This window comes from Pseudomonas sp. SZ57 (genome assembly GCF_009495975.1).
Lineage (GTDB): Bacteria > Pseudomonadota > Gammaproteobacteria > Pseudomonadales > Pseudomonadaceae > Aquipseudomonas > Aquipseudomonas syringae.
The window spans coordinates 1-57,671 of sequence record NZ_WIBD01000022.1 but is presented as its reverse complement, the minus strand read 5'-3'; the positions used below and the strand labels follow the sequence as shown (position 1 = coordinate 57,671).

General features: G+C 60.2%; 50 protein-coding genes (1 of these 50 running past the window's edge). 27 read left to right on the top strand and 23 right to left on the bottom strand.

Annotated features, from left to right (window positions below):
- The 3 genes from GE543_RS19665 to GE543_RS19655 all read left to right on the top strand — a co-directional run.
- On the top strand, window positions 1–153 hold the end of the coding sequence (locus GE543_RS19665; protein ID WP_153222188.1) for a PepSY domain-containing protein. 981 nt of this gene lie to the left of the window's left edge; 153 of the gene's 1,134 nt are visible here — the last part of the coding sequence; its start codon lies off the left edge, out of view; it ends in the stop codon at window positions 151–153.
- Window positions 150–332 (top strand): hypothetical protein, encoded by a 183-nt coding sequence (locus GE543_RS19660; protein ID WP_003316145.1) that lies wholly within the window; start codon window positions 150–152, stop codon window positions 330–332. Before GE543_RS19665 ends, GE543_RS19660 begins: the two co-directional genes overlap by 4 nt.
- Window positions 333–401: 69 nt before the next feature.
- Complete coding sequence (locus tag GE543_RS19655; RefSeq protein ID WP_153222187.1) at window positions 402–1,031, top strand: glutathione S-transferase family protein; 630 nt, start codon at window positions 402–404, stop codon at window positions 1,029–1,031.
- Window positions 1,032–1,254: 223 nt separating this feature from the next.
- Here GE543_RS19655 and GE543_RS19645 read toward each other — a convergent pair whose 3' ends face one another.
- Window positions 1,255–1,758, bottom strand: a complete 504-nt coding sequence (locus GE543_RS19645; protein WP_003393621.1) for an ATP-dependent zinc protease — start codon at window positions 1,756–1,758, stop codon at window positions 1,255–1,257.
- 193 nt (window positions 1,759–1,951) lie between these two features.
- On the opposite strand from GE543_RS19645, the gene GE543_RS19640 reads away from it, so the two are divergent.
- Together GE543_RS19640 and GE543_RS19635 are read left to right on the top strand one after the other, a co-directional pair.
- A complete protein-coding gene (locus GE543_RS19640) occupies window positions 1,952–2,845 on the top strand; it encodes an acyltransferase (protein ID WP_003411895.1) in 894 nt (297 codons plus the stop codon).
- A 71-nt stretch (window positions 2,846–2,916) separates the two neighbouring features.
- Window positions 2,917–3,963: an RHS repeat-associated core domain-containing protein gene (locus GE543_RS19635; protein WP_256664785.1), complete on the top strand. Its 1,047-nt coding sequence runs from the start codon at window positions 2,917–2,919 to the stop codon at window positions 3,961–3,963.
- Here GE543_RS19635 and GE543_RS19630 read toward each other — a convergent pair.
- A complete protein-coding gene (locus GE543_RS19630; RefSeq protein ID WP_153222185.1) occupies window positions 3,943–4,506 on the bottom strand; it encodes a DUF2780 domain-containing protein in 564 nt (187 codons plus the stop codon). The two genes, GE543_RS19635 and GE543_RS19630, sit on opposite strands and share 21 nt — an antisense overlap.
- Before the next feature lie 223 nt (window positions 4,507–4,729).
- On the opposite strand from GE543_RS19630, the gene GE543_RS19625 reads away from it, so the two are divergent.
- The 3 genes from GE543_RS19625 (at window position 4,730) to GE543_RS27510 (ending at window position 13,102) form a co-directional block, all read left to right on the top strand.
- On the top strand, window positions 4,730–10,552 hold the full coding sequence (locus GE543_RS19625; protein ID WP_153222184.1) for a hypothetical protein: 5,823 nt from the start codon (window positions 4,730–4,732) through the stop codon (window positions 10,550–10,552).
- A gap of 90 nt (window positions 10,553–10,642) precedes the next feature.
- The gene (locus GE543_RS19620) at window positions 10,643–11,701 is read left to right on the top strand and encodes an RHS repeat-associated core domain-containing protein (RefSeq protein WP_153222183.1); all 1,059 of its coding nucleotides are present in this window, start codon (window positions 10,643–10,645) and stop codon (window positions 11,699–11,701) included.
- Window positions 11,702–12,019: 318 nt separating this feature from the next.
- Complete coding sequence (locus tag GE543_RS27510; protein ID WP_256664784.1) at window positions 12,020–13,102, top strand: RHS repeat-associated core domain-containing protein; 1,083 nt, start codon at window positions 12,020–12,022, stop codon at window positions 13,100–13,102.
- 86 nt (window positions 13,103–13,188) lie between these two features.
- Here the strand turns inward: GE543_RS27510 and fdhA are convergent, their stop codons facing one another.
- The 10 genes from fdhA to GE543_RS19565 all read right to left on the bottom strand — a co-directional run bounded on the left by fdhA (window position 13,189) and on the right by GE543_RS19565 (window position 25,389).
- Window positions 13,189–14,388 (bottom strand): formaldehyde dehydrogenase, glutathione-independent, encoded by a 1,200-nt coding sequence (fdhA, locus tag GE543_RS19610; protein WP_003393616.1) that lies wholly within the window; start codon window positions 14,386–14,388, stop codon window positions 13,189–13,191.
- Between the two features lie 108 nt (window positions 14,389–14,496).
- Entirely contained in the window at window positions 14,497–15,354 is an 858-nt protein-coding gene (gene purU / locus GE543_RS19605) for a formyltetrahydrofolate deformylase (RefSeq protein ID WP_003316158.1), read from the bottom strand.
- A 205-nt stretch (window positions 15,355–15,559) separates the two neighbouring features.
- Window positions 15,560–16,192, bottom strand: a complete 633-nt coding sequence (locus GE543_RS19600; protein WP_103697285.1) for a sarcosine oxidase subunit gamma — start codon at window positions 16,190–16,192, stop codon at window positions 15,560–15,562.
- Window positions 16,193–16,242: 50 nt separating this feature from the next.
- Window positions 16,243–19,263 (bottom strand): sarcosine oxidase subunit alpha, encoded by a 3,021-nt coding sequence (locus GE543_RS19595; protein WP_153222182.1) that lies wholly within the window; start codon window positions 19,261–19,263, stop codon window positions 16,243–16,245.
- Window positions 19,260–19,556, bottom strand: a complete 297-nt coding sequence (locus GE543_RS19590) for a sarcosine oxidase subunit delta (protein WP_003316160.1) — start codon at window positions 19,554–19,556, stop codon at window positions 19,260–19,262. The genes GE543_RS19595 and GE543_RS19590 overlap by 4 nt, the downstream gene beginning before the upstream one ends.
- A gap of 15 nt (window positions 19,557–19,571) precedes the next feature.
- A complete protein-coding gene (locus tag GE543_RS19585; RefSeq protein ID WP_003411874.1) occupies window positions 19,572–20,822 on the bottom strand; it encodes a sarcosine oxidase subunit beta family protein in 1,251 nt (416 codons plus the stop codon).
- A gap of 17 nt (window positions 20,823–20,839) precedes the next feature.
- The gene (gene glyA, locus GE543_RS19580) at window positions 20,840–22,093 is read right to left on the bottom strand and encodes a serine hydroxymethyltransferase (protein ID WP_153222181.1); all 1,254 of its coding nucleotides are present in this window, start codon (window positions 22,091–22,093) and stop codon (window positions 20,840–20,842) included.
- 260 nt (window positions 22,094–22,353) lie between these two features.
- Window positions 22,354–23,532, bottom strand: a complete 1,179-nt coding sequence (gene choV, locus GE543_RS19575; protein WP_003420013.1) for a choline ABC transporter ATP-binding protein — start codon at window positions 23,530–23,532, stop codon at window positions 22,354–22,356.
- Window positions 23,529–24,377 carry a choline ABC transporter permease subunit gene (gene choW / locus GE543_RS19570; protein ID WP_170846044.1) on the bottom strand — a complete coding sequence of 283 codons (849 nt, stop codon included), beginning with the start codon at window positions 24,375–24,377 and terminating at the stop codon, window positions 23,529–23,531. Before choW ends, choV begins: the two co-directional genes overlap by 4 nt.
- A gap of 64 nt (window positions 24,378–24,441) precedes the next feature.
- Window positions 24,442–25,389: a choline ABC transporter substrate-binding protein gene (locus GE543_RS19565; protein ID WP_046269333.1), complete on the bottom strand. Its 948-nt coding sequence runs from the start codon at window positions 25,387–25,389 to the stop codon at window positions 24,442–24,444.
- 782 nt (window positions 25,390–26,171) lie between these two features.
- Between GE543_RS19565 and GE543_RS19560 the strand changes: the two genes are divergently transcribed.
- Entirely contained in the window at window positions 26,172–27,275 is a 1,104-nt protein-coding gene (locus GE543_RS19560; RefSeq protein ID WP_003402189.1) for a GlxA family transcriptional regulator, read from the top strand.
- Between the two features lie 126 nt (window positions 27,276–27,401).
- Entirely contained in the window at window positions 27,402–27,860 is a 459-nt protein-coding gene (locus GE543_RS19555) for a transposase (protein WP_003420009.1), read from the top strand.
- A gap of 491 nt (window positions 27,861–28,351) precedes the next feature.
- Here the strand turns inward: GE543_RS19555 and GE543_RS19550 are convergent, their stop codons facing one another.
- Entirely contained in the window at window positions 28,352–29,977 is a 1,626-nt protein-coding gene (locus GE543_RS19550; protein WP_153222180.1) for a methyl-accepting chemotaxis protein, read from the bottom strand.
- 411 nt (window positions 29,978–30,388) lie between these two features.
- Here GE543_RS19550 and GE543_RS19545 point away from each other — a divergent pair, with 411 nt between their 5' ends.
- Entirely contained in the window at window positions 30,389–30,622 is a 234-nt protein-coding gene (locus tag GE543_RS19545; RefSeq protein ID WP_003316169.1) for a hypothetical protein, read from the top strand.
- A complete protein-coding gene (locus GE543_RS19540) occupies window positions 30,619–30,921 on the top strand; it encodes a cell division protein ZapA (protein ID WP_003316170.1) in 303 nt (100 codons plus the stop codon). The genes GE543_RS19545 and GE543_RS19540 overlap by 4 nt, the downstream gene beginning before the upstream one ends.
- A 19-nt stretch (window positions 30,922–30,940) precedes the next feature.
- Here the strand turns inward: GE543_RS19540 and GE543_RS19535 are convergent, their stop codons facing one another.
- Together GE543_RS19535 and GE543_RS19530 are read right to left on the bottom strand one after the other, a co-directional pair.
- Window positions 30,941–31,654, bottom strand: a complete 714-nt coding sequence (locus tag GE543_RS19535; RefSeq protein ID WP_153222179.1) for a PolC-type DNA polymerase III — start codon at window positions 31,652–31,654, stop codon at window positions 30,941–30,943.
- Complete coding sequence (locus GE543_RS19530) at window positions 31,651–33,585, bottom strand: DUF294 nucleotidyltransferase-like domain-containing protein (protein ID WP_046236673.1); 1,935 nt, start codon at window positions 33,583–33,585, stop codon at window positions 31,651–31,653. Before GE543_RS19530 ends, GE543_RS19535 begins: the two co-directional genes overlap by 4 nt.
- Before the next feature lie 231 nt (window positions 33,586–33,816).
- Between GE543_RS19530 and GE543_RS19525 the strand changes: the two genes are divergently transcribed.
- Complete coding sequence (locus tag GE543_RS19525; protein ID WP_003411861.1) at window positions 33,817–34,263, top strand: response regulator; 447 nt, start codon at window positions 33,817–33,819, stop codon at window positions 34,261–34,263.
- A 66-nt stretch (window positions 34,264–34,329) separates the two neighbouring features.
- Here GE543_RS19525 and GE543_RS19520 read toward each other — a convergent pair whose 3' ends face one another.
- Window positions 34,330–36,507 carry a malate synthase G gene (locus GE543_RS19520; protein ID WP_153222178.1) on the bottom strand — a complete coding sequence of 726 codons (2,178 nt, stop codon included), beginning with the start codon at window positions 36,505–36,507 and terminating at the stop codon, window positions 34,330–34,332.
- Window positions 36,508–36,829: 322 nt separating this feature from the next.
- Here GE543_RS19520 and GE543_RS19515 point away from each other — a divergent pair, with 322 nt between their 5' ends.
- Complete coding sequence (locus GE543_RS19515) at window positions 36,830–37,348, top strand: glycine cleavage system protein R (RefSeq protein ID WP_371927200.1); 519 nt, start codon at window positions 36,830–36,832, stop codon at window positions 37,346–37,348.
- 19 nt (window positions 37,349–37,367) lie between these two features.
- Here GE543_RS19515 and GE543_RS19510 read toward each other — a convergent pair whose 3' ends face one another.
- From GE543_RS19510 to GE543_RS19490, 4 genes are all read right to left on the bottom strand, one after another.
- Window positions 37,368–37,670, bottom strand: a complete 303-nt coding sequence (locus GE543_RS19510; RefSeq protein WP_003393594.1) for an XRE family transcriptional regulator — start codon at window positions 37,668–37,670, stop codon at window positions 37,368–37,370.
- Window positions 37,670–37,948: a type II toxin-antitoxin system RelE/ParE family toxin gene (locus GE543_RS19505; RefSeq protein WP_198710507.1), complete on the bottom strand. Its 279-nt coding sequence runs from the start codon at window positions 37,946–37,948 to the stop codon at window positions 37,670–37,672. The genes GE543_RS19510 and GE543_RS19505 overlap by 1 nt, the downstream gene beginning before the upstream one ends.
- Window positions 37,949–38,287: 339 nt before the next feature.
- A complete protein-coding gene (rarD, locus tag GE543_RS19500; RefSeq protein WP_153222176.1) occupies window positions 38,288–39,175 on the bottom strand; it encodes an EamA family transporter RarD in 888 nt (295 codons plus the stop codon).
- Window positions 39,176–39,498: 323 nt separating this feature from the next.
- Window positions 39,499–40,473 carry a serine/threonine protein kinase gene (locus GE543_RS19490; RefSeq protein ID WP_003411854.1) on the bottom strand — a complete coding sequence of 325 codons (975 nt, stop codon included), beginning with the start codon at window positions 40,471–40,473 and terminating at the stop codon, window positions 39,499–39,501.
- 194 nt (window positions 40,474–40,667) lie between these two features.
- Between GE543_RS19490 and GE543_RS19485 the strand changes: the two genes are divergently transcribed.
- From GE543_RS19485 to GE543_RS19460, 6 genes are read left to right on the top strand one after another with little or no spacing between them, the layout of a single operon-like run.
- Entirely contained in the window at window positions 40,668–41,687 is a 1,020-nt protein-coding gene (locus GE543_RS19485; protein ID WP_153222175.1) for a substrate-binding domain-containing protein, read from the top strand.
- Complete coding sequence (locus tag GE543_RS19480) at window positions 41,671–42,672, top strand: ABC transporter substrate-binding protein (protein WP_003411850.1); 1,002 nt, start codon at window positions 41,671–41,673, stop codon at window positions 42,670–42,672. Before GE543_RS19485 ends, GE543_RS19480 begins: the two co-directional genes overlap by 17 nt.
- Window positions 42,672–43,541, top strand: coding sequence for an iron ABC transporter permease (locus GE543_RS19475; protein WP_046271650.1), 870 nt, complete (start codon window positions 42,672–42,674; stop codon window positions 43,539–43,541). Before GE543_RS19480 ends, GE543_RS19475 begins: the two co-directional genes overlap by 1 nt.
- Window positions 43,538–44,332, top strand: coding sequence for an ABC transporter permease (locus GE543_RS19470; protein ID WP_003316181.1), 795 nt, complete (start codon window positions 43,538–43,540; stop codon window positions 44,330–44,332). Before GE543_RS19475 ends, GE543_RS19470 begins: the two co-directional genes overlap by 4 nt.
- Window positions 44,329–45,360: an ABC transporter ATP-binding protein gene (locus tag GE543_RS19465; protein WP_003411847.1), complete on the top strand. Its 1,032-nt coding sequence runs from the start codon at window positions 44,329–44,331 to the stop codon at window positions 45,358–45,360. Before GE543_RS19470 ends, GE543_RS19465 begins: the two co-directional genes overlap by 4 nt.
- A gap of 25 nt (window positions 45,361–45,385) precedes the next feature.
- The gene (locus GE543_RS19460) at window positions 45,386–46,219 is read left to right on the top strand and encodes a phosphodiesterase (RefSeq protein ID WP_003411846.1); all 834 of its coding nucleotides are present in this window, start codon (window positions 45,386–45,388) and stop codon (window positions 46,217–46,219) included.
- A 268-nt stretch (window positions 46,220–46,487) separates the two neighbouring features.
- On the opposite strand, the gene GE543_RS19450 is transcribed toward GE543_RS19460, so the two are convergent.
- The 3 genes from GE543_RS19450 to GE543_RS19440 form a co-directional block, all read right to left on the bottom strand.
- Window positions 46,488–48,404: a PhoX family phosphatase gene (locus GE543_RS19450; RefSeq protein WP_024693535.1), complete on the bottom strand. Its 1,917-nt coding sequence runs from the start codon at window positions 48,402–48,404 to the stop codon at window positions 46,488–46,490.
- Between the two features lie 81 nt (window positions 48,405–48,485).
- On the bottom strand, window positions 48,486–49,250 hold the full coding sequence (locus GE543_RS19445) for a TOBE domain-containing protein (RefSeq protein ID WP_153222173.1): 765 nt from the start codon (window positions 49,248–49,250) through the stop codon (window positions 48,486–48,488).
- Between the two features lie 139 nt (window positions 49,251–49,389).
- Window positions 49,390–50,124, bottom strand: coding sequence for a ComF family protein (locus GE543_RS19440; RefSeq protein WP_153222172.1), 735 nt, complete (start codon window positions 50,122–50,124; stop codon window positions 49,390–49,392).
- A 90-nt stretch (window positions 50,125–50,214) separates the two neighbouring features.
- Between GE543_RS19440 and bioB the strand changes: the two genes are divergently transcribed.
- The 7 genes from bioB (at window position 50,215) to GE543_RS19405 (ending at window position 57,349) form a co-directional block, all read left to right on the top strand.
- Window positions 50,215–51,273: a biotin synthase BioB gene (gene bioB / locus GE543_RS19435; RefSeq protein WP_003411838.1), complete on the top strand. Its 1,059-nt coding sequence runs from the start codon at window positions 50,215–50,217 to the stop codon at window positions 51,271–51,273.
- Between the two features lie 64 nt (window positions 51,274–51,337).
- A complete protein-coding gene (gene bioF / locus GE543_RS19430; RefSeq protein WP_153222171.1) occupies window positions 51,338–52,528 on the top strand; it encodes an 8-amino-7-oxononanoate synthase in 1,191 nt (396 codons plus the stop codon).
- Window positions 52,521–53,252, top strand: coding sequence for an alpha/beta fold hydrolase (locus GE543_RS19425; protein ID WP_003422640.1), 732 nt, complete (start codon window positions 52,521–52,523; stop codon window positions 53,250–53,252). Before bioF ends, GE543_RS19425 begins: the two co-directional genes overlap by 8 nt.
- Window positions 53,245–54,054, top strand: coding sequence for a malonyl-ACP O-methyltransferase BioC (gene bioC, locus GE543_RS19420; protein WP_153222170.1), 810 nt, complete (start codon window positions 53,245–53,247; stop codon window positions 54,052–54,054). The genes GE543_RS19425 and bioC overlap by 8 nt, the downstream gene beginning before the upstream one ends.
- Before the next feature lie 25 nt (window positions 54,055–54,079).
- Window positions 54,080–54,760: a dethiobiotin synthase gene (gene bioD / locus GE543_RS19415; RefSeq protein WP_153222169.1), complete on the top strand. Its 681-nt coding sequence runs from the start codon at window positions 54,080–54,082 to the stop codon at window positions 54,758–54,760.
- A 153-nt stretch (window positions 54,761–54,913) separates the two neighbouring features.
- Complete coding sequence (locus tag GE543_RS19410) at window positions 54,914–55,210, top strand: hypothetical protein (protein ID WP_003419817.1); 297 nt, start codon at window positions 54,914–54,916, stop codon at window positions 55,208–55,210.
- 333 nt (window positions 55,211–55,543) lie between these two features.
- Window positions 55,544–57,349: a phenylacyl-CoA dehydrogenase gene (locus GE543_RS19405; protein WP_003393572.1), complete on the top strand. Its 1,806-nt coding sequence runs from the start codon at window positions 55,544–55,546 to the stop codon at window positions 57,347–57,349.
- Window positions 57,350–57,671 lie beyond the last annotated feature (322 nt).

The window sequence follows — 57,671 nt, the reverse complement described above, 5'->3', positions numbered from 1 at the left end:
TTCGGTGATTACGGCGGCATGCCGATGAAGATTCTCTGGGCAGTGCTGGACGTGCTGACCATCATCGTGCTCGGCAGCGGCGTTTATCTGTGGTGGGTGAGGCGTCGTACCGCGCGCTCGGTGAGCGTGGTTCAGGCTCAGGTGGCGCAATGAGTTCCAGGCCATCGCGATTCTGGAAGACCTTTGCGATACCCACCGTGATAGCGCTGCTTATCGGCGTCGGCTTGTTCGCCGCGCTGCTGGGTGACGGCTGGTGGGATACGCTGGCGTGGCTGGGCATGGGGACGGCAGCCCTGTTGAGTATCAAGGGCTTGCTGGTGCGGCGCGGCTGATTGAAACGCTGATTGCAGACGCGTCACAGGCTGACTAGTCTAGGACCCTGTCTCATTCGAGGAATACCCATGTCAGCGCCCACGATGACGTTGTACTTCAACGCGGCTTCACCCTTCGCCCGCAAGGTGATGGTGATGCTGCATGAAACCGCTCAGCTCGATCGCGTCGAGTTGCAGACCACAGTGCTGACGCCGGTCAGCCCATCTGCCGAGCTCAATGAAGACAACCCGGCCGGCAAACTTCCCGCGTTAAGGCTGGCCGACGGTAATGTCATTCATGACAGCCGGGTGATTCTTGATTATCTCGACCATCAGCACGTGGGCCTGCCACTGATCCCCCGGGAAGGCTCGGCCCGCTGGAGGCGCCTGACCCTGGCTTCGCTGGCCGATGCGTTGCTGGATGCGGCAGTGCTGATCCGCTACGAAACCGCCTTGCGTCCGCAGGAAAAACACTGGGACCAGTGGCTGGACAACCAGCAGCAGAAGATTGAACGCTCGCTGCATTACTTCGAAAGCGACGCGGTCACCGAGCTCAGCACGTCCTTCGATATCGCATCGATCAGCGTTGCCGTTGCACTTGGATATCTGGATTTCCGCCAGCCGGATCTCAACTGGCGCAGCACTTATCCGCGACTGGCCGCCTGGTACCTGGACGTCAGTCAACGCCCGTCGATGATCGCGACCCAGCCGCCGGTCTGAGTCAATCTGCGCCGCACCGCACATCCCGGATAGGACGCAGAGCGTCCAGAAATGCATACCCACGCGGAGCATGGGCACGATGGTGTTCTTGCGGGCGGCTATCGTTCCTCACGCTCCAGCGTGGGAATGCCGTGGGTGACGCTCTGCGTCACAGATATGCGCCGCACCGCACATCCCGGATCGGGCGTGGAGCATCACACGATACTGGGGACTATGAACAACCTCAGCAATCAGGCTCGTCAGCGGTGTAGCGACGGGCCGGATTGACTGCGGCGTCGAACTCACGCAGTGCCTTGGCACCGATCAGCAGCGGGAAGTTGAAGTGGCTGCGGTCCACCAGGTTGACCTCGACCGTACGCTTCTTGTCGCCCAGACACAGTTCCAGGTCAACGACAGGGCGCTTGGCAGGGTTGATGCCTTCGTCGTCATCGTCGTCACCTTCGGCGCGTCCCTTGATCTTGCTGATCCGCGAGACCTTGTGCTCATACACCTTGTCGTCCGCACCCTTGGTTGCCAGGCGGAAACGTACCCAGTCATCACCATCGCGCTTGAACAACTCGATGTCCTTTGCCGACAGCGAGGCGGTCAGTGCGCCGGTGTCCATCTTGGCCTTGAAGGTCTGGCCTATTTCCGCAACCTTGATGTTCTCGTAGCGGCCATACAACGTCGGTTCAGCAGCCATGACCGGCAGGGCCAGCAAAGACAATAGCGCCAGGATCGGTTTCACGTGAGAGGTTCCTCGCAATAGTCAGCGCCTGATTGGCGCCCGGGTTTAGACAGCGAACCTGCAGTAGGTTCGTCAGGATAAATATGACGTCAGCATAAAGGCCGAGACGTGAAACATTTGTAAGCACCTGTGTAATTGGCGTAAAACGCGAGGATCTTTATTATTGCCGCCCCTGAACCTTCAAGAGTCTGTCATGCGCCGTCTGTTCACCGGCTGTTTTGTTGCCCTGCTGTTACTGATCAATACGCTGGTGCTTATCGGTCCGCTATTGATTTTTGCGTTGCTCAAGCTGCTGTTCAGAGGCCGGATGCGCGATCGCTGTTCGGCTGTGGTGATGTGGATCGCCGAAACCTGGGCCGAGATCGACAAGGTCATCTTCGCCACCTGCATACCGACGCAGTGGGACATTCGTGGCGATGCAGGGCTGCGTGGTGACACCTCCTACCTGGTCATCAGCAATCATCAGTCGTGGGTGGATATCCCCGCGCTGGTCCAGGCGCTCAACCGGCGCACGCCGTTCTTCAAGTTCTTCCTGAAAAAAGAACTGATCTGGGTACCGTTGCTGGGCCTCGCGTGGTGGGGGCTGGATTACCCGTTCATGAAGCGCTACAGCAAGGCGTTCCTGGCGAAGCATCCGCAGCTCAAGGGCAAGGACCTGGAAATCACCAAGGCCGCCTGTGAACTGTTCAAGCGCCAGCCGGTGACCATCGTCAACTACCTGGAAGGCACGCGCTTCACCGCGGCCAAACATGCGGCCCAGGGCTCGCCCTATACCCATCTGCTCAAACCCAAGGCCGGCGGCGTTGCCTTCGTGCTGGCGGCAATGGGCGAGCAACTCGATGCCATCCTGGACGTCACGGTCGTGTATCCCGATTCAGGCATTCCCGGTTTCTGGGATATGCTCTGCGGCCGGGTTTCCAACGTGATCGTCGACATCCGGACCCGCGAGCTGGACCCGGCGCTGTGGCAGGGCGATTACGAAAACGACCCTGTGTTTCGCGAGAAAGTGCAGGGTTGGGTCAATCAGCTCTGGGACGAAAAGGATGCGCGCATTGCGGCGTTGCGGCTGGAGTTGCCTGGGCACTGACAGTTCTGACAGCTAGACGAGGCGAAACTGGCGGATGAGACTGGCCTTTAATGTTGCCGGAATCCGCTCTCATGTCATCGCCCGATGTTTCGCTGATCGGCTCATACCGTTACGACGCACTGGACCGACTGGCAAACATTGCCCCTGCGGGGCAGGAGGTCGTCAGGCGTTTCTATCGAAACAACCGCCTGAGCACAGCAATACAGGGTACTTCCCACCAGTCTGTCGTTCAGACAGAGGATCTTTTACTGGCAATGCGCCGTGTGGAATCTGATCGGGCCCTGTTCGATCTGCTTGCCACAGATCAAGCCAGCTCGGTGCTGCACAGCCTTGATGCCATGCGCAATCAGGCGTTTGTCTACAGCCCTTATGGCATGCGATCCCCGCAAACATCCGCACTGGGCGTACCCGGTTTTACAGGGCAGACGATTGATCCGGTCACTGGATATTACTTGCTGGGCAATGGACTTCGCGCATTCAACCCGACGCTGATGCGCTTTAACAGCCCGGATACGCTGAGCCCGTTTGGCAAGGGCGGGATAAATGGTTATGCCTACTGTGGAGGAGACCCTGTCAATAACGTCGATCCGACGGGGCAAGTCTTTCAGGTGGTTTTGGCAGTGTTCAGTACGCGCACGATAAAGTCTGTAAAGCTGATCAGCGCGCAATTCGACGACGTGATTGAAACAACCCGCAAAGGGTTGATCCCTGCAGTCAGCTCACCGATGCCTCTGCAAGGCAGCAGAAAATGGCTTGATGACGCGCTTGAACGATTCAATGACAGCCAGTCTTCCTTCATCAAAAACCTCCGTCAAGTGAATCGCAATTTTGCCAGTCACGGAGACGGAAGGTTAAGTTTTGAGCAGGCCGAGTATTACGCGGGGCTGGCGTCGCAAGTGTATTCGGGGAAAAAAAGCGACCCGGCCGCCTTTGGGGCGGCGGCTATCAAATGGGCTCGGCAATTACCTGAAGGCCGCAGCACCGCCATGGTTGGCGCGGCCTTCAATTCAGCAGGTGCGTTGATCTCAGGCGCTATGCAAAAAAAGCAGTACAAGAGCGGAGATATATTGAGGAAGGCTACGCGTATAAGGTCCGGTTCAGCTCCCGGTACCCCATAACCCACTCAAACTCTGCAACGCCGAACCACTGGCACCTTGCTGCCCCAGGTATTGCAGAATCAGCGGGGCAAACTGGCTGACCATCGTGCTGTCCATGCCCAACGCCTTGAAGGCGTTATTCACATCACCCATGCTCTGCACGTTGCCCAGTGCGCTGTTGAGCATCGAGTTATTGCCCGACTTGCCGCCCAGCAGGCTGCCCAGCCCGTTGGCGCCGCCAAGGCTTTCCAGTGCGGACGTGCCGGACATTTGCTCCAGGCCCGGGACCGATTTGGCCAACTGCGAATAATCGGTGCTGGTCAGTTTGTTTTTCGCCAGCCCGAGCAGCGCACCTGTCCCGCCAACCGCCTGTTCCGGAGTGACATTGAGCTGCGTACCGAGGGTATTGAGCAGCCCCGCGACTTCGGGTGCCGCCGTGGCTTTCTGATTGCCATTGGTGACATTGGAGACCGCGTTCGCGGCGTCATTCAGATTGAAGGCAAATGCAGGGCTTGCAGCCACCGCCATCAACGTTGCCAAAGCCATTGCGCGTGCAGTTTTCATTGCGTTACCTTTCTCGAACTCGAACCGCCCGTGAGTGGGCGATGAAGCAGAGGGTTTGACTGGAGGAACAGAAGCTTGTTCCCGTCGCGGGGCCGCGAACAACAGCAACGTCCGGTATTTGCTCGGTATCTGACCTGCAGCGTCATAAAACATCTATGTATTACCCCGCTTTTTCCGCGAAACAGCATGGTGTCGGTCATTTGGAATGCACGGAGCATCAGCAATGACCGACACCTCATCACTACCTTCCCTGTCAGCTGCCAGCCGGGAAAGGCTTCAGCACGTACTGGCCGCTGAAGGCAGCGAGCAACTGGCCGCCATTCTGCAACGGCCCCGGCCTGAAGGTTTCACGCTACTGGACGAGATTCAGCTACTCGGGGCTGCCAGCTCGTTCGGGCGATGGGCCGACGACATCGAGCTCCTGAATACCCTGAAATCAGTGCTGTTCGACGATGAACTGAACGCGCTCAGGGACAGCGCAGAGCGCGTTACCCGTTCCGCTGATTCGCCAACACTGGCGGCAGGCCCCGAGTACGAACTGGCCAAGGCGGCGTTCGATATTGCGCAGAGTCATCAGCGCGAGTCACATTCGCCGAGCGTCGGAACCGAGCGCGTCGACCGCAGCCTGGGCGATTACCCCAGATTGCTGAACACGCTGCGGGCACGAATACGGGACGTGAAGACCGGCACCTGTGCGACCGACAGAGTGTTCGTGGCGGTGGCCGAAGACTCGCCGCTGTTTGCCGGCGTTGCGTTTGGCGGTTCGATATTGCAGCAGTTCAAGACGTTGCTCCGAGGTATCGCCGGCGTGGACCCGGCTGGCGATGTCGATGCAGATCTGTTGCCCGGGGTACGCCGTAAAGACCTGCGCTACGTTCTTGACCTGGTCAACACGACCCGGTTGGACTTCAGCCAGCCCTTTGCCTGTGTGCTGCGTGTCAGGATGAATGCCGGCCGGCCGGTTCACTCACTGCGACTGCAGGGCGTTTCCGAAGGTCGGCAACCTGTGTACGCCACACTGTCAGACGTGCACCTGCGGGTCATCCGTTTCACGGACAGCCTCGCCCCGCTGGCGCCGCATCTGGAGTCGGCGGATGCCAGGTGCATTCTGGCCATTCGCGACGATCGAACCGTCTCCCTGCATGGCCTGCTCGATTACTACGGTGTCGATATCCCCTTGGCTGCAACCCGAGACGATCTGCTGCAGGCGATCACTGCGCTGTTGCCCGCAGAGCGCGAAGCTCATCCTGCGGCGATGGCACCCGCGTTGCCTTTCACCCTCGCAGAACACCAGCGTTTCATGCTCGATACATCGCAGGTCTACACCTTCCGGCAGCACAAGGTCCAGGCGCATGGCACTGACGACTACGGTGTCATCGACCTCGAGCTGGAGAAGGAGATGCAGTGGCATCTTGGCCGCTGCCGTACCTTGCTGAACAGCCACCGACATTTCGGCGCGTCGCTGCAAGACAATGAAAACGCGCTGCTGGCAATGCTCCAGCAAGCCGGTGGCATCACCCTGAAACTGGTCGTTTACGACAGCGACGGCCACCATGACATCTATCGGGAGCAGCACACCGTCAATCCCTGGCGCGCGAAGGATCTTGCCGAATACTTCGACGCGGCGCACCAGGAACTGTCGTCTTACATGATCAACACCATTCGCTATGGCGAAGCCGAGGGGGCGATCAATATCGAGCGGCTGATCGTGGAAGTGATCGTGCCCAATCCTGTCCAGCGTCGTCATCCGCTGAGCGATATCGACATCGAAGCCTTCGATATCCGTAGCAAAGAACCTCCGTTTCTGTACGTGGATCCCCTTGCGCTTGGGGCTTATGACGTCATCAGGTCGCGGTTCGTGGAACTGACCGAGGAGTTGCGCGAGGTGCAATGGGACGTCGGCCACTCGGTGACATTGCAGCGCGCGGTCCGTTATCTGCTGGCCCATTACCAGGAGGACCTGCCGGCTTTGCCGCACGCGCAGCGTCAGGCGGCCTATACCCGGCGCTTGAATGATGCAGTCAACGCCTATTACAGAGTGATTGCGCAGAACCTCGAGGACCAACAGCGACTGCAAGTCGTTCTGCAGCCGACCCAGCCGGAGTTCGTGGCGCGTGAACTGTGCCGTTATCTGGGGCTGAACGAAGCCTGCTGGCCGGTGATTGCACGGTCTTCGTTCGATATCAGTTACCAGGCGGGCTGGATCAATACCGGTACGTTTTTCAGGCACGAAGAGTCGGTCGGTTATCGAACCCTGCTGAGTGTGGTGTATGACGAAGACCTGCGCCGCGAACTGGCACTTGCCGACAATCGTGATGAACGGCTCGGCCGACTGGCTCAGGCGCTCGCCGATAAAACCCGTTACACGGCAAGCCTGGACGCCCTGCAGGCGAAGCTGACCGGTTTATTCGACGCGAACATTGCCTTCGTCAACAACGGCCACCTGCCTGCGCGACTGACCGCGCCACAGGCAGCGTTCAAGCTCGAGGCCGAGAACTACGCCATTCAGGCGACCGAAACCTACCGGACACTGGAGGCCGAGCGGCTTGTGCTGGTTTCCGCTACTGCCGCCGAGCGCTTGCAGACTCTGGAAGGGGCTGCGCTGTCGGACAGTGACAGACCGGTTCATTGCATCGAGTTATTGAGCGCCGACGAGAAGGTCCGGCTTGAAGCCAGTGCTATGGCGTTCAGGCAGATGTTGAGCGCCCGAGCGAACGACGATGACATTCAGAACATGTCGACCAGCGCCCAGCATGTGCTGCAACTGGTGCATCAGGTCGGCGGACTGATTCCTGTGCTGGGCAACTTCATCAACCTGGGATTCGATATTTACGACGACAACGATGAAGGCATCGCGATGGATGCACTCAACATCATTGCCGAGCTGGTGCTGTGCAAAATGCGCACGCTCCCTCCCAGAGTGGCGGGTGTGCTGATGCTGCAAGGCACCAATGTCTGGACGATGAGCCAGCAGGTCCAGGCCCTCGGCGAGTCGATCAAGGCCAACGACTACGGAGAGTCAGTGAAGAACTTCAGCCTTTTGCTGGTCGGCCTGCGTTCGGCGCTGCACTGCGGGATATCGGCGGTGAAAGGGCTGCGCTCCGCGATACTGCATTACCAACAGACCGCCAGTGAGCACGCCGCGCCTGACCGGTCTGATCTGACCGAAACGGTTCGACTCCCTGAGCACAGCGATGCAATCGAACGCGAAGCCGAGGGCGAACACCTCGCGCGGCGTCGGCCGTCGACAAGCAGCTCTCACTGGCGGGTTTCCGAGGATGGGCAGATATCCGAGCGGCCAACGGGGAGGAAGATCACGCGCCTCGACTGGAACGGCAACGCGATGGTCGAAGGTGGCGCTCGGGCGGTGCTGCTGGGTGGCATCAGCGAAAAGATCTACATGCTCAATGGCCACGCCTGCCGGACGGTCGATGGACTGGCTGGGGTGGAATTGCGACCTCTGCATGCGCTGGACCTGGAAGCCGGGCAATGGCGCAGGCATCCGCAGTCAACGGTCGACGCCCCGCAGCTTTCACGTTTTGCCCACACCGAAGATTTTCCGCTTGGCTTCAGCGGTCGCCCGGAGCGTTTTCTGGCTCCCGCCAACACGGTCAGCTGGTATGACAACTGCGTGGCGACGCTTGAAACAGCCTCCGTGCGGGTCATCGACGCAGATAGCAGGGTAAGCCAGCAGACCATGGCGCTTGGTGTGATCGAGCACAAATACGTCACCGAGCGTAATGGTCATGTCGAAGTGCTCGAACATGCGGGCACCGATGTCGAGACGACCGCCTTCATTCGCGCTGACGGCAGCCGCATGGAAGTCGCCAGGGTGTTGCCCGCCATACCGGCCTACAAGCCTGAAATTCAGGCACAGATTGTCGCGGCTCAAGGCATGTTCGTGACCGTCCGGCTAAGCGACACGCTGCAAGGCCTGGTTGGCAGCAAGACCGTGGCGGGTGTTCTGGCGACACTCAGTGATGGCAGCGGGCAGGAACTGGTGATCGAAGCGGATCGCGGCGTTCACTACCGCGGCACGGTACCCATCGAAAACTTCCTGGCGCTGGCGCCGGGCGAGACGTTGCACGACCAGCCACCTGTGGCCCTGACCCTGCAGAAAATCAGTCCGCAAGCCGATCCCAAACGAGCGTTGCCTCACCTGTGGCACGACCAGTCGGATTATCGCAACGGCATCGCCCATGATGACTTTGCGCTGGAGCTGTTCTATGGCGCGAAGGCGGCGAACGAAGCCTATGTGCGCAACCCTCAGTGGGTCGCCAGGAACATCGATGCCGTGGCCAAAATCAAATCGCGGCTGCCTTCGTCCATTACCACGGTGGAAAATCCGTTTTACGTCCTCGATACCCCCGAGGAACTGGCCATTCTGTTTGCTGCACGCAACCAGGCGGCACTGGCCAACACCTTGCTGGGCCATACCATTGAATGGGGGGCGGCATCGAGATCTCGGGAGTTGAGCCTGGGGGAGAATATCCTCAAACAGCTTCGTCTGAACGAGCCGCTTCTGGCTGCTCAGGAAAACATTCCGCCGCTCGCCAGCGAGCGGAGCGCCTTCGTCAGTCAGCTTCAGGAGAAGCTGGCGCGCAACAACCTGATGATGGCAGAAGTCAGCCTGAAGTCAGGCGAGAAAGCCTGGTTCGCTCATTCGCCTGCCAGGCATCTCGGCATGCTGGCGGGGCATCTGCACGACGAGTTTTACCTGAGTCATGCGGGGTCGATCATCGATCATATCGAAGCCTGCTTTACCGACCCGTCGAGAATTGAACGTATCGCCGTGCTGTCCCTTGATGATGTCCCGGAAACCGATGCGCGACGTATTTTTCTCTCCTCGCAGCGCGGCTATACCTATGAGTCGGTCACCAGCCTGGAGCAGCCGGTCGAGCATGCACATCTGAGCGGTGCGCAACTGCAACTGCACATCGACGACGCCCTTTATCCCGAGCGCACCCGAGGTGTGGGGATTGCCAGCGCGGCTGTCGACCTGACCGGTGCCGAGGCGATCAGCAGCGGGCCAAAGCGCGGCAGTTACTCGATTGAAGGGCGTGACTACATCAAGCTGGATAATGGCAGGATCTACCGGGCCGACTGGGATGAGCGCAACGGGGTGTTTCTGCTGGTGCCGCCGCAAGGCCGGTCGCGCGCCGAGACCCTGGCACTGCCCTGGGTGCGTCACATCGGCGGGCATGAGTTCACGCTGATCAACCGGCCAGCGCTCAAGGGCGGCAATGTCATCGATCAGATGATCTGCAGCATCCGCACCCGACGGCCGGCCGGTAGTTTGGCAACCCACGAGTCCCATTCCGCTCATGACACGGCGAGCGGAACGCTTCAGGTTCACCATGAAGACCTGCACATCATGAACGACGACGTGCTGGTGCCCGGCAAGCTAAACGTGCCATCGAGCCTGTTCCACTCCATTGCAGCGGATCGTGACGGTTATGTGAGGCTTGAAGCCAAGGCAGCGGTGCCTGAAAGCTGCATCTCCAGCACCGAATTCCTGGTCTCGAAATATGCCGGTGGGCAAGTCGCGTTCGATTACCAGGGCGAGAGCCTGGGCGATCCGACGCCCGTGGTGCCCAATGTCGAGGTCGTCGCCCGGCAGGATGGCCAGCCGGTGAGCCTGAATATCACGACAACAGCGCTTGATGACTGGATAAGTGCACGCGGCCACTCTGATTATTTCGTCGGCGAGCAGTCATTTCCCGAGATCGGCGAAGGTATCGGTTTCATCGAGCGAGGGGGGCTGGAGGGCAGCCTGTCATCGGACTACCCGTTTCATTTCATGTTCGTGGCCGGGAAAGTGCTGGACCAGAACGGGCAGATTACCGGCGTGCTGGCCTCGGATTTGTCCGAGCCTGCACGTGAGCCTGATCAAAATGGAGTCACGCCGCAATTGCCCGCCAGACGGAACTGGAACCTTGGTCTTTTCCCGTCAATCGACAGCATGCGCGGGTCGCCGGAACCTGACAGCAACGCCTACGTGCAGGAGCATTATTACTCGGTATGGGTGAGGCCTGTGCGGGAGTAGGGCGCAACAGCCTAGTAGTTCTGCTAGCTGGGCGGCGTCAGGGAGTCAGCCCAGACTGGCTGCCATGGGTGACTTCAAAGGAGTGAAACCATGGCTTCGTCTGGGCAATCCGTGCTCTGCGTCTATCGCTACGACGGGTTGGATCGTCTGGCCGATTGCGCGCCTGCGGGGCAGGGCAGCACTCGCTTTTTTTATCAGAAGACACTCTTGGCTACGCAGATTCAGGGGCAGGTCCAGCACACGCTTATGCGCACGGATGAGCATTTGCTGGCGTGCCTGAGTGCAGAAAATAATCAGCGCGACGGCGTGTTGTTGGCGACGGATCAACAGCAGTCAGTGATTGTGGCTCAGGGGTTGGCGTTTGCTTATACGCCTTACGGGCATCGTCATCCGTCAGCAGGGCCGATGAGCCTGCCTGGCTACGCTGGCCAGCGGGTTGACCCGGTGACGGGGCACTATTTGCTGGGCAATGGGTATCGGGCGTTTAACCCGGTGTTGATGAGGTTCAATAGCCCGGACAGTCTGAGTCCGTTTGGTGAGGGTGGGGTGAATGCGTATGGGTACTGTGAGGGGGATCCGGTTAATCGGGCTGATCCGGGCGGGCATTGGCCAACGTTTTTACTGAAGATTTTGAAAAGAGGACGCAGTGTGAAAAAGCGTTTACTTGGTCGAAGAGGTAGCCAAGATTCTATATCTTCCCCGTTGGTTACTTCTGCGGAGAGTTCCGGGTCCACACAGGTTACTGCTTCAACTAACTCGGTGGCCGTACATGTGTCTGATCCTGGGGTTACTACTAAATCACCCGCTTCTACCCCACCACCCATTCCTCCCAAGAAAGGGCAACTGAACGGCATTCCGCCGGCCCTTCCTCCCAAGAAAGGGCAACTGAACGACATTCCTCCGGTCCTTGCTGTCATGGAAGGGCAACTGAACGATATAACGCCGCCCGTTCCTCGTCGATATAAGTACGTGGATGCACGTGGTAATAAAACAGACATTCATGGAGCTAGTAGCCTGCTCAGTAAGCAGGTCCGAGATAATCGGTCAGTTGCTCAAAGAGATGGTCGGGTGCCGTATGTTATGTACAATGATCAAAAATATTATGAGACGGTGGTTGGAAAACATCGGGGTGGCAATAAATCGTCCTAGAAGCCGATAGACGTGCCAAGTCGATTCCGATAAAGGCCAACCACCCAGGTGGTTAGAGGGTAGGTGGGGTGCCTTTTAATCATGAAGGTGATAATAAGGTTGCAGTGTTTAAGTCATACCCAACAACCTACGCGGATTAATTACAAATTTCTTCGTCACGTCCGCATCAAACTCCACGATGGCGGGCGCTTCGGTCTGAGCGCCGGCGTGACTGTGCCCAGCGCCTTTCGGCCTGGCACCTAGTAGTTCTGCTAGCTGGGCGCAAGCAGGGAGTCAGCCCAGACTGGCTGCCATGGGTGACTTCAAAGGAGTGAAACCATGGCTTCGTCCGGGCAACCCGTGCTCTGTGTCTATCGCTACGACGGCTTGGATCGCCTGGCCGATTGCGCGCCTGCGGGGCAGGGCAGCACTCGCCTTTTTTATCAGAAGACTCACTTGGCTACGCAGATTCAGGGGCAGATCCAGCACACGCTTATGCGTACGGATGAGCATTTGCTGGCGTGCCTGAGTGCAGAAAATAATCAGCGCGACGGCACGTTGTTGGTAACGGATCAACAGCAGTCAGTGACCGCCGCTCAGGGGTTGGAGTTTGCCTACACACCTTACGGACATCGTCATCCTTCAGGCCCCGCAAGCCTGCCGGGCTTTACCGGCCAGCGGGTTGACCCGGTGACGGGGCACTATTTGCTGGGTAACGGGTATCGGGCGTTTAACCCGGTGTTGATGAGGTTTAACAGCCCGGACAGTCTGAGCCCGTTTGGTGAGGGTGGGGTGAATGCGTATGGGTATTGTGGGGGGGATCCGGTTAATCGGGTTGATCCGAGCGGGCAGGCTGGTGCTCGAATACTGGCACTGATATTCCGAAATAGACGAGCTTTGGTCACGGCGAAACAAGTCACCGGGCACCGCAATAGCGTTCTCGTGCCTGGCAGTCCAGCCTCGTTGGGTTTAACGCGTACAGGAAACACTTCAGGGGCTAAAGGGCCCGTAGCTGTTCCAGATTTCATCAATAAACTGGCCCAACCTGAAAATGTGCCGGCTCATCTAAAAACTCGACGGCGTTTACCTGCGGTACCAAGCGACGCACGGTTGCATACAAGGTGGGCCGCCCCTAAGGCCTCAATAGCACCTCGTAATATCTACCACCTCCCAAGCGGAGTGGTGCGCCGTCCAAAGCGTATCGAGCTTCCCGCAACGCCATTCCAGCGTGTGCTCACTGGAGATCTGCCAATGGATAAAATTTATGAGTATCCAAGACTTTCACACTCTCAAGCACGTGCCTTGAAGGTAATCAGAAGAGGGGAAATGTTGCAGAGAGATCATTCTTACAGTATTTCAGTAAGTGTTAATTTCAGGCAGTCAGATCCCACGTCTTCCGTGAATATTGCCGTGCGGTTTTAGAAAGGAAATTCGACTGACCTTTCAGGAAGCAGCGCACCTGCATAAAGTGCGCTGCTTTACGCTGCTTTAAAAGATCGAAGATGGATCTACGCCCTGCTAAACAACCCATGCGGATCAATCACAAACTTCTTCGGCACGCCCGAATCAAACTCGCCATAACCCCGCGGGGCATCATCCAGACTGATCACCTCGACACCCACTATGTCGGCGATCTTGATGCGGTCCCACATGATCGCCTGCATCAGCTGGCGGTTGTATTTCATGACCGGGGTCTGGCCGGTGTGGAAGCTGTGGGATTTGGCCCAGCCCAGACCGAAGCGAATGCTCAGGCTGCCCATTTTTGCCGCGGCGTCCACGGCTCCCGGGTCTTCGGTGACGTACAGGCCGGGGATGCCGATCTTGCCTGCGACGCGCACTACGCCCATCAACGAGTTGAGAACGGTGGCGGGTGCTTCGGCCTGAGCGCCAGCATGGCCATGACCGCGTGCTTCGAAGCCTACGGCGTCGATGGCGCAATCCACTTCAGGCTCGCCGAGCAGGGCAGCGATCTGCTCGTGCAAGGGGGTGTCCTGGGACAGGTCGGCAATTTCGAAGCCTTGGGCCTTGGCGTGAACCAGACGCGTCGGGTTCACGTCGCCGACGATCACCACGGCAGCGCCCAGCAAGCGTGCTGACGCCGCCGCAGCCAGGCCGACCGGGCCGGCGCCTGCAACATAAACCGTGCTGCCAGGGCCAACCCCGGCAGTCACTGCGCCGTGGTAGCCGGTGGGCAGGATGTCGGACAGGCAGGTGAGGTCGCGAATTTTCTCCATCGCCGCGTCGCGGTCCGGAAGTTTGAGCAGGTTGAAGTCCGCGTAAGGCACCAGCACGTATTCAGCCTGGCCGCCAACCCAGTCACCCATGTCGACATAACCATAGGCACCACCGGGACGCGCCGGATTGACCGTCAGGCAGACGCCGGTGTTCTGTTCCTTGCAGCTGCGGCAGCGACCGCACGCTACGTTGAATGGCACAGAAACCAGATCACCGACTTTCAGATGTTCCACGTCACGACCGGCTTCCAGCACCTCGCCGGTGATTTCATGACCGAGCACCAGCCCGGTTTGCGCCGTGGTGCGGCCGCGTACCATGTGCTGGTCGGAGCCGCAGATGTTGGTGGAGACCACGCGCAGAATCACGCCGTGTTCGATGCGCTTGCCGCGTGGATCTTCCATTTTCGGGAAAGGAATTGATTGCACTTCGACCTTGCCAGCGCCGAGATACACTACACCGCGATTACCAGACATACATGTCACCTCGCTTTTATTGTGGTGAAACAGATTTAGAGCAGAGAAGAACAGTTGCAAGCTTCAAGCGGCAAGAAATACGGATCGCTTGCAGCTTGCAGCTTGCGCCTATAAAACCACCGTCCTGTTGGCGTTGAGGAACACCCGCCGTTCGATGTGATAACCCACCGCGCGGGCCAGTGTCAGTCCTTCGATGTCTCGACCCTTGGCGATCAGGTCTTCGGGATAGTGACTGTGATCGACCACTTCCACGCCCTGGGCAATGATCGGACCTTCGTCCAGATCGTTGTTGATGTAATGCGCCGTGGCACCGACCAGCTTCACCCCCTTGTTATAAGCCTGATGGTAAGGCTTGGCGCCTTTGAAACCGGGCAGTAACGAGTGGTGGATATTGATCGCCTTGCCGTCCAGCTTGCGACACAGGTCCGGAGACAGGACCTGCATGTAACGGGCAAGAATCACCAGTTCTGCACCAGACTCTTCAATGACCTGCCAGACTTTGGCTTCCTGCGCGGGCTTGTCGTTAGGGTCCAGTGGGAAATGGTAGTACGTAATGCCGTGCCAGCCAGCCAATGGCTCAAGATCAGGGTGATTGGACACCACCGCAACCACGTCCATGGACAGTTGATTGATACGCTGGCGATAGAGCAGGTCATTCAGGCAGTGGTCGGCTTTCGAGACCATGATCACGACTTTTGGCCGGTAGTTGGGCGCTGTGAGTTCGAAGATCATGCCGAACGTTTCGCCGCGCTCACTCAGCCCGGCCCTGAATCCCTGTTCGTCGAAAGCCTCGGGCTGACGAAACTCCACACGGATGAAGAAGCGTCCCGAGAGGCGGTCATCGAAGGAGTGGTGTTCTGTGACGTAGCAACCCTGCTCGAACAGAAAGCGCGTCACTGCGTCTACCGTGCCCAGCATGCTGGGGCAGTCGGCGGTCAAAATCCATGTGTCGGGCGCGCGGCTCATTAAATGAATGCTCCAGAGTATTCGTTATCCGCAAATCTGACTGACAGTGTCAGCCAGCATGCTCAAGCAGGACGCAGAGCGTCCGGAACTGCATTCCCACGCGGAGCGTGGGGACGATAATCACCGTGTCGGCTATCGTGCCAATGCTCCAGCAGGAGTCCTCATTAAGACTGACGCTGAGGTTTCAGCCCAGGTCCACGGCGCTTCACGCCTGAATACTCAGCCCGTACTCGGCACTCGCATCCTGCAGCCACAGCCACCAGTAATCCGAGAAGCTGCGGCGGACCAGCAGCTCCCAGGTTTCTTCACCGGTCCGGCGGATCACCAGTTGCGACTTGGCGAACACAGTGCCGACTGCCTTGCCCACCGGGAAGTTGTCCGGGTGTACGTCGTAGCTGGTGGACTTCATCAGTACCTGGCGCACCTTCGGCCCGCTCAGTTCAAGAATCGACTGCCCGCCGCTGACATTGACGATCGCGATGTGCTGCCCGCTCAGTTCGTCACGCAGCTTCTGTTCTGCCGCGAACTCTTCGCCGCTCGGCACGATCAGCAGCCACTCGTCCGGGCCAAGCCATTGCAGTGAGCTCTCGCCGCTGATGACCAGCATCAGCGCAGCGGGCAGCTCCATGCCCAGCGCCTTGTGGACGCCAGCGGCGAAGGCCGGATCGTGGGCATTGCCACGAATCGTCAGGTGCCCCAGCAGCTTTTTCTCGCGCAGGAAAACCCCCGGGCTGGCGCGCCCCTTGCCAATCAGGCTGTCGAGGTTTGCATGGAACAGCGGCGACTCGGCTTTGACGTCGGTGGTCGGGCGCTGCTGGTAAACGTTGGCTGTGCTCATGATTCACCTGCTTGAATTCTGTGTGCTGCGGATGATCGACTCATCGCGGACTACTCGATGTTCTGCCGCTCGCCCTTCGGATCGAAGAACACCGAAGAAACGATCTCGGCTTCGATCACGCTGCCATCGGCCAGAGGCGCGAAGACCCGCTCGCCCATACGCGCCAGGCCGCCCTTGACCACGCCCATCGCGAACGAATAGCCCAGCGAGTTGTGTGCGTAACTGGAGGTCACGTGGCCGACCATGCTCATCGGAATCGTCTGTTTGGTGTCGAACACCAGTTGCGCCCCTTCCGGCAGCCATTTGGCAGGGTCGATCGGCTTGAGGCCGACCAGTTGCTTGCGCTGTTCGCGCACGCAGTCTTCGCGATTCATGCCGCGCCAGCCGATCCAGGAGAACGGTTTGGTACGGCCAACACACCAGCCCATGTTCAGGTCGTCGGGCGTCATCGAGCCGTCAGTGTCCTGACCGACGATGATGAAACCCTTCTCTGCGCGCAGCACGTGCATGGTCTCGGTGCCGTAAGGCGTCAGGTTGTACTGCTTGCCTGCCTCGGCGATCTTTTCCAGAACGCCCATGGCGTAGTCGGCCTGAATGTTGACCTCGTAGGACAGCTCGCCGGTAAACGAGATACGGAATACCCGGGCCGGCACACCGGCGACCAGACCTTCCTTCCAGGTCATGAACGGGAAGGCTTCACGGCCCAGATCGATATCGGTGACTTCGCTGAGCAGCTTGCGGCTGTTGGGGCCGGACAGTGTCAGGGTCGCCCAGTGATCGGTCACTGAGGTGAAATACACTTTCAGGTCCGGCCATTCGGTCTGTTGATAGATTTCCAGCCATTGCAGGACACGCGCTGCGCCGCCCGTGGTGGTGGTCATCAGGAAGTGGTTGTCAGCGAGACAGGCAGTGACCCCGTCATCGAAGACCATGCCGTCTTCCTTGCACATCAGGCCATAGCGCGCCTTGCCGACGTCCAGTTTGGTCCAGGCGTTGGTGTAGATGCGGTTGAGGAACTCGCGTGCATCCGGGCCTTGAATATCGATCTTGCCCAGCGTCGAGGCGTCCAGCAGGCCAACGCTGTCGCGCACCGCCTTGCATTCGCGAGCGACGGCTGCGGGCAGGTCTTCGCCGTTTTTCGGGAAGTACCACGGCCGTTTCCATTGACCGACGTCCTCGAACTCGGCGCCGTTTTTGACATGCCAGGCGTGCAGCGCGGTGAACCGCACGGGTTCGAAGATGTGTTTGCAGTGACGCCCGGCTATCGCGCCGAAGGTCACCGGCGTGTAGTTGGGGCGGAACATGGTGGTGCCCATTTCCGGGATTGACACGTTCAGTGAACGGGCGGCGATGGCCAGGCCGTTGACGTTGCCCAGCTTGCCCTGATCGGTGCCGAAACCCAGCGCGGTGTAGCGCTTGACGTGCTCGACCGACTCGAAACCCTCGCGGGTTGCCAGTTCGATGGCGGCGGCGGTGACGTCGTTCTGGAAGTCCACGAACTGCTTGGGTGCCCGAGCGGTGCCTTTTTCATGGGGCACCTGAAACAACGCCAGCGTCGGCTCTTCAGCACGGCTGAGGGCTTTGGGCATCACGCCTTCGACCACCTTGAAGCCCGCTTCACTGGCAGCGCGCACGCCGCCTTCGAAGCCATCGGCCAGGCTGTCAGCCAGGCTGTAGACGCCGTTGACGCCGCCTACGCAGATACGTTTCTGTGGTGCTTCGCCCGGTACGAAGCCGAGGATGTCCTCGCGCCAGACCGGCTTGCCGCCCAGGTGCGAGGCCAGATGCACGATCGGGCTGTAGCCGCCGGAGCTGGCAACCACGTCGCATTCAAGCCATTCACCGGGGCTGGTCACGCTGTGCGTCTTGAGGTCGATGGCGGCAACGCGGGCAGCCGTCACGCGCTTGCTGCCACGGGCCTCGATGACCGCGCTGCCGGTCAGGATGCGAATGCCTTTGGCCCGCGCTTCTTCAACCAGCGGGCCGCGTGGGTTATGCCGTGCATCGGCAATCGCGACCACGTTCAGGCTGGCGTCGAGCCAGTCCAGAGCGACGCGATAGGCGTGATCGTTGTTGGTGGAAAGCACCAGTTTCTTGCCAGGGGCCACGCCATAGCGACGAACGTAAGTCGATACGGCACCGGCCAGCATGTTGCCGGGCACATCGTTGTTGCCATAGACCAGCGGACGCTCGTGAGTACCCGCGGCCAGCACCACACGTTTGGCACGTACCCGGTGCATGCGCTGGCGGACCATGCCGATCGGCGCGCGATCACCCAGGTGGTCGGTGAGGCGCTCGTGGATGGTCAGGAAATTGTGATCGTGGTAACCATTGACCGTGGCACGCGGCAGCAGGGTGACGTTGCGCAGGCTTTTAAGCTCGGCGACGACCGTCGACACCCATTCGGCGGCGGGTTTGCCGTCGAGGCTTTCACGGCTGTCGAGCAGGCTGCCGCCGAACTCTTCCTGTTCATCGGCAATGATCACTCGGGCACCGCTGCGACCTGCTGCCAGGGCAGCGGCCAGACCGGCCGGGCCCGCACCGACGATCAACACGTCGCAGTGCTGGTTCATCGCGTCGTAGCTGTCCGGGTCGTTCTCGGTCGGCGAACGCCCCAGGCCGGCAGCCTTGCGGATGTACTTCTCGTAAGTCATCCAGAACGATTGCGGGTACATGAAGGTTTTGTAGTAGAAACCCGGCGGCATCAGCTTGCCGCCGACCTTGCCCAGAATGCCCATGACATCGGTGTTCACGCTCGGCCAGCCATTGGTGCTGGTCGCCACCAGTCCGGCATAGAGCGCCTGTTGCGTGGCACGCACGTTGGGGATCTGCGTCGCTTCGGTCGCGCCGATCTGCAGCACGGCATTGGGCTCTTCCGAACCCGCCGCGAAGATGCCGCGCGGGCGGGAGTATTTGAAGCTGCGGCCGATGATATCGACGCCGTTGGCGAGCAGGGCAGAGGCCAGCGAGTCACCTTCAAAGCCCTGGTAGGTCTGGCCGTTGAAGGTAAAGTTGAGCACCTTGCTGCGATTGATACGGCCGCCGTTGGGCAGGCGATGGGTCTGGCTCATACCTTGTCTCCCTGATCCGTGAACTGCGGCCTTGTACCGATCGGATAGGTCTCGAGAATCTCGTAGGTCACGGTATTGCGCGTCATGTTGAAATACTGGCGGCAACCGGCGGCGTGTATCCACAGTTCGTGATGCAGGCCGCGCGGGTTATCGCGAAAGAACATGTAGTCGCCCCATTGCTCATCGGTGCAGGCGCCGGGGTCCAGCGGGCGCGGGATGTGCGCCTGACCGGACGGGTGGAATTCCTCTTCGGAGCGCAGTTCGCCACAGTGAGGACAGAAGATATGCAGCATGGTCGGGTTCTCCTGTTAGTGGGCTACGGCTGCAGCGCCGTGTTCGTCGATGAGTGCACCGTTGTGGAAACGGTCGATGGAGAACGGCTTGGCCAGCGGATGCATCTCGCCTTTGGCCAGACTGGCGGCAAATACGTTGCCCGAGCCCGGCGTGGCCTTGAAGCCGCCTGTGCCCCAGCCGCAATTGAAGAACATGTTCGGCACCGGGGTCTTGGAAATGATCGGGCAGGCGTCCGGCGTGGTGTCGACGATACCGCCCCATTGACGGTTCATGCGTACGCGGGACAGCACCGGGAACATCTCGACGATGGCCTGGATGGTGTGTTCGATCACCGGGTACGAGCCGCGCTGGCCGTAGCCGACCCAACTGTCGATACCGGCACCGATCACCAGGTCGCCCTTGTCGGACTGGCTGATGTAGCCGTGTACCGCGTTGGACATGATGACGCTGTCGATAATCGGCTTGATCGGCTCGGAGACCAGTGCCTGCAACGGATGCGATTCGATGGGCAGACGGAAGCCTGCGAGCTTGGCCATGTGCCCGGAGTTGCCGGCGGTGACCACACCGACACGTTTGGCACCGATGAAACCCTTGTTGGTTTCCACACCGATGCACACGCCGTTTTCCTTGCGAAAGCCGATGACTTCGGTCTGCTGAATCAGGTCGACGCCCAGCGCGTCGGCCGCGCGGGCGAAGCCCCAGGCCACCGCATCGTGGCGGGCGACGCCGCCACGGCGTTGGACCGTTGCGCCGATGATCGGGTAACGGGTGTTTTTCGAGCAATCCAGGTACGGGATTTCTTCAGCGACCTGCTGGCCGTTGAGCAATTCGCCGTCCACGCCGTTAAGCCGGTTGGCGCTGACGCGACGCTCGGAGTCACGCATGTCCTGCAGGGTGTGGCACAGGTTGTAAACGCCGCGCTGGGAGAACATGACGTTGTAGTTCAGGTCCTGGGACAGGCCTTCCCACAGTTTCATCGCGTGTTCATAGAGGTGGGCCGACTCGTCCCACAGGTAGTTGGAGCGCACGATGGTGGTGTTGCGCGCAGTGTTGCCGCCGCCCAGCCAGCCTTTCTCGACCACGGCCACATTGGTGATGCCGTGCTCCTTGGCCAGATAATAGGCCGTGGCCAGACCGTGCCCGCCGCCGCCGACGATGACCACGTCGTAGACCTTTTTCGGGGTCGGCGTGCGCCACATGCGCTGCCAGTTTTCATGGTGGCTGAGGGAATGCTTGAGAAGGCCGAAGCCTGAGTAATGCTGCATGTGAGGCTACTCCTGACTCAGCGATAAACCGGAAAATCGGCGCACAGGGCGGCGACCTGGCTGGCGACGTCGGCCTCGACATCGGCATCACCGAGGTTGTCGAGGATGTCGCAGATCCAGCCTGCCAGCTCGACGCACTGGGTCACCTTGAAACCGCGGGTGGTCACGGCCGGTGTGCCGATGCGCAGGCCCGACGTCACGAACGGCGACTGCGGGTCGTTGGGCACCGAGTTCTTGTTGACGGTGATGTGCGCACGCCCCAGCGCTGCGTCGGCGTCCTTGCCGGTCAGGCCCTGACGGATCAGGCTGACCAGAAACAGATGGTTGTCGGTGCCGCCGGAGACCACGTCGAAGCCCCGCTCGATGAACACCTGCGCCATCGCTTGCGCGTTGTCGATGACCTGCTGTTGATAGACCTTGAAGGCGGGCTCCATGGCTTCTTTGAAACACACGGCCTTGGCGGCGATGACGTGCATCAGCGGGCCGCCCTGACCACCGGGGAAGACGGCGGAATTGAATTTTTTCTCCAGCTCTTCGTTGGCTCTGGCCAGGATCAGGCCGCCGCGTGGACCGCGCAGGGTCTTGTGGGTCGTGGTGGTGACTACGTCTGCGTAGGGCAGCGGATTCGGGTAAAGACCGGCGGCAACCAGGCCGGCGACGTGCGCCATGTCGACGAACAGGTAAGCGCCTACCTTGTCGGCGATTGCGCGGAAGTGCGGGAAGTCGAGGGTCTTGGAGTAGGCCGAAAACCCGGCAATGATCATTTTCGGCTGGCATTCGACGGCAATGCGCTCGACTTCGTCGTAATCGATCAGCCCGGTCGCGGTGTCGATGCCGTACTGCACGGCGTTATAGAGCTTGCCCGAGAAGCTGACCTTGGCACCGTGGGTCAGGTGGCCGCCGTGCGCCAGGCTCATGCCCAGCACGGTGTCGCCGGCCTGGAGCAGTGCCAGGTAGACCGCTGCGTTGGCCTGACTGCCGGAGTGCGGCTGAACGTTGGCGTAGTCGGCACCAAACAGCTGTTTGGCGCGTTCGATGGCCAGTTGCTCGACCTTGTCGACGTGCTCGCAACCGCCGTAGTAACGCTTGCCGGGATAGCCCTCTGCGTACTTGTTGGTCAGACCGCTGCCCTGCGCCTGCATCACGCGTTTGCTGGTGTAGTTCTCCGAGGCGATCAGCTCGATATGGTCTTCCTGACGCTGCTCCTCGGCGTTCATCGCCGACAGCAGTGCATCGTCATAACCCTGGATCTGGTCTTGCTTGCTGAACATCGCGGATCTCCCAGCGGCGGCGCGGCGCCTGACTTGTCGTTCGGGCGGAACAGAGCCCTCTGAGAGCGATGGTAGGGCCGCACCGAAGACGCCAAATGCCTATGGACGCCACACAAAGGTGCGTTTACGACATGGCGGCTGAGGGAGCGGAAATAGCGGCAGGGGAGTTACCCGGGGGGACAAGGCTGTGGACGAAAAAAGCCCGCTCCCGGCTGGATGAGTCCAGCGCGGTGGAGCGGGCTTGTCGGTTGCAGGCCTTGTCAGCCGTGGTTTTTGCCCAGCAACGCGTGATACAGCTCGGTATCACCCAGAATGCCGACCACTTTATTGCCGTCCTGCAGGACCAGTTTGTTGCCGGTCTGGTAGCGGATCTGCAGCGCGTCGCGCATGCCGATGTTGGAATGCACAAGCGTAGGGCGTCGATCCAGGGTGGCGACGTCCTGGCCGGGTGTCCAGTTCTGCAGATCAAGGGCCGTAGCACCTTGCCGCGCGCCTTTGATCACGTTGCCTTCGGCCAGATCGAGCCATGAGTCGCCGCTCGGGTCCAGGCACACCGAACCGTTGACGTGGGTGCACTCGTCGACGGTGCGCATCAGACTGCGCCCGCACAGCACGTTGAGCGGGTTGGTGTGTGCGACGAAGGTGCGCACGTATTCATCTGCCGGATTGAGCACGATCTGCTCCGGCACGCTGTATTGCACGATGCGGCCGTCTTTCATGATGGCGATCCGGCTGCCGAGCTTCAGTGCTTCATCCAGATCATGGCTGACGAACACAATGGTCTTGCTCAGCTTGGTTTGCAGGGCGAGCAGTTCGTCCTGCAGACCCTGGCGGATCAGGGGGTCGAGCGCCGAGAACGGTTCGTCCATCAGCAGGATGTCGGCGTCCATCGCCAGTGCCCGTGCCAGGCCCACTCGTTGCTGCATGCCGCCAGACAGTTCGTCGGGCTTCTTGTTGCGCCATTGGGTCAGGCCCACCAGCTCGAGCTTTTCATCCACCAGCTTGCGCCGTTCCTTTTCGGGGCGACCCTGCATTTCCAGGCCGAAGCTGATGTTCTCGCGCACCGTCAGCCAAGGCATCAGGGCGAATTTCTGGAAGACCATGGCAATGCGCTTGGTGCGCATCATTTTCAGTTCGGCTGCGCTGCAGTTGGCGATGTTGATCTGCGAGCCTTCATGCTCGACGAACAGCGAGCCACGGCTGACGGTGTTGAGGCCGTTGATACAGCGCAACAGGCTGGATTTGCCGGAGCCCGACAGGCCCATCAGGACGCAGATTTCGCCCTTTTCGATGTCCAGACTGGCGTTTTCGACGCCGACGATCTGTCCGGTTTTCTTGAGGATCTGGTCACGCGTGAGGCCTTCGTCGAGCAGCTTGAGGGCTTCACGCGGGTCCTTGGAGAAGATGACGTCTACCTTGTCGAATTTGATGATACTCATGCGTCGGACCCTACCTTGGCTTCGGGTTGTTTGCAGATGCGGTCGAGCATGATGGCCAGCAATACGATTGCCAGACCGGCTTCGAAACCGAGCGCGATGTCGGCCGTGTTCAGCGCGTTGACCACTGGTTTGCCCAGGCCGTCGGCGCCGACCAGGGCGGCGATGACCACCATCGACAGCGACAGCATGATGCACTGGGTAATCCCGGCTGCAATGCTGGGCATCGCGTAGGGCAGTTCAATGCGCGTCAGCAACTGGCGGCGTGACGAACCGAAGGCCTTGCCGGCGTCCAGCAACTCCTGAGGCACATCGCGGATACCCAGGTAGGTCAGGCGAATCGGCGCGGCAATGGCGAAAACCACTGTCGAGATCAGGCCGGGCACCACGCCCAGACCGAACAGCGTGAGCGTCGGAATCAGATAAACGAAGGTGGGCACGGTCTGCATCAGGTCGAGTAACGGCCGGATGATGGTGTAGAACAGCGGCTTGTGCGCGGCGATGATGCCCAGCGGCACGCCGATGACGACACAGACCAGTGTGGCGAAGAGCACCTGCGCCAGGGTTTCCATGGTTTCCTGCCAGTAATGCAGGTTGAGGATCAGCAGAAACGAAAGGATGACGAAAACCGTCAGGCCCCACTTGCGCTGGATGAAGTGCGCGAGGGCGGCGATAAGGCCGATCAGTACGAATGGATTGAACCAGGTCAGCGCGAAAGTGAACCCGTGGATCATCATTTCCAGTGTCGAGGCTATTGCGTCGAAGTAATCGGCGCCGTTGGCCGTCAACCAATCGACAAATGCGGCGATGTACTCGCCCAGAGGGATTTTATGGTCAGTCAGCATGATTTCGGGTGTCCGCTTGCGGAAGGTGAAGAGGGCAGCAGGCGGGGCAGCCCCGCCTGCTGTCGGCTTACTGGGTCAACTTGGCTTTGGCGGCCTCCAGGCCTGGCTTGCCATCGACGGTGGTCACGCCTGCGAGCCAGGTGTCGAGTACTTGAGGGTTTTTCTTGATCCACGCCTTGGCGGCGGCATCAGGCTTCATTTTGTCGTCCAGCACATTGCCCATCAGGGCGCTTTCCATGTTCAGCGTGAAGGACAGGTTCTTGAGCAGCTGACCTACGTTGCTGCACTCCTGACTGTAGCCTTTGCGGGTGTTGGTGTAGATCGTCGCCTGGCCATAGTTGGGGCCGAAGAAGTCATCACCGCCAGTCAGATATTTCATCTTGAAGCGGGTGTTCATCGGGTGCGGTTCCCAACCGAGGAATACCACATCGTTTTTGCGTTTCACGGCGCGGTCGACCTGCGACAGCATTGCGGCTTCGCTGGACTCCACGACCTTGAAGCCTGCGTCTTTCAGGCCGAAGGCGTTCTTGTCGATCATGCTCTGGATCAGGCGATTGCCGTCATTGCCTGGCTCGATGCCGTAGATCTTGCCGCCCAGTTCCTTCTTGAATTTGGCGATGTCGGCGAAGTCATGCAGGCCTTTGTCGTAGAGCGCTTCCGGCACCGCGAGGGTGTACTTGGCGTTCTCCAGATTGGCACGCACGGTTTCGACGGTCCCAGCTTCGCGATAGGGCTTGATGTCGTTTTCCATGGTCGGCATCCAGTTGCCGAGGAACACGTCCATGTTCTTGCCGTCGGCCAGCGACTTGTAGGTCACCGGTACGGAAATCATGGTGGTTTTGGTCTTGTAACCCAGTGACTCGAGTACGGCGCTGGTTACCGCAGTGGTGACGGTAATGTCAGTCCAGCCGACATCGGAGAAGTTGACCGTATGACAGGCCTCTGGCTCGGCTGCCTGGGCTAGCACCGGCATACAGAGCGTAGCGGCCAACAGCAACGATTTGGAACCTTTCATGGGGTGGACTCCTGTGAGTTTCTTCTGGTCATCAGCAGGTGAACGCTGACGCGGCTTATGGGTTGGCGAGGCTTTTCGCGAAGCTCCATCACTGCGCCGGGCGATCGAGTCGGAACCGATCATGTAACAGGGAAAATCAAACGCCTACAGGGGGCGTCGTATCCAGTGCAGGAGGCGTCGTATCCAGTGCGCGCAAGGTCGCTTACAGATTCGTTGCATCGTACGCACGCCCGGTTGCAGTGTCGGAACTGCGAAAAAACGGCCAGTACGTTACACAGTTGCTGCGCAGTTCGGCAGCGGTCGGTTGGCAGGTCGGTGCCTGCGCGAACGCGGTCTTTTGGAGGGGGGTAACGCCGACAAGTTCATTATCGGGTCGGATCCGGCAATGGTTACGCCAGGTCAGGTGGCATTTTTAGTCGCTGCGCGCTTTTCGATCACGCGCCCTGCAGGCCGCCACTTTTTAGCGCGAACGCCTGTCCTCGGCAGGGTTTCCTCGGGATGTGCCTTGAGTAGCACTCGGCGTGCGAAGACCCCGTGGTCGTTTCCGCCAAGTGCTACCGAATTGCTCATCGAACTGCGCATGCGGCGGCCCTGGCGTCGCTGACAGGTACGTGGGTCGCAGCCGGTTAGACGCTTCGCGACGTCGTTTTCAGGTGTTCTTGAATGAGCGATCAATTTCCGGCATGGGATTTGCGACGTCGTCACTAAGCCCTGCAACGACGAGGGCTACAAGAAGAGCCTGTTCTGGGGCCAACCATTGCCATATGAGAGGAGATAGTGTGATGACATCGTTCAATCAAGGGACTCAACCCCAGAACCGCGCGCCACAGTCCATCGGCTTTCTGCTGCTGGATAACTTCACCCTGATCTCCCTCGCATCGGCGGTAGAACCCCTTCGCATGGCCAATCAGTTATCGGGCCGCGAGCTGTATCGCTGGACCACGCTGAGTGTCGACGGCGGCCAGGTCTGGGCCAGCGATGGTCTGCAGATCACGCCGGATGCGGCGATGCACAAGGCTCCTTTGCTGGATACGGTCATCGTCTGCGGCGGTGTCGGTATCCAGCGCTCCGTCACGCGTGAGCATGTCAGCTGGCTACAGGGCCAGGCACGTCAGTCGCGTCGTCTGGGCGCCGTATGCACCGGCAGTTGGGCGCTGGCGTGTGCCGGTTTGCTGGATGGTTTCGAGTGCAGCGTGCACTGGGAATGTCTGGCGTCGATGCAGGAAGCCTTTCCGCGCGTATCTATGAGCACCCGGCTGTTCACGCTGGACCGCAACCGTTTCACCAGCTCGGGCGGCACCGCACCACTGGACATGATGCTGCACCTGATCAGTCGTGATCATGGGCGCGAGTTGTCGGCAGCCATTTCCGAGATGTTCGTCTACGAGCGCATTCGCAACGAACAGGATCATCAGCGCGTGCCGCTCAAGCACATGCTGGGCACCAATCAGCCGAAGTTGCAGGAAATCGTGGCGCTGATGGAAGCCAATCTTGAAGAGCCGATCGATCTTGACGAGCTGGCTGTGTATGTCGCCGTTTCGCGCAGGCAGCTGGAGCGGTTGTTCCAGAAATACCTGCACTGTTCGCCATCGCGCTACTACCTGAAACTGCGCCTGATTCGCGCCCGGCAACTGCTCAAGCAGACACCGATGTCGATCATCGAAGTGGCATCGGTGTGCGGCTTCGTGTCGACACCGCACTTCTCCAAATGCTACCGCGAATACTTCGGCATCCCGCCACGTGACGAGCGCGTAGGGTCCAATACCGCACAACAGGTCGCGATGATGCCAATCCCGCAGGCCCTGGTGCTTGCCCCCTTGTCCGGGCCGATGTCGGCCTTGAGTCAGGCGCGTAATGAGTCGACGTTTGCGAGTGTGAGGCTGTAACAAAACGTCCGGTTTGCAAATGCCCACGACGAGAAAGCATCTCTCACAGGCAGTAAAACATTCGCTCTGCTCGTCGCCCTACAGACGCTAAGGTTCAACGTTGAACCGGTTCTGGAGGGCGATGGAATGCCTCATTGCGCAACGACACGACACCTGCGCAAAGGCAGATACTCGGCAGTTGGTCAGATTTACATGGTCACTTCAGTAACGAAGGGCCGTGTACCTGTGTTCGCCGAAATGCAGCTGGGACGGCTGCTCGTACAAGAAATGAAGCGTTGCGAAGAGCAGGGGCTGGTCAAGTCTATGGCATGGGTAGTCATGCCTGACCATCTCCACTGGCTTTTTGAACTCAAGGCCGGTGATTTGCCCAGTTTGATGAAACAATTAAAGGCCCGAAGCTCGATTGCAGTTGGAAAACTGTGTGTCCGTCCTCACGCTTTGTGGCAATCCGGGTACCACGACAGAGCAATCCGCGACGAAAAGGATATTGCGCCGATAGCCCGTTATATCGTGGCCAATCCTTTACGTGCGGGCTTGGTTAAAAAGCTTGGGGATTACCCGCTGTGGGATGCTATCTGGGTTTGAGGCACGGGCAGCTTTCGCGAACAAGTTCGCTCCTACGGCCTGCGGCCAGAAGCTGAGGGATCACGGTCTGCTTCAGCCCTTAGGGCGTGAGCATTTTTCGCGAACAAGTTCGCTCCTACGGCCTGCGGTCAGAAGCTGAGGATCACGGTTTGCTTCTGCCCGAAGGGTGTGAGCGTTTTTCGTGAACAAGTTCGCTCCTACGGCCTGCGGCCAGAAGCTGAGGGATCGCAGTCTGCTTCAGCCCTTAGGGCGTGAGCATTTTTCGCGAACAAGTTCGCTCCTACGGCCTGCAGCCAGAAGCTGGGGATCACGGTTTGCTTCTGCCCGAAGGGTGTGAGCATTTTTCGCGAACAAGTTCGCTCCTACGGCCTGCGGCCAGAAGCTGGGGATCACGGTTTGCTTCTGCCCGTAGGGCGTAGGAGCGAACTTGTTCGCGAAGACTGGCTTTCACACAACGTAGCTTCCGGAAATAAAACGCCCGTTTTCAAGCATCAAAGCGCGAAGCGCGCCACCATGCCGTTAAGGTCGATTGCCAGGCGTGACAGCTCGGTGCTGGCTGCGCTGGTCTGGTTGGCGCCGTTGGTGGATTGTGCCGAGAGGTCGCGGATGTTGACCAGGTTGCGGTCCACTTCGCGGGCGACTTGTGCCTGTTCTTCGGCGGCGCTGGCGATGACCATGTTGCGTTCGTTGATCTCTTCGACCGCGCTGTTGATGGTGTTCAGTGCCTGGCCCGCGCCCTTGGCGATGTTCAGGGTCGATTCGGCGCGTTCGGTGCTGTTGCGCATCGAGCTGACGGCCTGTTCCGTGCCGGTCTGAATGCTGCTGATCATGCGTTCGATTTCGCTGGTCGATTGCTGGGTGCGGTGGGCCAGGGCACGGACTTCGTCGGCGACGACGGCAAAGCCACGTCCTGCTTCACCGGCGCGCGCGGCTTCGATGGCGGCGTTCAATGCCAGCAGGTTGGTCTGGTCGGCCAGGCCGCGAATCACGTCGAGCACCTTGCCGATATCACGCGACTCATTGGCCAGGCTGATGATCAGCTCGGCAGTGCCTTGCACGTCGCCACTCATGCGCTCGATGGCGCTGACGGTTTCCTGAACCAGGTCGCGGCCATCGCCCGCAGAGGTCGCCGCGCTGCGTGATGCCTGCGAGGTGCTGGTGGCGTTGCGCGCCACTTCTTCCACAGCGCTGGTCATCTGGTTGACCGCAGTGGCAGCCTGCTCTATTTCGTCGTTCTGCTGCACCAGCCCGCGTGCGCTTTCGTCAGTGACAGCGTTCAGCTCTTCGGCTGCCGAGGCCAGTTGTGTGGCCGAGCCGGAAATACCCTGCAAGGTATCGCGCAGCTTGTCCTGCATGGTTTTCATGGCCAGCAGCAGACGACCGGCTTCATCGGTACCGTCGATACTGATCGGCTTGGTCAGGTTGCCTTGCGCGATGGTCTCCGCTGCAAGCAGTGCGGTGGCGATCGGCGTGGTGATGCTCTTGATCAGCATCCAGGCAAACACGATCGTCAGCAGTGTGGCGGCGATCAGCAACCCGATCACCATGTTGAATGCCGAGTCATACTCGATGGAGGCCTGTTCTTTGACCTCATTCAACTGCGCCGTATTGATATCCACCAGCTTGCGCAGCACAACGTTCATCTGGTCGGAGTTGCTGACCATTTCGTTGTTGAGCAAGCCCTGCAATTCGTCGATGTTGTTGGCACGGGTCAGCGTCTTCAGACGCTCTTCAAGCTGGCGATACTGGCCCAACAACTGCACGTACTGGCCATAGAAATTGCGCTCGTCAGGGGTGCTGATCAGCTTCTCGTAAACGGCCTGAGCGTCAGTGATCTGCTTGTTGCGCATCGCCATCAGCTCGATGGTTTTCTGTTGGGTTTCCGGATCGCGGTTGACCAGCAATCGGTACGACAGCACCCGCAGACGAATACTGACTTCAGCGAAGCGATCGAGGCTCTTGATGCTGGGCACATTGCTGTCGGCCAGCACCTCGGTGGCGCTGCGGATCTTGCTCATCTGTGACAGCGCAAAGACGCCCAGAATCAGCATGAGGGTGCCGATCATGGCAAATCCAAGAAACGCTCGGGGCGCGATGTTCATATTTCGCAGGGACATAGAAAGCTTCCAGGGTCATTTACGCGTTCCATGCGATTTAGAGACGGGGATAAAGCCGTAAGTGGGGTGCCTATCGGACGTGCGACTAAAGTCTTGAGCCGATAGGCACGTATTGGGCGTGACTTAATCGTGACGATTTCTTCATTTCTCTCGCGGGTCGGGCGCAAGCCCTTGAAAAGAAGGGGCGTAGGCTTTTTCCGCGATGGCAGTCTGCCCATTGCCTGCGCGCATTTGTCGCAGTTTCAGACGGTCTGACGAACAGCAGGAACCGGATACCGAATAAGGAGTCACAAGCCCCCTACGCGTCTACGTTATCGATGTGTCGATGTGATGACAGAGCGGTGAGCGCTGGTATGCGCAACGACTTTTCTTTATCGTACGCGCCCGTTGAAATTTGCTCGAGAAATCAAAATGTTGGAAGCCTCCCTTAGCCAATTGGAACAACTTGTCGGCGATCTGGTGCAGCAGAACCAGGCCCTTCAGGAAACAAATGCACAGCTCGGTGCCGAGCTGGCAAAAGCCAAGGACGAGAACGAGAACTTGCAACTGAGTCTGATGGAGCAGGAAGAGAAGCATGGCAGCACTGCCGCGCGCATCCAGGCACTCGTTGATCGCGCGACCAGCGCAAGTGCTGTCGGCGCATGAACGTCGATGGCAGCGGTGTAACCGTTCTCACCATTCTGGGCAATGAGTACTCGGTCAAGGCGCCGGCTGGTGAAGACCTGACCCTCATGAAGGCCGCTGCGATGCTCAATGCGTCGCTGGCCGACACCAAGCGCAAATACCCGACGTTGATCGGTGACCGTCTGCTGGTACTCGCAGCGCTGAATCTGTGTTCGCAGCAGATCGAGCTTGAGCAACTGCACAAGGTCGAGCTCAAGCGCTACCGGGAGCAGGTCGAAGCGACGGTGGATGTGATCGCCAAGACCATCGCCCCGAACTGAACGTGAGGCGCTGACGCAGTCAGAACGAATGCGACTGTCTGCGCCTGCGCCACTGCCCGAGTGCTTCCTCCAGCCGCAAGGGGCTGTCGATCTGCTGACGACGGGCGTGGCTGAACAGAATCAGCGCCAGTTCTGCGGTGACCAGTGCATCGGCGCTGGCATGATGACGCTCTTCGGCATGCAGACCAAAGAAACGGGTCCAGTCATCCAGCCCGGCATGACGCAGGTTGGCGTGCTCGCACAGCATCGGGGCTATTTCGGCGGCATCGAAAAACGCATGCTGCAAGCGATAGCCCAGGCTTTCCTTCAAGGCGCGTGACAGCATGTGCTGATCGAATGGCGCATGAAAGCCGAGAATCGGGCTGTCACCGACGAACTCCATGAAGTCCAGCAAGGCTTCGACCGGCTCACTGCCAGCGGCAATCGCGCTAGGCGCCAGCCCATGAATCAGAACGGCCGGACTGATCTTGTGGTCGACGCGCAATAGCGTGCGCTCGAACTGCTGGCCCAGATCGATGGCGCCGTCTTCAATCACCACCGCACCAATGGACAGCACCTGATCACGGTTCATGTTCAGGCCGCTGGTTTCCAGGTCGAGCACGACCCAGCGCTGTTCACGCAGTGACGTGTCGCTGAGGTTCGCGCACACCGGCAGTCGTTCGAGGCGCTCCAGTTGATGCGCGTGCAAGGGTGTCTTTTTCGGCCGTGGTTTGAGCCATTCGAACAGATTCATAGTTGATAACGCAGGGTCAGGCTGGTTTGCAATCGCTGCGCCTGGCGAAACGATTCGCGCAGAATGCGCCGGTCCAGATGGTTGAGTGTGTCCGGGTCGATGCGATTGGAATACGCCAGGTTCTGGCGGCTCTGCAGTTGGTGCTGCTGCATGCGGGTCTGCTGAATGAAGTGATAAGCCTCTTCATACGCGGCACCATCGAGCGGGTCGATGACTTCGCGCTCGACCAGTTGGCGCAAGCGTTCCTGCGTATTGTTGACGCCGATACCGTTGGCCAGCGCCAGCAGGCGCGCCCCGTCGACGAAGGGCGTCAGGCCTTCGACCTTGAGGTCCAGGGTGTCCTTTTCACTGCCTTTGCGGGCCAGTACGAAATCCTTGAAGCGACCCACCGGCGGACGCTGGCGCAATGCGTTATCGGCCATCATGCGCTGGAACAGCCGGTTGTCTGCGACCTGATCGAGAATGCTGCGGCGCAGTTGCTCGACGCCACTTTCATCCCCCCAGACCACGCGCAGATCGAAATAGATACTCGAAGCCAGCAGGTTCTCCGGCGTCGCTTCGCGAATGAACGTCGAGAAGCGCTGTGACCATTCGAGTCGGGACAGGCACAGGTCGGGGTTGCCGGCCATGATGTTGCCCTTGCACAGGGTAAACCCGCACTGCGCCAGGCTCTGGTTGATGCGTTCGGCAATCGGCAGCAGAACGTTGCGAATCTGCGCTGCCTCGGCTGCATCACGCGCTTCGAACAGAATGCCGTTGTCCTGATCGGTATGCAGCGTCTGCTCGCGACGGCCTTCGCTGCCAAAGCACAGCCAGCTGAAGGCAATGCCGGGGTCGCCTTTCTCTGCAAGCGTCAGCTCGATCACCCGGCATACGGTGTGGTCGTTGAGCAGGGTGATGATCTGGGTTATCTGGGTTGAAGACGCGCCATGGGCGAGCATGCGATCGACCAGCTGGACGATATCGCCGCGCAAGCCGGCGAGCGCTTCGATGCGTGGCGCGTTGCGGATGGTCCGCGCCAGGTGCACCAGGTCGACCCGTTGCAGGGAAAACAGATCCCGTTCCGAGACCACGCCGCACAAGCGCCCGTCGCGGACCAGGCACACGTGGGCGATGTGCCGCCCGGTCATGGCGATGGCGGCGTCGAACGCACTGGCGTCCGGGCTCAGGTGGAAGGGTGACAGGCTCATGGTGTGCCTGACCGGCGCGCTGAAGTCGGCATTCACATCGGCAACCGCCTCACGCAGGTCGCGCAGGGTAAAGATCCCCAGCGGCGCCTGCCGCTCGTCGACAATCACGATGCTGCCTACTTGCTGCTCGTGCATCAGCCGCACGGCGTCGCGCATGGGCGTTTCCGGGCTGCACATCACCGGATGACGCATGGCAAGTTCACCCAGCCGGGTGTTCAAAGAGTACTGCGTGCCGAGGGTTTCGACAGCGCGCTGCTGGACCTGCTGATTGACTTGATCCAGCAGGCTGCTGACACCGCGCAGGGCAAAGTCGCGAAAGGTTGTGGAGAGCGCGAACAGCTTGATGAACGCCTGCTTGTTCAGCTGCAGGCAGAAGGTGTCCTCGGCAGCCAGATGCTCGGTGCGCGTGGCACGCTCGCCGAGCAGGGCGGCGAGCGGAAAACACTCGCCTGTGGTGATTTCAAATGTCGTTTCCGTACCGCCTTTGGCAGAATGCGGACGCTCGCCGACGATGCGACCCTGCTTGACGATGTAAAAGTGCTCCACGGGTCCGTCGCCAGGCTTGATGATGCTTTCGCCTGCAGCGTAGAAGCGCAGTTGACACTGCTCGACCAGATACGCCAGATGAGCGTTTTCCATCTGATTGAACGGCGGGAATTTTTGCAGAAACTGCATGGTGCCGTGTATGTTCTGCAGCACGGCTGTCTTGCCTGCCTGGGTGAAAGCATCTGCCTTGCTCATGGCCTGTTCCGCGTTCTTGTTATTGGTGCTCATGGTCGGCCGCTTGCAGCCAGGTGCCCATTGGACGTAAGTCTTACCTTGAACCCCGTGACACCGCCGTGCTGCTTGCGGCATAACTGATTTGACGAGCGCAATGGATTGCGAGCGAAGACTGGCCAGGATGCCGACGAAATGCATCGCAGATTGACCCGTATCTGCTGTCGGATTAGTTCAGGGAATGATGAGACTGCAATGATTGACCACGATATTCTGAGCGACGATGAGCGCGATGCCCTCCATGAGGTCATGCTCACGCCCGACCGCGACGCCCCGCAACGGGTCCTGATCGTCGATGACGACAGCGACGCGCGCGAGCTGCTGGCCGAAATTCTGAGCCTCAATGACATCAGTTGCATGACCGCGCCCGGTGGCGATACTGCGCTGCAGATGATCCACTCGCGTCAATCCATCGGACTGCTGATCACCGACTTGCGGATGGCGCCTTTTGACGGGCTGGATCTGATTCGCAAGGTTCGTGAGTCGGATCGCGCCGAGCTGCCGATCATCATCGTGTCCGGCGACGCCAACGTGCGCGATGCTATCGATGCCATGCACCTGAACGTGGTGGACTTCCTTCTCAAACCGCTCAATACCAAGCAGTTGGTGAAGCTGGTCAAGCGGGAATTGGGGATAAGTTGAGGCGCTGAGCCGTTGCAGGTTCTGGTCCGGCGAGGACCAGAACCTGCAAGGAAGGTGTGCGACGCGTTACAGGCCGTTGATGGCCTTGAACTCCCGACGGCGACGATGCAGTACCGGCTCGGTATAGCCATTAGGCTGTCGCGTGCCTTCGATGACCAGTTCGACCGCCGCCTGGAAGGCGATGTTGCTGTCGAAGTCGGGTGCCAGCGGGCGATACAACGGGTCGTTGGCGTTCTGGCGGTCCACTACCGGGGCCATGCGCTTGAGGCTTTCCAGTACCTGAGCTTCGCTGACGACACCATGACGCAGCCAATTGGCCATGTGCTGGCTGGAAATGCGCAGCGTGGCGCGGTCTTCCATCAGGCCGATGTCGTTGATGTCCGGCACTTTCGAACACCCCACGCCCTGATCGATCCAGCGCACTACATAACCAAGAATGCCCTGCGCGTTGTTGTCCAGTTCATTCTGGATTTCTTCCGGCGTCCAGTCCGTGTTCGGTGCCAGCGGAATGGTCAGAATGTCATCCACCGAGGCTTGCTCGCGCTGCGCCAGTTCGGCCTGACGGGCGAATACGTCGACTTGGTGATAATGCAGGGCGTGCAGCGCAGCTGCGGTAGGCGAGGGGACCCAGGCGGTGTTGGCGCCAGCCAGTGGATGAGCGACTTTCTGCTCCAGCATCGCCGCCATTAGGTCCGGCATGGCCCACATGCCTTTGCCGATCTGTGCGCGACCTTGCAGGCCGCATTTCAGGCCGATGTCGACGTTGGAGTTCTCGTAAGCAGCGATCCACTTCTCGGCTTTCATCTGTGCCTTGCGCACCACCGGACCCGCTTCCATGGAGGTATGGATTTCGTCACCGGTGCGGTCGAGGAAACCGGTGTTGATGAACACCACGCGCTCGCTGGCGGCCTGAATGCAGGCTTTGAGGTTGACCGTGGTGCGGCGCTCCTCGTCCATGATCCCGACTTTCAAGGTGTTACGCGGCAAGCCCAGCACCTGCTCGATGCGCTCGAACAGTTCGTTGGTGAACGCCGCTTCCTCCGGGCCGTGCATCTTCGGTTTGACGATGTACATCGAGCCGCTGCGGCTGTTGCTGCGCGAGGTGTTGCCGTTGAGGTTGTGGATGGCGGCGAGGCTGGTCAGCAGGCCATCGAGAATGCCTTCCGGCACTTCGTTGCCCTGTTTGTCGAGAATCGCATCGATGGTCATCAAGTGACCCACGTTGCGGATGAACAACAACGAGCGACCGTGCAGGGTGACTTCGCCGCCCTCTGGCGTGGTGTAGACGCGGTCCGGGTTCATGGTGCGGGTAAAGGTTTCTCCGCCCTTGGACACCGACTCGGCCAGATCGCCCTTCATCAGGCCCAGCCAGTTACGGTAGACGACCACTTTGTCGTCGGCATCCACAGCGGCGATGGAGTCTTCGCAGTCCATGATGGTGGTCAGCGCGGCTTCCATGAGGATGTCTTTCACGCCCGCCGGATCGGTCTGCCCGACCGGGCTGGCGGCGTCGATCTGCAGTTCGAAGTGCAGGCCGTTGTGCTTGAGCAGCAAGGCAAACGGCGCCAGGGCATCGCCTTGAAAACCGACCAGTTGGGTGTCATCGAGCAGACCGGTATTGCTGCCACCCTTGAGACCGACGACCAGCTTGCCGTCGATCAGCTTGTAAGCCGTCGAGTCTGCATGTGAACCTGCTGCCAGAGGCGCCGCCTCATCGAGAAAGGCGCGAGCGAACGCGATCACCTTGTCGCCACGCACCTTGTTGTAGCCTTTGCCTTTTTCCGCGCCGCCTGCTTCGCTGATGGCGTCGGTGCCATAGAGCGCGTCATACAGCGAACCCCAGCGGGCGTTTGACGCATTGAGCGCAAACCGGGCGTTCATCACCGGCACGACCAGTTGCGGACCCGCCATGGTGGCGATTTCTTCATCGACGTTTTGCGTGGTGATCTGGAAGTCCGCTGCTTCTGGCAGCAGGTAACCGATCTCCTGAAGAAAGGTTTTGTAGGCCGAGGCGTCGTGAGCCTGCCCGGCGTGCGACTGGTGCCAGGCGTCGATTTTCGCCTGTAACTCATCACGTTTGGCGAGCAGTGCCTTGTTCTTTGGCGCAAGGTCGTGGATCAGTTTGTCCGCACCGGCCCAGAACGCAGTGGCGTCGACGCCGGTTCCGGGGGTGGCTTCGTTCTGCACGAAGTCGAACAGGACTCTGGCGACTTGCAGGTCACCGACTTGAACGTACTCAGTCATTGCACTTGCCTCACTCTGCTCAGCAGGGTCGAGCACACTCGGGGAGCGCTCTGTTATTGATCCGGGTGTCATGTAGTGCGCGATTCGGGATACTACATGAGCCGTCGTCGCGTGAAAACGTCGCTGAATATGTCACTAAACGACCGGATATTCATATCGGGTCACGATGATATTCACCGTGTTCCCAAAAGCATTCAGGATTGTTCCATAAAGCGTGGCAAACGGTACACGATTTACCGCGAGCGAGCTGCCCCTCGGGCATGCCTATACTGGCATGACCGACGCTGTCTCCAAACCATCTGTGCATAAAGAGGAATTGACCGTGGATCATCTCGTCGTAACGCTGGTTGCCCCCGACAAACCGGGTCAGGTCGAACGCATCTCGAAGTGCATTGCCGAGCACGGCGGCAACTGGCTGGAAAGCCGCATGTCGCGCATGGCCGGGCAATTTGCCGGGATTCTCAAGGTAGGTGTCGAGGCGGAAAAGTATGACGACCTGATCAAGGCGCTGAACGGCCTGTCAGCCCATGGCATCCGCATGTTGCTGGCCGAGAGCGTGGTCGAGACGTCCGATACCACCCGCCTGATCAGCATGGAACTGGTCGGCAACGACCGCCCCGGCATCGTGCGCGACATCACCCGTTTGCTGGCCGGGCAGGGCGTCAACGTCGAACACCTGATCACCGACGTGTCCCCTGCGCCCATGAGCAGCGAACTGCTGTTCCAGGCCAATGCGGTGCTGGGCGTCCCTCAGGACTTGCCACTGGATGACCTGCAGATGGCGCTCGAGACCCTGGCGGATGATTTGATGGTGGAGTTGGTGCTGGGAGCCGAGGAGTAAGTTCGACGACTGGTTTTATTCAGTTGTGGACTGCTTCTCGCTCTGGTACCAGCCTGACTTCTACACGTTGCCCCAGCGCTCTTGCTGCGCTGGCCAGCGTCGCAAGAGTCATTCCTGGATCGTTTTGATCCAGAGCCCTGTCCACTGCCGTCCGGCTTGTGTGCATACGCTCGGCAAGGGCCTTCTTGGTCACCTTTTGCTGTTTCATGACTTCGGCGATCTGCCAAGAGATGACTCGCTTCAGAGCTGCGGCAGAAACCTCCTCGGCAAAACCTTGCTCGGCAAGGAAGTCATCGAAGTCGGAGCCAATGTGCTCGTTCATTACCTTTTCCTCTTCAGTGCTGCCTTGCGCTGTCTGGCAGTTTCCAGATCGGACGCAGGAGTTTTTTCACTTTTTTTGATGAAGCCATGAAGCAAAACCATTGTGCGGGCTTCGACGGTAAACAGTACTCGTGCAATCTTTTCCTTCAAATCAATTCTGACTTCCCAAAGGTCTGGCTCCATTTTACGGACCACAGGCATACCTATTGGCCATCCGAACTGGACCGTCTTGATGTCAGTGCCGACTGCCTTACGATCGTCGCGTGGCAGATCGATCAGCTATTCACGTACAGGTTCATTACCTGTTTCGGTCCGGAAAAACTTGACGGTCAAAGTGGGCGGGAGATTACTCATGTTTGGAGCGTACCAAAAAATGTGCATAATTCAATGCTTGGAAAGGTGTCCGGGTTATCCAAGTTAATCGTGCACCTGCCTGTGGATAACCTGGGGGAATACCGTTGCGCGCCACACCCGCCGCGGCCTGGCGCGGACTGATCAAAAATTCAACAGTTTCAAGGGCTTGTGCACAGATAAGGTGAGTCTGCCTGTGGATAACCCTTGGAGAACCCTTTGCAGCCCACGTGCTGCGTGGGCTGCAAGGTTTTGACTGTTTTTTGATCAGTGACGACCGCGGGATTTCAGCCAGATATCCACACTGTAAATGGCCAGCCCCGCCCAGATGAAGGCGAAGGTGATGATGGTGCTGGTGGTCAGGTGTTCGCCATACAGCAGCACGGCCAGCAGCAGGACCAGTGTGGGCGCGATGTATTGCAGGAAGCCCAGGGTGGTGAAAGGCAAGTGGCGAGCGGCGGCGTTGAAGCACACCAGCGGTACCAGCGTGACCGGGCCTGCGGCGGCGAGCCAGATGGCTTGCGTCGTGGTCCAGAATTCTGGCTGGGCGCTCACTGCCGTCGGGTTGAGCGTCAGCCAGATCAGCGCCAGCGGCACGAGCATCCAGGTTTCCACCACCAGGCCGGGCAGGGCGGCGACCGGGGCTTGCTTACGTATCAGCCCATAGAACGCGAAGGTCAATGGCAGCGCTAGCGACACCCATGGCAGGCTGCCAACGTGCCAGACCTGCTGGGCGACACCAATGGCGGCGAAGGCGACCGCCAGCATTTGCAGGCGTCTGAGGCGCTCGCCCAGCAGCAACATGCCGAGCAGGACGTTGACCAGCGGGTTGATGTAATACCCGAGGCTGGCCTCCAGCATGCGCCCGTTGTTCACTGCCCAGACGTAGATGATCCAGTTGCTGGCGATCAGCGTACCGCTCAATGCCAGTACGGCCAGGCGTTGCGGATTGTTGCGCAGGTCGCGCCACCAGCCGGGATGCTTCCAGAACATCAGCACAATCGAGCCGAACAGCGCCGACCAGAGCGCGCGATGGATGATGATCTCGATGGCCGGGACCGCAGCGATGGCTTTGAAGTAGATGGGGAACAGGCCCCAGATGATGTAAGCACTCAGGCCCAGAATGTATCCACGGCGTGGATTGGCAGCTTGCATGGAGCGTCCCTTTAATACAGAAAATTCCGGTTTTATTGTGGGGTGATGCGGTGGGTGGTTTCGATTGTACTGACGCTGGAGCGCTCGATGTTATACACAGGTCCGACTGATCACGACATTTGTGCCGCGCCGCTCGCTCAGGATCGGACGCGGAGCGCCGCACGATAGTTGAGATTATCGTTCCTCACGCTCCAGCGTGGGAATGCCTTGAGTGACGCTCCGCGTCACAGATTTGCGCCGCACCGGACATTCAGGATCGGACGCGGAGCGTCCAGAACTGCATGCGACGCGGAGCGCCGCACGATAATCTGGGACTCATCAGCTCAAAACAGTTTCAACGGCTCTTCATTCAGTGCGGCCATCTGCTCACGCAGGGCCAGGATATGGTCGCCCCAGTAACGCTCCGTACCGAACCACGGAAAGCTGTGCGGAAAGGCCGGGTCATCCCAGCGACGGGCCAGCCAGGCGCTGTAGTGCATCAGGCGCAGGGCCCGCAGCGGTTCGATCAGGGCCAGTTCGCGTGGATCGAAATCATGAAATTCGTTGTAGCCGTCCATCAGTTCCGATAGCTGACCCAGACGTTCCTGGCGGTCGCCGGCCAGCATCATCCAGATATCCTGGACGGCAGGGCCAAGGCGGCAATCGTCCAGATCGACGATGTGGAACATCTCGTCGCGGCACATCATGTTGCCGGGGTGGCAGTCGCCGTGCATGCGGATGTTGGTGTGCGGTGTGGCCGCGTAAACGTCTTCGACACGCTTGAGCAGGTCGCGGGCCACCGACTCGTAAGCCGGCAGCAGGCTGCGCGGGATGCAGTCGTTTTCCAGGAGGAAATTGACCGAATCATGGCCGAAGTTCTTCACGCCCAGGGCTTCACGGTGGGCGAACGGTTTGGTCGAGCCGACGGCATGCAGACGCCCAAGCAACTGGCCCAGGCGATACAGCTGATCAAGATTGCCCGGCTCCGGCGCTCGTCCACCGCGGCGCGGGAACAGCGTGAAACGGAACCCGGCGTGCTCGAACAGGGTGGCGCCGTTGTGCACCATGGGCGCGACCACCGGCACTTCGACCTCGACCAGTTCAGCAGTGAAGCTGTGCTCTTCAAGGATAGCTTCGTTGCTCCAGCGCTGTGGGCGATAGAACTTGGCGATCAGCGGTTGGCCGTCTTCGATACCGACCTGATACACGCGGTTTTCGTAACTGTTGAGCGCCAGGATGCGGGCATCGCTGAGAAAACCGATGCTTTCGACAGCATCCAGAACCAGATCGGGAGTAAGTGTTGCAAACGGGTGAGCCATGACTACTCCTGCGCGCAGCAGGTTGCCGCGTCGGACCGCTGATGGTAACGCAGACCGGTCCCGCTTCGCCAAACCCCTTCCGTTTAATCTGCCCTCGGGCTCTTTTGTCATCAAAAAGTCATGAGTCGTTAGCGAGATGGCCATGTTCGACGCCTAGAGTTGCCGTCAATGAGATCGATCTCAAGCGAGCGACAATGACTGATCTGAAAGAGGTAGCGCATCTGGCCGGGGTTTCCCGAGCCACGGCGGCACGTGCCTTCGCAAGCCCCGACGTCGTGCGCCTGGAGACCCGCGAGCGAGTATTCGCCGCAGCCCGCGCCCTGGGTTTTCGCCCCAATCGGCTGGGCCGCCAGTTGCGTCTGCAAACCACCAACCTGATTGGCGTGGTGGTGCCCAACCTGCTCAATCCGGTGTTCGCCGAGCAGTTTCAGGCCATGGAGCGGGCGGCGCGGGCGCGGGGTTATAACCTGCTGCTGGCAACCACCGACTACACCGCAGAGCGTGAAAGCGCCGTGGTTGAGGAGTTGTTGCGTCAACGGGTCGACGGGCTGGTGCTGACGGTGACCGACGCCGAGCACAACCGGGTGCTGCAAAGCCTGATCAATGAAGACACCCCGTTCGTGCTGGCCTATCACCAGACCGGCAATCCGGATTACAGCGCGGTGTCTGTGGATAACCGGGCGGGCATGGCGCTGGCTACTCGATACCTGATCGATGCAGGCCATCAACGAGTCGCCATGGTCGCAGGCCCGGCCATGCAGTCCGACCGCGCCCGACTGCGTTATGAAGGCTATCGCGACGCCATGGCCGAGTGTGGGCTTGAAGCACGACCGGTGATTGAAATGCCTGCTCATACCAACGCTGATTTCGCTGCACTGGAACCCCTGTTACGTGGCCCGGACGCGCCCAGCGCGCTGGTCTGTTCCAACGATTTGCTGGCCATCAGCCTGATTGCCGAATTACGCCGCAACGGCTGGGCCGTTCCCGAGCGCCTGTCGGTAATCGGCTTCGACGGCATCGCCCTCGGCACGCAGATGCACCCGACCTTGTGCAGCGTGGTTCAGCCCATCGCCGAGCTGGCACACATCGTCATCGACCAATTACTGGCACGGATTGCTGGCGCAGTACCTGTTTCTCATTGTCTGCCGTGCCACATCCGGCCCGGCGAAAGCACCCAGCCCTACCAGGAGATGCTTCATGCTCAGCCTCAGTAAAACCCTCGCGGCACTGCTGTTATGCGGTGCGGCCAGCCTCGCCCAGGCCGCCGAAACCGCCATCTGCTACAACTGCCCGCCCGAATGGGCCGACTGGGGAACGCAGCTCAAGGCGATTGCCGACAGCACCGGTGTGCAGGTGCCGCTGGACAACAAGAACTCCGGCCAGGCCTTGGCGCAAATCGTTGCCGAGCAAGCCGCACCAGTCGCTGACGTGGTCTATTACGGCGTGACCTTCGGCCTGCAGGCGCAGAAGGCCGGTGTGGTCGACACCTACAAACCCAAACACTGGGACGAGATTCCGGCAGGCCTGAAAGACCCCGAAGGACACTGGTTCGCCATTCACTCCGGGACCCTCGGCATCATGGTCAACGTCGACGCACTGGGCGGTCTGCCGGTGCCGCAAAGCTGGGCGGATCTGCTCAAGCCCGAGTACAAGGGCATGGTCGGTTATCTCGACCCGTCCAGTGCGTTCGTCGGTTACGTGTCCGCCGTGGCGATCAACCAGGCCATGGGCGGCACGCTGGACAACTTCGGTCCGGCCATCGACTACTTCCAGAAACTGGCGAAAAACTCGCCCATCGTGCCCAAGCAAACCGCTTATGCACGCGTGCTGTCCGGCGAGCTGCCGATTCTGGTCGACTATGACTTCAATGCCTATCGCGCTCGCTATAAGGACAAGGCCAACGTCGCCTTCGTGATTCCCAAGGAAGGCACCATCGGCGTTCCGTATGTGATGAGCCTGGTGGCCAAGGCGCCGCATCGTGCCAACGCCGAGAAGGTGCTGGATTTCGTGCTGTCCGATGAAGGGCAGGCGCTGTGGGCCAAGGCCTATCTGCGTCCAGTGCGCTCGAAGATGCCTGCCGAGGTGGCTGCACAGTTCCTGCCGGACAGCGATTACGCCCGCGCCGGTGTGGTGGACTACCAGCACATGGCTGCCGTGCAGGAAGCTTTCGCTGCCCGTTATCTGCGTGAGGTGAAGTAATGTCGGCCTCGCCGGAACAAGCGCTGCCTCTGCGCAAGGGCGGATTTTTCAGGCTGCGGCTGCGCCCGACCGCTGCGGTGGCGCTGGCCCCGGCGATGGCGGTATTGCTGGCATTCTGGCTGCTGCCGCTGACCCATCTGATCATGCTCGGTACGCAAGGATCTGATGGCAATGGCAGCGGTTACTGGCAGGTCCTGAGCAGTGCTCAGTACCTGGGCAGTCTGGTGCAAACCTGCCTGCTGGCGCTGGTGGTAACGCTCGCGGCGTTGCTGGTCGGCGGCATCAGCGGTGTGTTTCTGGCCCGCAACCACTTCTTCGGACGCTCTGCGCTGGTGGCCTTGCTGACCTTCCCACTGGCGTTTCCCGGTGTGGTGGTCGGCTTTCTGGTGATTCTGCTGGCCGGTCGCCAGGGCATCTTCGCCGCGCTCGGGCTGCATCTGGCGGGCGAGCGCTGGGTGTTCGCCTACTCGCTGACCGGGCTGTTCATCGGCTATCTGTATTTCTCGATTCCGCGCGTGATTCTGACAGTCATGGCCGCTTGCGAAAGCCTGGACCGCAGCCTTGAAGAAGCGGCGCATTCGCTGGGTGCCGGTCATTGGCGCGTGGTGTGCGATGTGATCATTCCGGGGCTGGCGCCCGCGCTGGTGTCCTGCGGCGCGATCTGCTTCGCCACGTCGATGGGCGCCTTCGGCACGGCCTTTACCCTGGGCACGCGCCTGAACGTCACGCCGGTAGCGATCTACAACGTGTTCACCAATTACGCCAACTTCACGGTGGCCGCCGCGCTGTCAGTCATCCTCGGGCTGGTGACGTGGGCAGTGCTGTTGCTGGCCCGTCGCATGGTCGGTAAATCGGGAGTTGTCCTGTGAAACGTTCACCGCTGTTCGTGGCGCAACTGGCGTTCACTCTGTTGGTCTGTGCGTTCATGCTGGTGCCGGTGGTGCTGTCGCTGCTGGCCGGCCTGACGCGCAATTATTTTCTCGGTCTGTCGAGCGGTCTGACCTTCGACTGGCTGGTGCAGGTCTGGCAGGCCTATTCACCCACCGTCTGGCTGTCGTTGCAACTGGCCGTGGCCTGCGCAATCTGCGTGTGCCTGGTGGGTGTTCCAGCCGCGTATGCACTGGTGCGCATGAACAATCGCTTCAGCCGGGCCTTCGAGGAATTGATGGTCTTACCCGTCGCCATGCCCGGCCTGGCCAGCGCCCTCGCGTTATTGCTGACCTACGGCCAGTTCGGCGGCTTTCGCAGCAGCTGGTTGTTCATTCTGGTCGGCCACGTGTTGTTCACCCTGCCGTTCCTGGTGCGCCCGGTCATGGCGGTGATGCAGCGTCAGCAACTGCCGGTGCTCGAAGAGGCTGCCGCCAGCCTTGGTGCCGGGCCGATCAAGCGTTTCTTCAGTGTGGTGGTGCCTAACTGCCGGGCCGGGATTCTTGCCGGTGTGCTGATGGTCGTGACCTTGTCATTGGGCGAGTTCAACCTGACTTGGATGCTGCACACCCCCATGACCAAAACCCTGCCGGTCGGTCTGGCCGACAGTTACGCCTCGGCCCGACTGGAAGTCGCCAGCGCCTACACCCTTCTTTTTCTGTTGCTGATTGTGCCGCTGCTGATTGCGTTGCAGGCCATCAGCGCGCGTCTTGCCCGTGGAGAGAGCCGATGAGCGGAACCACCATTCGCCTGAAAGGCTGCCGCAAGGCATTTGCCGACGGCACCGTTGCTGTAAAGGATCTGCACCTGACCATCGAGCCCGGCGAAACGCTGGCGATTCTCGGTCCGTCCGGTTGCGGCAAGACCACCACCTTGCGGCTGATTGCCGGGCTTGAACGTCCGGACGTCGGGCAGGTGTTGTTCGATGATCAGGACGTGACACGTCTGCCCATCGAGCGGCGCGACGTGGGCATGGTGTTTCAGAACTACGCGTTGTTTCCCAACCTCGATGTGGCCGGCAATATCGTTTACGGCCTGAAGATTCGTGGTTTGTCGGCTGCCGAGCGCAACAAGCGTTGCGATGAGTTGCTGGAACTGGTCGGTTTGACCGGCCACGGCAATCGCCGCGTCAACGAGCTGTCTGGCGGGCAGCGCCAACGGGTCGCTCTGGCCCGGGCACTGGCGCCGCGTCCCCGGGTGCTGTTGCTCGACGAACCGCTGGCGGCACTGGACGCGCAGTTGCGCGAGCGCTTGCGCAGTGAACTGGACCAGTTGCTGCGTGGGCTGGGCATCACCTCGGTGTTCGTCACCCACGATCAGGGCGAGGCAATGGCCCTGGGTGACCGGATTCTGGTCATGGAAAAAGGCTGCGTCTCGCAATTGGCGACGCCGAGGGAAATCTATCAACAGCCTGCCAATGCGTTCGTCGCCGGGTTTGTCGGCAATCTGAACGCGTTCAGCGTGGTCGAGCGCACCCCGTCAGGCCTCAAGGTGAGCGGTGGCGAGCTGCCGTGGCACGGGGCTGACGTACCGGGCACGGTCTACTGCCGCCCCGAGCACCTGCGTTTGATGTCTGGAAACGGCCATCTTCATGGGCGTCTGGTCGGGCAGTTTTTTCAGGGCGCGCAAAGTCGTTTGCTGGTCGATGTCGGTGGCCCGCAGCCGCTGCTGGTGGACAGCACCGACAACGTGATTTACGCCGCCAACGCAGTCATTGCCTTGAGTGTCGACCCGCAAGTGCTGTTTACCCTGCATTCGTGAAGTCGTTTTTCGTAGAGAGATTATTTTGAATCGTCCGTTTCTTATTGCCCAGATCAGTGACCTGCACCTCAAAGCCGACGGCCGCCTGACTTATGGTGTGGTCGACACCCTGGGTGCGTTGCGCCGCGCGGTCGCGCACATCAATGCCAGCAAGCAGCGCCCCGACATCGTGGTGATCAGCGGTGACCTGGTGGACTTCGGTCGCGAGGACGAATACGCCGTGCTCAAGCCGGAGCTGGAACGTCTGCAGATGCCGTTTTATCTGGTGCCCGGCAATCATGACGATCGGCACAACCTGCTGGCTGCGTTTGCCGAGCAGGTGTACCTGCCGTTGTCGGCCAGCGGGCCTCTGGACTGGGTGGTTGAGAAATACCCGGTGCGTCTGATCGGCATGGACACGACCATTCCCGGCGAGCATGGCGGGCAACTGGATTACTGTCAGCTGGACTGGTTGCACGCGCAGTTGTCCCGTCGTCCTTACGTGCCGACCGTGATCGTCATGCACCACCCGCCGTTCATTACCGGCATAGGGCACATGGACCGCGAACCCTTCGGCAACGCATCGGCGCTGGAGCGCGTGATCGCCCAGCATCCGCAAGTGGAGCGTTTGCTGTGCGGACATTTGCATCGACCGATGCAACGACGTTTCGGAGGCAGCGTGGCGAGCATCTGCCCGGGCACCTCACACCAGATCGTCCTCGACCTCGACGAAGCCGCGCCTGCACATTTCAATCTGGAACCGGCAGGCTATGTGCTGCACCGCTGGCAATCGGAGCAGGGGTTTGTCAGCCATAACGCCGTGTTCGGCGACTATGAAGGGCCGTACCCGTTCTACGATGTGAACGGGTTGATTGATTAATGGATTGCTCATCGCTCCCACGCTCTGCGCCCGGCGTGATACTCGAGTCTTGATGAGCCCGGAAAGCGGGGCTCGACGCGCAGTATCAGGCGGAGTAAAGATCCTTGTGGGAGTGAGCTTGCTCACGAAGACGGTGTTTCAGTCGATGAATTTTCGACGATCATACAGCCCTCTTCGCGAACAAGTTCGCTCCCACGGCCTCCGGCCAGAATCAATAGCAGACCTTTATATAACGATGAGCGATCTGCGTCCTGTTCCTGATTGCCGATCAGGCGCCGATAACGCCGCCATCCTCCCGGGTGATGACCATCACCGATGAGCGCGGTTTGCCGTTGGGCAAATGCTCGGGGAAGGTAGAGCCGCCGTTCTCACCAGGATGCTGGATGCCGATGAACATCGTCCGGTAGTCAGGCGCAAAGCTGATACCGGTGATTTCGCAACCGACCGGCCCGACCAGAAAACGGCGGATCTCGCCGCTGGCAGGGTCGGCGCAGAGCATCTGGTTGTTGCCCATGCCAGCGAAGTCGCCCTTGTTGCTGGAATCGCCATCGGTCTGAATCCACAGCCGACCCGACCGATCGAAACTCAGGCCGTCCGGGCTGTTGAACATATTCTGCGCGTTGATGTTGCTCGACCCGGCCTGTGGCGTACCGGCATGTACGGTCGGGTTGCCCGCGACCACAAACAGGTCCCACTCGAACGCCATCGCCGACGCATTGTTGCCGCCTTCGCGCCAGCGCAGGATCTGCCCGTACTGGTTCTTGGCGCGTGGATTCGGCCCGCCGACAGGTTGACCTTCTTCGCCGCGCTTGCTGTTGTTGGTCAGCGTGCAATACACCTGGCCATCCTTGGGGCTGACCACGATCCATTCCGGGCGGTCCATGCGCGTGGCCTTGACCACACTGGCGGCCAGGCGCGCATGAATCAACACTTCAGCCTGATTATTGAAACCGGCAGCGGCATCGAGGCCGTTCTTGCCGTGTTTCAGTTCGATCCACTGGCCATTGCCCTTTGGATGATCCGGGTTGCCGTTGCCAGCGTCGAATTGCGCCACGTACAAGGTGCCGTGGTCCAGCAGGTCGCGATTGGCTTTCGGGTTCTTGCGATCGATCCGGTCGCGGCTGATGAACTTGTAGATGAACTCGCCACGCTCGTCGTCGCCCATGTACACCACGGCGCGCCCGTCCCTGGTTTGCGTGAAGGCGGCGTTTTCGTGCTTGAAACGCCCGAGCGCCGTGCGCTTGACCGGCGTCGATTCAGGGTCGAACGGATCGATCTCGACCACCCAGCCATGACGATTGACCTCGTTGGGGTTTTTCGCCACGTCGAAGCGCGGGTCGTGCGGGTGCCAGTTGATCTCTTTGCTGGCAGCCACGACGCCGTAGCGCTTCATGCCCGCATCGAATGTCTGCTCCGCGTTGCTGCTGCCGAAGCAATCGGTGAAGTTCTCTTCACAGGTCAGGTACGTGCCCCACGGCGTCTGGCCGCTGGAGCAGTTCTGGAAAGTCCCCAGAACGCGGGTGCCGGTCTTGTCGGCGTCAGTCTTGAGCCAGTCGTGACCGGCCGCCGGGCCACTCAGCCTGATTGGCGTATTGCCATGCACGCGACGGTTGTAACGCGAGTCCTGCACGAACTGCCATTTGCCGTTTTTCTGCTGTACCTCGATCACTGACACGCCTTCTGCGGCGAGTGCCTTGCGTACTTCTTCGGCCGATTGCGGCTCCTTGCCATGCTCGAAGAGGTAGCGGTAGTTGGTGTATTCGTTGTTGATCGCCAGCAAAGCACGGTCTTTGCGACCCCGCATCGGGAACAGACACATGCCGTCGTTGTTGTCGCCGAACTGCACCTCCTGAGCCTGGGCAGTACCCTTGCCACTCGGGTCGAACGCCGGACCGCCCGCGCGCAGAGGCTGGCCCCAACTGATCAGTACCGAGGATCTGTAACCTGCCGGCAGGCTGATGCTGTCTGCGGTGGCAGCAGGGATGCTCTGGAAACCGAGCAATCTGCCAGACGCCGCGCTGACGCTGTCCGCCAGGACGGTGCGGCTGAGCAGGTTGCCGCCGAGGAACATCGCCGCGCCGCACAATGCGCCCGCGCTGATGAAACCGCGGCGGGTGAGGCCGACCTTGTCGGCGCCGACCAGGTTTTCCAGGTCAGTGGTCTGGTTTTCTTCTAATAGTTTCATCATCACGGCTCCCTCGAATATGGCAGCCACCTTAGTGCGCGCATATGACGAAATTGTGTCGTGGTGATGACCTGCCAGCGCTTACAACGGTATACCCAGCAGTACCAGTGAAGCTGCAAATCTTGCCTGCACCGTTGCGCCGGTTTTCAGCTGCTGTGCATGCAGGTGCTCAGGTGTCGCCAGGGCGCACAGCGTCTGGCCGCCGGGCAGTGTGATGCGTACTTCGCTTGGGCCATCTTCAGCGTCGGTCACGCTGTCGATTCGGCCGACCAGGCAATTGTTTCCATTTGTTTCTTCTCTGTTGTCTGCGTGCAGTTCCAGCCAGCCGGCCTTGATCAGTGCAACCACCTCCGTGCCGTTTTCCAGCTCCAGACGCAGGGTGCTGTCATGGGTGACCTGTGCTTCGATAAACACCTCGTCAGCCAATTGCAGGCGAACCTGATCGTTGTGCCCCTGACGGGTGATGCTGACGATCCGCCCCAGCAACTGGTTACGTGCGCTGGTGCGCAGGGTCAGGCGATTGAGCAAGTCCAGATCGCTGCTGTCTTCGGCGGCTTCCAGCACCTGGGCCTGCAATGCCTGGACGCGCTGATAGAGACGCAGTACTCGCTGGCCCTCGACCGACAACTTCGCGCCACCCCCGCCGCGCCCGCCGACACTGCGCTCTACCAGCGGTTTTTGCGCGAGATTGTTCAACTCGTCAATGGCGTCCCAGGCCGCCTTGTAGCTCAGCCCTGCGCTTTTCGCAGCACGGGTGATCGAGCCCTGTTCGGCAATATGCTGCAGCAGCGCAATGCGTTGCGGGCGGCGGACCATGTGTTGCGTCAGTAAGGTGGGTAGGGACATGGTCATCCGGAGCGGTCGAGTAGGAGAGGGCAGTATGATCGTTCTCGCGGATGGCGTCGAAAACCGGACGCGGAGCGTCCCGAAAGGCATTACCACGCTGGAGCGTGGGAACGATATTAAAGCAGACGCGCAGGGGCCATTAGTCCCCCGGCTTTGGCGTTCGTGCCAGGCAATACACGTCGACCCGCCGCGCACCGGCGTTGCTCAATAAACGTGCAATGACCTCTGCTGTCGAGCCCGTGGTGAGTACGTCATCGACCAGCGCCAGATGCCTGCCTTGTACCCAATCGGGATCAGTCAGAGTGAAGGCGCCGCGCAGGTTGCGTTTGCGGGCTTTGGCGTCCAGGCCCTGTTGTGCGGTTGTTTCCCGGCTGCGCAATACGTGGTCTTCGTCGACGGGCAGTTGCAGCTGTTTACCCAGCCAGCCGGCCAGCATTGCCGCCTGATTGTAGCCACGCTGGCGCAAGCGTTTGTTGGCCAACGGCACCGGAATGAGGCAGTCGGGACGTGGCAGGTCTTCCTCGAAGCGGTGCTGCAGATAGTGCGCGCACAGTTCCGCCAGCAGTCGTCCCATGGGCCATTTACCGTTATGTTTGAAGCGGGTGATCAAACCGTCGACCGGGAATTCGTACAGCCAGGGCGCGATGACCTGCGTAAAGCCAGGCGGTTGCTTGCAGCATTGCGCGCAGCTCATGCCTGAACGGGGTAACGGCAGCGCACAGCACACACAAGCGTTGCCCAGCCACGGCAGCTCTGCTTCGCACGGCACGCAGATGGGCGTGGGAACCTCACTGCGTTCATCACATAACAAACAGGATTGTTTGTTTTTTAACCAGATGTAAACCTCGTGCGGGTAGCTGGGTTGACAGCGCATGGCTCTTCCTTAAATATGCCCGACATCCGTGTAGCGCCTGGGGTCTTTCCCGCCCTCGCGCATTGCCCAGAAACACCAAGGAGCCGCCCGATGAGCGCCAGCACCACCGCCACTTTGCGTCACGACTGGACTTTAGCCGAGGTCAGGGCGCTGTTCGTACAGCCATTCAATGACCTGCTGTTTCAGGCGCAAACGGTGCACCGTGCTCATTTCGACGCCAACCGCGTGCAAGTCTCCACGCTGCTGTCGATCAAGACCGGCGCCTGCCCGGAAGACTGTAAGTACTGTCCGCAGTCCGGCCACTACAACACCGGTCTTGAGAAAGAAAAACTGCTGGAAGTGCAGAAGGTGCTTGAAGAAGCCGCGCGTGCCAAGGCCATTGGTTCGACCCGTTTCTGCATGGGCGCGGCCTGGAAACATCCCTCCGCCAAGGACATGCCTTACGTGCTGGAGATGGTCAAAGGCGTGAAAGCCATGGGCATGGAAACCTGCATGACCCTGGGCCGCCTAGATCAAGAACAGACCGAAGCGCTGGCCACCGCGGGCCTGGACTACTACAACCACAACCTCGACACCTCGCCGGAGTTCTACGGCAGCATCATCACCACCCGTACCTACGGCGAACGCCTGCAAACCCTGGCCTACGTGCGCGATGCGGGGATGAAGATCTGTTCCGGTGGCATTCTGGGCATGGGCGAGTCCCTCGATGACCGCGCAGGGCTGCTGATCCAGCTGGCGAACCTGCCAGAGCACCCGGAGTCGGTGCCGATCAACATGCTGGTCAAGGTCGCCGGCACGCCGCTGGAAAACGCCGAAGATGTCGACCCGTTCGATTTCATTCGCATGCTCGCCGTAGCACGGATTCTCATGCCGAAATCCCACGTGCGCCTGTCCGCCGGTCGCGAAGCGATGAACGAGCAAATGCAGGCACTGGCGTTTTTCGCCGGGGCCAACTCGATTTTCTACGGCGACAAGCTGCTGACCACTGCCAACCCGCAAGCCGACAAGGACATGCTGCTGTTCTCGCGTCTGGGCATCAAGCCCGAAGCGGGCGAAGGGCATGCCGACGAAGTGCACCAGGCCGCTATCGAACAGGCGCTGGTCGAACAGCAAAGCAGCTCGATGTTCTACGACGCCGCCTCTGCCTGATCCGTTGAATGGGCCGGTCTGTTCCGACCCGTTTTGAATTGTCATTTTCCGGACCGGGGCCTGCATGTCTTTCGATCTCCGCACGCGCCTCGATGCCCGTCGCGCCGCCCACCTCTATCGTCAGCGTCCGCTGCTGCAAAGTCCGCAAGGGCCGCAGGTCATCGTCGACGGCCACCCTTTGCTGGCGTTCTGCAACAACGATTACATGGGGCTGGCCAATCATCCCGAGGTGATCGCTGCCTGGCAGGCGGGTGCCGAGCGCTGGGGCGTGGGCGGCGGGGCTTCGCATCTGGTGATCGGCCACAGCGCGCCGCACCACGAACTCGAAGAAGCGCTGGCCGAGCTGACCGGTCGTCCGCGCGCACTGTTGTTCTCCAATGGCTACATGGCCAACCTCGGCGCGGTGACGGCGTTGGTCGGGCAGGGCGATACGGTGCTGGAAGACCGTCTCAACCACGCCTCGCTGCTGGATGCCGGTCTGCTCAGCGGCGCACGGTTTTCGCGCTATCTGCACAACGATGTGAGCAGCCTGGAAGCCCGCCTGGAAAAATCCGTGGGCGATACCCTGGTAGTGACCGACGGGGTGTTCAGCATGGACGGCGACATCGCTGATCTGCCCGCGCTGGCCCGTTCGGCGAGGGCCAAAGGGGCCTGGCTGATGGTGGATGATGCCCACGGCTTCGGCCCTTTGGGTGCCAACGGCGCCGGTATCGTCGAGCACTTCGGCCTGAGCATGGATGACGTGCCCGTGCTGGTCGGCACCCTGGGCAAGTCGTTCGGCACTTCCGGGGCGTTCGTGGCCGGCAGTGAAGAACTGATCGAAACCCTGATCCAGTTCGCCCGGCCTTACATTTACACCACCAGCCAGCCGCCCGCGCTTGCCTGCGCCACCTTGAAAAGCCTGCAGCTGCTGCGTACCGAGCATTGGCGTCGCGAGCATCTGACCCGGCTGATCCAGCAGTTTCGGCGCGGTGCCGAGCAGATCGGGCTGCAACTGATGGACAGCTTTACCCCGATCCAGCCGATCATGATCGGTGATGCCGGTCGCGCCTTGCGCCTCTCGCAATTGCTTCGCGAGCGCGGCCTGCTGGTCACCGCCATTCGCCCGCCCACCGTGCCTGCGGGCAGCGCGCGACTTCGTGTGACGTTGTCTGCCGCGCACAGCGAAGCCGACGTGCAGCTATTATTGAACACTCTGGAGCAGTGCTACCCGCTGCTGGATGCCAGCCACTCCTCGGAGCCTGTTCATGCGTGATCGTCTGATTCTGTTGCCAGGCTGGGGCCTTGGCGTTTCGCCGCTGGAGCCGCTTGCCGCTGCGTTGCGCGGGCTGGATGAGCACCTGCGGGTTGAAGTCGAGCCATTGCCGGATATCGACAGCTGCGACTTGCCAGACTGGCTCGACGAACTGGACACCAACCTGCCAGACGACGCCTGGCTGGGCGGCTGGTCATTGGGTGGCATGCTCGCGGCTGAACTGGCAGCGCGTCGCGGCGACCGTTGCTGCGGGTTGCTGACGCTGGCCAGCAACGCCTGCTTCGTCACCCAAGGGGCGTGGCCGAATGCGATGCCCGCGCAGGATTTCGAGGCGTTTCTGGCTGGCTGTGCCGATGATCCGGACCTGACCCTCAAGCGTTTCAGCCTGTTATGCACGCAAGGCGCAGAGGACCCGCGCGGTCTGGCGCGGCTGCTCAAGGCCGGCGCACCGCACCTGTCGAAAACGGCGTTGATCGACGGCCTGAAAATACTCCGGCAACTCGACACCCGCAGCGCGCTGCAAACCTATCGTGGCCCGCAACTGCACCTGTTCGCCGGGCTGGATGCCTTCGTGCCCGCCGAGGCAGCAGGTGATCTGCTGGCCTTGTTGCCGGATGTCGAAGTGGGCCTGATCGAGCAGGCCAGTCATGCCTTCCTGCTGGAAAACCCTCATGGGGTAGCGGCCGCGATCCACGCCTTTCTGCACGAGCTGGACGATGACTGATCTTTCAATCCCCAAACCACCTTCTGTCTTGCCTGACAAACGTCAGGTCGCCGCATCGTTTTCCCGCGCAGCAGGCAGCTATGACAGCGTTGCCGAACTGCAGCGCAACGTCGGTAATGAGCTGCTCATGCGTTTGCCTGCGCAATGCAAACCGTCCCGCTGGCTGGATCTGGGCAGCGGCACTGGCTATTTCAGCCGGGCGCTGGCGCAGACGTTCACTGGCAGCGAAGGTATTGCACTGGATATCGCCGAAGGCATGTTGCGTCATGCCCGACCCTTGGGTGGCGCAAAGCACTTCATTGCGGGTGACGCCGAGCACCTGCCGCTGCGTGACCAGAGCTGCGGGCTGATTTTTTCCAGCCTGGCGGTGCAGTGGTGCGCCGATTTCGCCGCAGTGCTCAGTGAAGCTCAGCGCGTTTTGCAGCCAGGCGGCGTATTCGCCTTTGCCAGCCTGTGTGTCGGCACGTTGTACGAGCTGCGCGACAGTTGGCAGGCCGTGGACGGCCGGGTGCATGTGAACCGTTTTCGTCATGAGGATGACTATCGCCAACTGTGCGCGGCGAGCGGCCTGCAAGTGCGCAGCCTCGATGTTTGCCCGCAGGTTCTGCATTACCCGGATGTGCGCAGCCTGACGCACGAATTGAAGGCGCTCGGTGCGCACAATCTCAACCCTGGACGGCCCAATGGCCTGACCGGGCGCGAGCGAATCATGGGCATGGTTCAGGCCTATGAAGGCTTCCGCCAGGACGCCGGATTGCCCGCTACCTATCAAGTGCTGTACGCGGTGCTTGAAAAAAACTGATGGACTGACAGGAAAGACTGCTGAGATGACTGCCGCCTACTTCATCACCGGAACCGATACCGACGCCGGCAAGACCACGGTGGCTGCCGGTTTGCTGCATGCCGCCCGAGCGTCCGGCCTGAGCACGGCCGCCGGCAAGCCCGTCGCGTCCGGTTGTTTTGTCACGCCACAGGGGCTGCGCAACCCGGATGCCTTGGCGTTGCTGGCCGAGTGTTCTGTCGAGCTGGATTACGCTGAAGTCAATCCGCTGGCCTTCGAGCCGGCCATCGCTCCGCACCTGGCAGCACGCGAAGCCGGCGTCGCGTTGACGGTCGATTCGGTGCTGCAACCCATGCGGCATATGCTCGCCAGACAGGCCGATTTCACCCTGATCGAGGGGGCGGGCGGCTGGCGCGTGCCGCTGTCCGGGCAGAGCACGTTGTCCGATCTGGCCATTGCTCTGGATCTGCCGGTGATTCTGGTGGTGGGCGTGCGCCTGGGTTGTATCAATCATGCGGTGCTGACTGCTGAAGCGATTGCCCGTGACGGGTTACGTCTGGCCGGCTGGGTGGCCAACATCGTGGATGCCGACACCTCGCGGCTTGAAGAAAACCTCGCCACGCTGGTCGAGCGTCTGCCCGCACCTTGTCTGGGGCAGGTGCCGCGCTTGAACGAGGCAAGTGCCGAAAATGTGGCGCAGTATCTCGATTTGAAGGTGTTGAGCTGACAGCGCCGTTATGTCGCTGACCGGCAAGACAGTTTTGGAATTTCAAGAGTCAGGCTATCGTGCGGCCTAGTGCCATTAGTCTGTTTGTCGAGTATTTCCGGGCAAATGCTGGTTCAATGGCATGTGTTCGTTTTTTGAACTGAGGATCGGCTTATGCAAATCACCATGAACAACACCCTCTACCCGGGCCTTAGCGCAATGCAGGTCGGGCAAAGTCGTGTGGATCAGGCGGCCACCCAGATTGCCAGCTCCAATATCGAAGTGTCGGGCAGAAGCCAGTCTTCTGACTTTCAGCTCGAGAACCTGCGCTCGGTTGATCGCAGCCAGCGTTCCGACCTGTCGTCCAACATGGTCGAACTCGAGGCCGGCAAGGATCAGTTTGCAGCCGGACTGGCTGCGCAGAAAGCCAGCAATGAAATGCTCGGCACGCTGATTGACACCTACGCCTGATTTTCGCGTCAATTCTCGCCGTGCCCTCAGCGCACGGCGTTGCTCCCTGAATTTCTCCGCATCATTGTCCTGTATCACGCCTGCACCTCGCTTCGCCCTCCACTAGACTTTTGCTTACGCTTCTCTCGCCCCCGCACGACGTACGCCTGCGTGGCTTATGCATGGGCCGTGGACGAATGGTGCGTGCTTCGCTATTGACAAGGTTTGGGCGTAAACGTATGTTTCAAACACCTGTTTGACCGCGACGCATACGAGATTGTCTGGCGCTTGAGGGTGTCTCTCCAGCGACCGCCCGGTCATTCGTTCCAGGATTCATCAGCAGAGGTTATCGCTATGCCTGACTACAAGGCCCCCTTGCGTGATATTCGTTTTGTTCGTGATGAACTGCTCGGCTATGAAGCGCACTATCAGAGTCTGCCAGCCTGTCATGACGCCACTCCGGACATGGTCGACGCCATTCTGGAAGAGGGCGCCAAGTTCTGTGAGCAGGTGCTGGCGCCGCTGAACCGTGTGGGCGATACCGAGGGTTGCACCTGGAGCGAGTCGGGCGTGAAGACGCCGACCGGCTTCAAACAGGCTTACAAACAGTTCGTCGAAGGCGGCTGGCCGAGTCTGGCGCATGACGTTGCGCACGGCGGTCAGGGTCTGCCCGAGTCGCTGGGCCTGGCGGTCAGCGAGATGGTCGGTGAAGCCAACTGGTCGTGGGGCATGTACCCGGGCCTGTCGCATGGCGCGATGAACACGATCTCCGAGCACGGCACGCCCGAGCAGCAGGACGCGTACCTGACCAAGCTGGTATCCGGCGAATGGACCGGCACCATGTGCCTGACCGAGTCGCATTGCGGCACCGACCTGGGCATGCTGCGTACCCGCGCAGAGCCTCAGGCTGACGGGACCTATAAGGTTACCGGCACCAAGATCTTCATTTCCGCTGGCGAACACGACATGGCCGATAACATCGTCCACATCGTGCTGGCCCGCCTGCCGGACGCACCGGCTGGCACCAAAGGCATTTCGCTGTTCATCGTGCCCAAGTTCCTTTCGGCTGCCGATGGCGGCATCGGTGAGCGTAACGCGGTGAATTGTGGTTCCATCGAGCACAAGATGGGCATTCACGGCAATGCCACCTGCGTGATGAACTTCGACGGCGCGACCGGCTACCTGATCGGCCCGGCGAACAAGGGCCTGAACTGCATGTTCACGTTCATGAACACCGCGCGTCTGGGCACTGCACTGCAAGGTCTGGCACACGCCGAAGTCGCTTTCCAGGGCGGCCTGCAATATGCCCGTGACCGCCTGCAAATGCGTTCGCTGACCGGCCCCAAGGCACCGGAAAAAGCCGCTGACCCGATCATCGTTCACCCTGATGTGCGTCGCATGCTGCTGACCATGAAGGCGTTCGCCGAAGGCACGCGTGCCATGGTGTACTTCACCGCCAAGCAGGTCGACATCGTCAAGTACAGCGAAGACCCGGAGCAAAAGAAAGCTGCTGACGCATTGCTGGCGTTCATGACCCCGATTGCCAAGGCGTTCATGACGGAAGTGGGCTTCGAAGCTGCCAACCACGGCGTGCAGGTCTACGGCGGCCACGGTTTCATTGCCGAGTGGGGCATGGAGCAGAACGTTCGCGACAGCCGGATTTCGATGCTGTACGAAGGCACCACCGGTATTCAGGCGCTCGACCTGCTGGGCCGCAAGGTGCTGATGACCCAGGGCGAAGCGCTCAAGGGCTTCACCAAGATCGTTCACAAGTTCTGCCAGAGCAATGAAGGCAACGAAGTTGTGCAGGAGTTTGTGACGCCACTGGCTGCGCTGAACAAGGAGTGGGGCGACCTGACCTTGAAAGTGGGCATGGCGGCGATGAAGGATCGCGAAGAAGTGGGTGCTGCATCGGTGGACTACATCATGTTCTCCGGCTATGCCTGCCTGGCGTACTTCTGGGCCGACATGGCGCGTGTTGCGGCCGAGAAGCTGGCGGCCGGTGCGTCGGACGAGGCATTCTATCGCGCGAAGATCCAGACCGCGCGTTTCTACTTCCAGCGCATCCTGCCGCGCACCCGTACCCACGTGGCGGCCATTCTGTCGGGTGCTGCCAACCTGATGGACATGAAAGAAGAAGACTTCGGCCTGGCTTACTAAGCTTCGCTGGCTTCATGAAAACCGCCTGATCGCTGATCAGGCGGTTTTTTTATGGGTGCGTTTCAGCGCATGGCTGTATTCGGATTGCCGGCGAGACCTGAGAAGGCGCTCAGGCCCTGCGCATAGTCACGATGTTCTCCAGGACACCTCTCGTTCCTCACGCTCCGCGTGGGAATGCAGTTCGTGACGCTCTGTGTCACACGGCGGTTTTTCTTTGTCAGGTGGATTTGGGTTCGGCTCAGGTCACCTTTTCGCCCCTCGGCGACTTACTTTGATGAGGCCAAAGTAAGCAAACCCCCAGGCTCCGTTTCCGGCCCGACTT

Coding starts and splice junctions, on each gene's coding strand:
- GE543_RS19640 (WP_003411895.1), top strand. CDS start 1,952: ATGCGCCGTCTGTTCACCGGCTGTTTTGTTGCCCTGCTGTTACTGATC.
- bioB (WP_003411838.1), top strand. CDS start 50,215: ATGAGCGCCAGCACCACCGCCACTTTGCGTCACGACTGGACTTTAGCC.
- GE543_RS19510 (WP_003393594.1), bottom strand. CDS start 37,670: ATGAACGAGCACATTGGCTCCGACTTCGATGACTTCCTTGCCGAGCAA.
- GE543_RS19535 (WP_153222179.1), bottom strand. CDS start 31,654: ATGAATCTGTTCGAATGGCTCAAACCACGGCCGAAAAAGACACCCTTG.
- GE543_RS19635 (WP_256664785.1), top strand. CDS start 2,917: ATGTCATCGCCCGATGTTTCGCTGATCGGCTCATACCGTTACGACGCA.
- GE543_RS19410 (WP_003419817.1), top strand. CDS start 54,914: ATGCAAATCACCATGAACAACACCCTCTACCCGGGCCTTAGCGCAATG.
- GE543_RS19565 (WP_046269333.1), bottom strand. CDS start 25,389: ATGAAAGGTTCCAAATCGTTGCTGTTGGCCGCTACGCTCTGTATGCCG.
- GE543_RS19655 (WP_153222187.1), top strand. CDS start 402: ATGTCAGCGCCCACGATGACGTTGTACTTCAACGCGGCTTCACCCTTC.
- bioD (WP_153222169.1), top strand. CDS start 54,080: ATGACTGCCGCCTACTTCATCACCGGAACCGATACCGACGCCGGCAAG.
- bioF (WP_153222171.1), top strand. CDS start 51,338: ATGTCTTTCGATCTCCGCACGCGCCTCGATGCCCGTCGCGCCGCCCAC.
- GE543_RS19520 (WP_153222178.1), bottom strand. CDS start 36,507: ATGACTGAGTACGTTCAAGTCGGTGACCTGCAAGTCGCCAGAGTCCTG.
- GE543_RS27510 (WP_256664784.1), top strand. CDS start 12,020: ATGGCTTCGTCCGGGCAACCCGTGCTCTGTGTCTATCGCTACGACGGC.
- GE543_RS19550 (WP_153222180.1), bottom strand. CDS start 29,977: ATGTCCCTGCGAAATATGAACATCGCGCCCCGAGCGTTTCTTGGATTT.
- GE543_RS19560 (WP_003402189.1), top strand. CDS start 26,172: ATGACATCGTTCAATCAAGGGACTCAACCCCAGAACCGCGCGCCACAG.
- GE543_RS19440 (WP_153222172.1), bottom strand. CDS start 50,124: ATGCGCTGTCAACCCAGCTACCCGCACGAGGTTTACATCTGGTTAAAA.
- rarD (WP_153222176.1), bottom strand. CDS start 39,175: ATGCAAGCTGCCAATCCACGCCGTGGATACATTCTGGGCCTGAGTGCT.
- GE543_RS19450 (WP_024693535.1), bottom strand. CDS start 48,404: ATGAAACTATTAGAAGAAAACCAGACCACTGACCTGGAAAACCTGGTC.
- GE543_RS19490 (WP_003411854.1), bottom strand. CDS start 40,473: ATGGCTCACCCGTTTGCAACACTTACTCCCGATCTGGTTCTGGATGCT.
- GE543_RS19425 (WP_003422640.1), top strand. CDS start 52,521: ATGCGTGATCGTCTGATTCTGTTGCCAGGCTGGGGCCTTGGCGTTTCG.
- purU (WP_003316158.1), bottom strand. CDS start 15,354: ATGAGCCGCGCGCCCGACACATGGATTTTGACCGCCGACTGCCCCAGC.
- GE543_RS19625 (WP_153222184.1), top strand. CDS start 4,730: ATGACCGACACCTCATCACTACCTTCCCTGTCAGCTGCCAGCCGGGAA.
- GE543_RS19405 (WP_003393572.1), top strand. CDS start 55,544: ATGCCTGACTACAAGGCCCCCTTGCGTGATATTCGTTTTGTTCGTGAT.
- choV (WP_003420013.1), bottom strand. CDS start 23,532: ATGAGTATCATCAAATTCGACAAGGTAGACGTCATCTTCTCCAAGGAC.
- GE543_RS19590 (WP_003316160.1), bottom strand. CDS start 19,556: ATGCTGCATATCTTCTGTCCTCACTGTGGCGAACTGCGCTCCGAAGAG.
- GE543_RS19555 (WP_003420009.1), top strand. CDS start 27,402: ATGCCTCATTGCGCAACGACACGACACCTGCGCAAAGGCAGATACTCG.
- GE543_RS19540 (WP_003316170.1), top strand. CDS start 30,619: ATGAACGTCGATGGCAGCGGTGTAACCGTTCTCACCATTCTGGGCAAT.
- GE543_RS19525 (WP_003411861.1), top strand. CDS start 33,817: ATGATTGACCACGATATTCTGAGCGACGATGAGCGCGATGCCCTCCAT.
- GE543_RS19620 (WP_153222183.1), top strand. CDS start 10,643: ATGGCTTCGTCTGGGCAATCCGTGCTCTGCGTCTATCGCTACGACGGG.
- GE543_RS19485 (WP_153222175.1), top strand. CDS start 40,668: ATGACTGATCTGAAAGAGGTAGCGCATCTGGCCGGGGTTTCCCGAGCC.
- GE543_RS19660 (WP_003316145.1), top strand. CDS start 150: ATGAGTTCCAGGCCATCGCGATTCTGGAAGACCTTTGCGATACCCACC.
- GE543_RS19545 (WP_003316169.1), top strand. CDS start 30,389: ATGTTGGAAGCCTCCCTTAGCCAATTGGAACAACTTGTCGGCGATCTG.
- GE543_RS19585 (WP_003411874.1), bottom strand. CDS start 20,822: ATGCAGCATTACTCAGGCTTCGGCCTTCTCAAGCATTCCCTCAGCCAC.
- glyA (WP_153222181.1), bottom strand. CDS start 22,093: ATGTTCAGCAAGCAAGACCAGATCCAGGGTTATGACGATGCACTGCTG.
- bioC (WP_153222170.1), top strand. CDS start 53,245: ATGACTGATCTTTCAATCCCCAAACCACCTTCTGTCTTGCCTGACAAA.
- GE543_RS19600 (WP_103697285.1), bottom strand. CDS start 16,192: ATGAGCACAGCCAACGTTTACCAGCAGCGCCCGACCACCGACGTCAAA.
- GE543_RS19630 (WP_153222185.1), bottom strand. CDS start 4,506: ATGAAAACTGCACGCGCAATGGCTTTGGCAACGTTGATGGCGGTGGCT.
- GE543_RS19530 (WP_046236673.1), bottom strand. CDS start 33,585: ATGAGCAAGGCAGATGCTTTCACCCAGGCAGGCAAGACAGCCGTGCTG.
- fdhA (WP_003393616.1), bottom strand. CDS start 14,388: ATGTCTGGTAATCGCGGTGTAGTGTATCTCGGCGCTGGCAAGGTCGAA.
- GE543_RS19480 (WP_003411850.1), top strand. CDS start 41,671: ATGCTCAGCCTCAGTAAAACCCTCGCGGCACTGCTGTTATGCGGTGCG.
- GE543_RS19465 (WP_003411847.1), top strand. CDS start 44,329: ATGAGCGGAACCACCATTCGCCTGAAAGGCTGCCGCAAGGCATTTGCC.
- GE543_RS19595 (WP_153222182.1), bottom strand. CDS start 19,263: ATGAGCCAGACCCATCGCCTGCCCAACGGCGGCCGTATCAATCGCAGC.
- GE543_RS19445 (WP_153222173.1), bottom strand. CDS start 49,250: ATGTCCCTACCCACCTTACTGACGCAACACATGGTCCGCCGCCCGCAA.
- GE543_RS19475 (WP_046271650.1), top strand. CDS start 42,672: ATGTCGGCCTCGCCGGAACAAGCGCTGCCTCTGCGCAAGGGCGGATTT.